Source organism: Chryseobacterium sp. 14P4.3.2, from assembly GCF_057799275.1.
The window spans coordinates 576,712-634,382 of the sequence record NZ_JBYOKO010000001.1 but is presented as its reverse complement, the minus strand read 5'-3'; the positions used below and the strand labels follow the sequence as shown (position 1 = coordinate 634,382).

Below are 57,671 nucleotides of genomic sequence, written 5' to 3'. Positions count from 1 at the left end.
ACTCATCTGAGCATTGATACCTTCGTGAGCAACATAAATACGGCCAAGTGCATCAAGGGCATTCCAGGCTATAAATAATTCGTCGCGAAATTTTTTGGGATCTTCAATTTTGGCATACGCATAGAAAGACAATGTAAGACGTTCCTTACCAGCTTCATCAATAAGTTGAGCTCTTTCTTCTGCGCTTAAGGTGTTATACAGTTGCATGCTATAAACGTTTTAAGTGAGAAAAATATTTTTGCAAAGATAATAATTTTTCAATTAAGTATATTTATTGGGAAAATACAAAGCCCTTATCTACGAATAACGGACAGATAAAAATGGAGATTGAGAATTAAAAATTGAAAGTTTAGGTATATCGTTGATATAATTACAGAAGGATAAAATAGAAGATTGGCATTGATTTTTCAGTATTAGATCTGACATGCTCTACTGTGCAAAGTGGACAATTTTTCTTTAAGTTTTTTTTAAGTTATGTTAACGCTGACATTAACAATTATGACATAATGTATAAATTGACAGTACAGCCGTTAAATTTTAGTTAAAATTGAAACATAGCACACTAATTGCTTACTTATTTAGCATTAAATTTGTTTACTTAAAAACATAAAACGAAATGATTAATAAAAAAGAAAGATATACAATGAAGAGTACTTTAAAAAAACTATTACCATTTGCAGTAGTAGGAGTCATCTCCGGAGCTACTACCGTTGGAGCCATACAATATTTAGGACATTCTTCCAACAATGGAGATCAATCGTATTTCACAGCATCAGCCCCTAATACATCATTTGCAGGAATGAATACAGGTGCAGTGGGCGATGACTTTGTAAAAGCAGCTAAAACTACCGTTCCGGCTGTAGTTACTATCAAAAATTATCAAAGCAGAACGGCAAGCAGAGCTTCAGAACAGGACTTGTTCGACTTTTTCTTTGGAGATCCTTTCGGAGGAAGAGGGCAGCAGAAACAAAAGCAGCAGCAGGCTCCTGATAATATGCCTTCAGGAATGGGTTCCGGGGTCATCATCTCTCCGGACGGTTACATTATCTCCAACAACCACGTTGTAGCAGGTGCCAATAAACTTGAAGTTGTATTAAGCAACAAGAAATCATACATCGCTACATTGGTAGGAACCGACCCTAATACAGACATCTCATTATTGAAGATTGAAGAAAAAGGTCTTCCTTATCTAAATTTTGCGAACTCAGATAATATTGAAGTAGGACAATGGGTACTTGCAGTAGGAAACCCACTTGGATTAAACTCTACTGTTACAGCAGGTATTGTTTCTGCTAAAGGAAGAGGAATCGGAATTTTAGGAAGCCAGGGGAAAGCAGCTAATCCTATTGAAAGTTTCATTCAGACCGATGCAGCCATCAACCCGGGTAACTCTGGAGGAGCATTGGTCAACACGAATGGAGAACTTATCGGGATCAACTCTGCTATTCAGTCTACAACCGGATATTATCAGGGATATGGATTTGCAGTCCCTGCTAATTTGGCAAGAAAGATTGTTGAAGATATCAAGAAATTCGGAATTGTACAGAGAGGTTTCTTAGGTGTTCAGTCTTTAGATCTTTCTAATGACCAACTGGTAGCTTCATACAACAAACAGTTTAAGACTAATCTTAAAGTAGGATCCGGAGTATATGTTACAGGATTTGGTGAAAAGAGCGGTGCTGAAGATGCAGGTCTGAAAAAAGGAGACATTATTACGAAAATAGACAATTATGAAATCACTGATTTCGCAGATCTGTCTATGTCTATCGGAAGTAAACGCCCGGGTGATAAAGTTCAGTTAACTTATAGGAGAGATGGTAAAGAATCTACTACTATGGTTACTCTTAAAGACCAGAAAGGGGGAACTTCTACTAAAACAAAAGCTGACCTTAGCGTAACTGAAAAAATCGGATCTGAATTTGATCCTCTTACTGAGCGATTCAAAACAGAATATGGTCTGAATAGTGGTGTAGTTGCTAAAAACGTTTCAGAAGGCAGTGAAATGGCCAAAATCGGCATCGTAGACAATTACATCATCATTGAGGTAAATGGTAAACCAGTCAATTCTCAAAAAGACGTAGAAAAAATCCTGGATAAATACCAGGGAAACGTACAGGTGAAATTTGTAGATGACTACGGAAGAATGTATACAAAAGGATTTAAAATGCCTTAATTAAGAAAAGTAATTTTCCATATCAACAAAAAACGCTGCAGAAATCTGCAGCGTTTTTTGTTATTTTTATTTTGGCTTATTCATTTTATCAGCAATTCTTTTCTTCTTATTCCGCTCATAAATCACCTCTACAATCTTACCGCCAATCCAGGAAAAAGGAAAAAAGGTAAGAAAGATTGAGATCTTATAAAACGTAGGATGATAAGGAAATATAATGACATCCAGCATGGCAATAAAGAGCATAATAAAGCCAATTAGAATTGCATAGGCTACTTTCGCATATTTAACGATGATTGCCGTTGCCACTCCTCCAACTGTAGTGCCCAATCCGGAAATAAACAGCAGGAACCCGAAAAAGGCTTTATCATCTTTCATACTGAAGAGAAACCTTTGCCAATGCTCAAAAGGAGCAAAAGCGTCAAAAGTAACCCATTGCGGAAACGCTCTTATACCAAGAGTGATAATAAGCCCTGCAATACCAAGGCCAAGCAAAACCGCAATTGTATTTCTTATAAAACTCATTAATCCTGATGTGCGATCATAGAAATTTCGATATCCACGTTCTTAGGCAGGCAAGAAACCTGAACCGTTTCACGTGCAGGATAGCTTTCTGCATCTAAATAAGAGGCATAAATATCATTCATTACTGCAAAATCATCCATACTCTTAAGGAAGATCGTAGCTTTTACAACATTTTTAAAAGTCATTCCCGCTTCTGTAAGAATTGCTTCAAGGTTTTTCATTACCTGGTGCGTTTCTTTTTCAATTCCCTCTACCAATTTACCAGTTGCTGGATCTACAGGAATCTGTCCGGAGATATATAAAACTCCGTTTGCCATATTAGCTTGTGAATAAGGACCGATAGCTGCAGGTGCATTAACTGTGTTGATTATTTGTTTCATATGTGGATATTTATTTTTTTCTAAGCTCATATGCAACCGCCGCTTTCTGTACTGATCTGTTAGAAAATTTCATCAACAGCGATTTTATTAGATTTATTTTGGTTGCAAATATAAAATTTATATTCTCAAATGCCAATCTGACATTAGAAAGGTGTATTCGGCTGGGTAAAACTTCTGTCTTTATACTTTAGAGCATCACTTAAGATATTGGCTTTGATCCCTATAAAGAAGTCATACACCTTATACTGTCCGAATGGAACCCAGTTGAAATTGATGGTAAAACTACGCTGATCTCTTGAGAAACCAATTCTGGTATATGCAAGATCTTTTGTTACCATGTCAAAGTGAGTACTTCCGGTTATATTCCAGTAAGGAGTCAGTTTAATACTTCCGTCAAGCCCTACAGAGGCTATTTTATTTGCAAGTCTGCTAAGCCCCTTTGAATAGGCATAATTCGCACTGATATTCAAAGTCCATGCCTGGTCGAAATGAGCATAATTATCATCATCAAAATAATAACTTTCATTCCTCACCTCTCCTTTTGTAGAATATTTCTTAGCATAGTCTGTCTTTTCTCCAAAGATTTCACTGCTTAAAGGATATGATAGCTGTACGTTGAATCCCTGTACACTAAAGTGCCCGAACTGTTCTGTTCTTACTCCGGTATCCTGTCCAGGTGTGAAAGCAATTCTATAAGGCTCAAGAGCAAGACTCGTATTTACAGTAAGTTTATTATTAAAGAAAGAAGATTGTCCGTTGATACTAAGGATAGACCAAGGGTGATCTTTAGCCGCAAAGTTGTAGCTTCCTGAAAGACCTAAAGACTCAAAAATTTTGATCTTCTTCGCTCCTGTAGAATCACTTTTAGACTTTACTTTCATTTCAATATTATTTCCGATATTGAAACCTAAAGCTCCAACCATTCCACTTGAAGGGCTTCCTATAATTCCTTTTTCAAAAATAGAATAAGGGGTAAGCGCTCCGTTTGCATTGTAATAGTTTCTGTAATATCCGAAATTAGGACTTGAGAAATCCGGAGAATAGGTAAACCCGATACTCGGAGTCATCATATGTCTTACCGCTTCTATTGCTGCTCCTTTTTTAAACTTCATCATCCCATATAGCGTAGTCTGAAGACTTGCTGTGGTAGAGAATGTTGAATAACCTGTAAACTGCTTATTAATCTGATCTACGGTAACATTATTTACAGGATCATAAAATCTGTTCAGTGTTTTCGTGGTCAAAGCGTTGTCAACATTAGCACTTAAGCTGAATGTGAAATATTTTGCCAGAGTGGTATTGGTAGCAATTGCGATATTATTTTTAAGTCCGGTCTGCATTTTATCCCACATTTCCTTTGTAAACAGCTCATTTTCCTTAGTATTCACAAAATTGGTCAGGTTAAACCCTGTATTTACTGTAATATTTTCAATAAGCCCCTGTCTTACTCCTGTTTTCGACTTAAACAGATAGAACTGATTTACCGCTACGTTCATCTGTGGAAGACGAAGATCAGCAAGTCCTGTCGCAAAGTTCTGAGAATAAGATGCCGTCCCGGTAATGGTAACAGGCAGCTTCAAAAATCTTTTGGTAAGGGTTACCGTTGAGTTTTGCTGGGTATTCAACACATTCTGGTTGAAAATATAATTGTTGTTAAGCGGATTATTATAAAATTTCGTGCTCACAACATCTACCGAAGCACTGAATGTAAGGAAAGGATTCGCTTTCGAGTCCTGTGCATGCGTCCAGTTGATTCTATAGGTACTGTTTTTGGTATAGTCATCCAATCCTTTGATCCCTCTTACTACCGTTCCGATATCTGCATTAAAATTTCCTGAATAGCGGTACTTTTTCTGATAGGTCATTTGCGGTCTAAGGTTCCAGCTTCCTTTCGTATAGATATCTGCTAACACTTTAAGGTCAAAATGTTCTCCAATCGGCTGATAGTAACCTATTCCATTAAGGAAAAACCCTACATCTTCCCTTTCTCCGAAACTCGGAATCAGAATACCGGCAGCTCTTTTAGCCGAAAATGGTAAAATAGCAAACGGCAGATAAAGAGGTGTAGGAACCTGCTCTATAAACATCTGAATAGGCCCTGTAACGATTTGAGATTTGTTTTTGGTTTTAATAAGCTTAATATTGTAAGCTCTCATAAAGTAATCCGCAGCCGTATCTTTTTTCTTAATGAAGTAATCATCCGTCGTATAATCCGCTCTTACCATCGCGAACACGGAATCGTTATATTTTTTTGTTTTCTGCGCAATAATTACCCCTTCACTTTCTTCCGTTCTGGCATTGAAAGCAATTGCCTGTTTGGTTTTGGTATTATAGTTAAACTCCGTAGTTTCGTACTTTTTACCTGCCTGAGTGGTAATCACAGGAGCAATAATTTTACCGAGGGAGTCTTGCTTTCCACGGGCATAGATCAGGTTTTTATTATCATCAATGGAGATATAATCTGCATCAATCTGCATATCCTGATATTTTACCTGGGCATTCTTGTTAAGGAATGTCATTCTTTTGGGGACATCTCTTCGCTGATCATCAGCTTTTGTATGAAGAATATCATCCAAAGTTTCTTTTTTTACAACTATGGTATCCTTTTTGGAAATAGTATCATTAACCGCATTTTTAGGCAATTTTTCAGGAGTTTTCTGTGCTAAAAAATTGTTAAAAATTAGGATAATTAAAATTTGTAATATATTTTTGAGGACGGTTTTGGTCAATTTTATTATATATAATTAAGGCCCAAAATTAATATAATTTTTATAACTGTAAGATGCACAAACAAAATTTTAAAATAATTTTATCATTTCTCCTTATCCTGATCAGCAACTTTGTATTCTCTCAAAAGAAGTTTACAATCGTTCTGGATGCGGGACACGGAGGAAGTGATCATGGAGCCAACAGGACTTATTCTGACATTGGAAGGATTGCTGAAAAAGACATTACACTCGCTATTACCTTAAAAGTGGGGGCAATGTTGGAGAAAAACAGAGATTTCAAAGTAATATACACCCGTAAGATCGATGAATATCCTTCTCTATCCGACAGAACGAACCTGGCTAACAGAAGTAAAGCAGATCTTTTCGTATCCATTCACTGTAATTCTGCACAAAGACCTACAGCCTATGGTACGGAAACTTATGTTCAGGGACCCAACCAAAACAATGAGAACCTTGAAGTGGCAAAAAGGGAAAATGACGTAATTTTTCTGGATGAAAAAGATAAGCAGACCTTCGGGTCTTATAATCCCGACTCTCCTGAGTCTTTGATTGCCCTAAAACTTCAGCAAAGCAAATATCTGGAATCCAGTCTTCTTCTGGGAGGATTGGTAGAAGATAATTTTGTGAATAAAGACAAAAGATTTTCCAGAGGTGTTTTTCAGAAGAACCTTCACGTTCTCCGTATGAATGCCATGCCTTCTGTACTGATAGAAACCGGATTCATTAATCATCCGGAAGAAAGTCATTATATTGCCTCCGAAAAAGGCCAGGAAGAAATTGCTGAAAGTATTTATAATGCAATCATTGATTACAAAAAAGCGGTCGACAGAAAATCCGGCGGATCTGTTGCAATAAAAAAACAGGAACCTGAAAAACCGGCAGAAGCTCCTCTGAAAAACGATTTCAGAATACTATTGATGAGCTCTCCTACAAAGTTTAACGAAAATGATCCCGCTCTTAAAGGGTTAAATTATATCCTGACTATCAAAGAGAACGGACAATACAAATATTACTATGCAGTCACCAATATGGCCTCTGTAAAAGATATCAACCTTAAGACAGCCAAAGATGCAGGATTCAGAAATGCTTTTGCGGTAGGATTTATGCCAAATCAGAGAATCAGCATGGGATATTATACGATAGAAGTCTACTCCGGAGACAAACTGAATGGCAACTCTTACATCCTTCAAAACCTGAAAGACGTGGAAAGAGAAAAAGACAATGGAGTGTTTTATTATACGTATGGGAAAGTATATACCCTGGAAGACGCTGCAAAACTTCAAAAAGAGCTTGAAGCTAAAGGCATCAAAAACACGGTGATACAAAAAGTATATAAATAATTTAAAAGAATAATTTTGAGGTTTAAAAGTTAATTATTACTTTTGCAACCTCAAAATTTGGCCTATTCGTCTAGTGGTAAGGACTCAAGATTTTCATTCTTGCAACAGGGGTTCGATTCCCCTATAGGCTACTAAACTTCACCACTCAATCCCTGATCAATACAAGGTTCAGGGATTTTTTATTCCAAAAGTCAACGGGGGATCTCTACGAATTTTAAAAGAATGCCTTTACACCACTTGTACAGGGCGAATTTCGAAAATCTTTTTTGATCTCTAAAATTTTTCTTTCCTTTTGTTAGCTTTTTGTTTCTGGAAATTGGCGCTCGGGAATATTTTCTTGCTCTTAGGGCTGAAAGCTCCTTGAATTTGCATCTTTTGTTTGAAGAGGAGGTTTTGATTGAGAAAAACAGAAACAGGCTCAAAACAAGCCCGTTTCTGTTTATAAAGTTTATTTTAAATAGTGAATTATTCTTCAAAAAATCGATGCCAATTTATTTGATTTCGATAATCTTCTTTGTTTGAATTCCAACGTTAAACTGAATTGCCAATTCCAAGAGTCTATCTGAATCAATTAATACAATTTTATTGTGTGGATTTTGATTAGCTGCATTCAAAGCTTCATTAGTAAAAGTAGAAGTAGTAATAAACACTCCTTTCGTAGTGCCTTTCAAATTTTGTGCATCAAAAAAATCACACCACATTTTTAGCCTAATTTTCTTGCTTTTACCATAGCTCTATGTTAGCAGAAGTTTTTATTTGTAGTTGATTTTGTGATCTAATTCAATTGGGTTATTTTCTTGTAGAATATTATTTTGCATTTCTTTACTCTTTATTGAAATATCCATTGTATTACCATTCGGGTCGGTAAATGTAACTGTTTTTCCCATTCCCACTTTTGAATTTACATCATATGGATCATTAAAATATGATTTTGCAAGTGTTTCATATTTTTTCCAATCAATTTTTATTGCTTTTGTGCGTGCGTCAAAAATATTCCCGCCTTTTTTGACTTCTATCAAATTAAATGAATATTCATTGTTTGAATCTTGAATAGAAACAATCAACCCAGGTAAACCATTGAAAATATAGGGACCGTCTCCAAAAGGCAATTCTGTAGTAAACCAAGCAATCCAGTTTCTTCCCCCATAATTTGTTTCTGCTTTTTGAGATTTATATTTTCCAATTATTTTTTGTTCGGAAGATATTTTCCAATTTAATATTTCCTCAATTGGAAGAAGATAATCCGTTCCCAAATAAGTTATTACTTTTTCAATTCTTCTTTGAGTCAGATTCTTTTTGACATAGAATTGGTTTTCAACACCCATTTTAAACCTTCCGTTTCCATTATTCAACTTTATTGAATCTGTTTTTTTGTCTTGTGATTCTCTAAAAATTGAAATATTATTTTTTAAATCCAAAATCATAAGATCGGAATTAACATCATCTGGTTTTTCTGAATTTAGTTTGTATTTTGTTTCGTAAATAAAGCTTAATTTTTGCGAGAAGCAAAATGTAGAAATTCCAAGAAAAAATATAATAAATTTCATTTGTGACTAGTATTTGTTTAAAATTTCTGTTAACGGAAAAAGTATCGACGAAGTGCGGGCTAAACGGCTGAAAGTTCTGCTTAGACTGAACAAAGCAAATACTTTTTCCTTGCTAAATTACTGTTTTTTCGAGGAATAAAAAGTATTTGCGGATAAAACTTGTTGACGGAAAATGCACGGCACATCTACGAAATTTCGACAAAACGTGTATGGGGAAAGTATCAAATAAAAGAAGTGAAAATCAAAACAATTTTGTTATATTTGCCAACTCAAAATTATTTGAACAAAGAAAACTAGCCTATTATTTAACCTATAGGCTACAAAATTTGATATCATGCCGGATTTGAAAATACAAGAAGCAAAATTGCTTTTTAAAAAAGTCCACTCTAACCCAAAAAGTTACGATTTACAAATCAATGAAGAAGGGATTACAGGCAGGGATGATAAAATAAGTTTCAGACTTTACAGGACTGGAGAAAGGGTTGCTTTTGAAGTAACAATAGACGAACTTACTTTCACCAATACCACTGGAGAATGGAACAATGCACTGATCATGCTTGGAAATACGATCAAAAAAATAGAAAAAGAACAGGAAAATTTAAAAATAGAACAAGCAATAGATAAGCTTAGAAAGTACCTTTCAGAAGAAAATTAAAAATTTTCAAAATAAATTTGGTAGTTAAAGAAAAAGTTTATAGTTTTGCACTCACATTTAAACGATATGGCAAATCATAAATCAGCTCTAAAGAGAATTAGACAAAACGAAACTAGAAGACTTCGTAACAGATATTATCACAAGACTGCTAGAACAGCATTGAAGACCTTAAGAAATGAGGAGAACAAAGCTGCTGCTACAGAACAGTTGCCAAAAGTTATCGCTTTATTGGATAAATTAGCTAAGAAAAATATTATCCACAAAAACAAAGCAGCTAACTTGAAAAGCAAATTAACAAAGCACGTTAATAAATTAGCGTAAAAATATAGCTGGCCCGTTCGTCTATCGGTTAGGACCTCAGATTTTCATTCTGGTAAGAGGGGTTCGATTCCCCTACGGGCTACTTAAATCTTTAAAAACCACTGTAAAACATCAGTGGTTTTTTAAAGAAAAAGTAGAAAAGCTATATTTAAATAAAAAATCTAACCGGCCCGTTCGTCTATCGGTTAGGACCTCAGATTTTCATTCTGGTAAGAGGGGTTCGATTCCCCTACGGGCTACAAGATTAAGAGTTGATACTTATAAAAACAAAACTAACACATTACTTCGGTAATGGAAGATAGAGGGCCCGTTCGTCTATCGGTTAGGACCTCAGATTTTCATTCTGGTAAGAGGGGTTCGATTCCCCTACGGGCTACAAAAGAGACTTTTTCGAAAGTCTCTTTTTTTATTTACCATAGATCAGGCGCAAAAGCTGGGACTAAGCAAAAAGTTTGGCTAATCTGAATAGGAAAAATTTTACTCATATAAATAATCCGATTAATTCTTTACATCAAAATAATCTACCTTCTCTCATTGTAGACTATTTCTTCCCAATTTTTACGCCTGAAAATATAATCCAGTCCTGCTTTAGCTTCCCATTCTGATCCTATCTACTTCCTCTGCTCAATCAGCTTTATAAACTATAAACAAAGGATTTATTAAAAAAATCACCAAAAATGGAAATATTATTTTCTACTTTTCCTTTTAATGCCTAAATTTGAATAAAACTATTCATTCAAAAATAAATAACATGAAATTTAATTTACCTTTGGGAAATCAATTCTCTTTTAAAGCAGGATTAATGTCTTTATTTCTATTCTCTGCCACTACCCTTTCATTTGCACAGAATAGAATTTATGCTCACGCTCAAAGCTCGGGTGTATTTGGAGTAGCATGCCTAGGATGCCGTGTAGATAACCCTCTCAATGCTGTAGGAAGTAATGAAGACGATTATTCAACAATGGTATTGGGAACTGTACTTTTAGGAGGAATTCAGCAAACTTTACTTTTTCCGGATCTGAGATCCGACACAAGACTGGTTGTAGGTATTGGAACTGATAATATTCCTTTATCTGTACAATTACTAAGTGGTGTGACGCTGGAAACTATGAACGGAGGAACTTCCAACGATGACCGCAGAACAATAGATGTAAGTCTTCTGAAGCTGGGAGCTACACCTAACAGAGGTATTGTAGAATTTAAACCGGATAAACCTTATGACGGAATCAGAATTGGATTGACCGGCGGAGTACTCAGCCTTGGGGGTGGGTTCAGAATATACTATGCTTACCAGGATCCATTAATTAATATCATGGCATTCAGCCAGAGCGGACAAGTTACTCTGGATGGAAACGTTCCTTTGGAAGGCTCTGAGGTTGCTCTTACCAATACATCTGGAAAAGAAGTATTCCGTTCTACGCTGAAATCAAAAACTTTTGATTCTAAACAGCCTGAAGGGGTTTATTTCATGACCGTTAAAACCAAAGAAGGAAAAATGTACTCACGTAAAATTATTGTTAAATAAATGATACCCTTAAGACCGGCTGATTAAAAAATCTGCCGGTTTTTTTATGCACATTTCAAAGAGATAAAAAATATTTTTATATTAATTAAAAATTAACAATAATTCGTTATATAATACAAATGTTTAAATTTCACTAAAAATTGAAATAAAATAACCAACATAATTATTTTATATGTAATTTTACTTAAAACTAAAATCTCAAAAATTAAACATATGAAAAACAATTTATTAGTGAGAAAGCATGCACTCAAAGCAGGTATGTCAGCTTTATTCTTATTTCTGATGAGCACAATGTCTTATGCTCAGATTACCAAAATCTATGCAAGCAGTCAAACCAGTCAGGTATTCGGAGTATGTATAGGTTGTGGAGTTCTGAATCCACTCAATGCCATCGGAAGCAATGAGGATGATTATTCTACACTGCAGGTTTCAATCGGGTTATTGGCAAGAACAGAACAGACCCTGATCTTCCCAAGCAGCAATATCAATAATAATACAAATAAACTTGTTATTGGAATTGGATCGAACGGAACTCCTTTATCCGCACAGGTTCTTGGCGGAGTTTCTATTGAAACATTTAACGGAGACGTATCCAACAACGACTACCAGAATCTTAACAATAATATCCTGCAACTTGGAGGTACGGATCCTAGCAAGGGAGAAATTGAACTTACGATGAATATTCCTTTTGACCGTATTAAAATCAATGTAAATTCAGGTCTTCTTAATTTAGGCGGTGAGCTTAGGGTTTACTACGCTTACCAATACAAAGACCCTTTTATCAACTTCATGGCCTATAATCAGGACGGTCAGTTTACTCTTGACAAAAATGTTGCGGCAGAAGGTTCAGAGGTCAGCTTAACGAATACTTCAGGAAAAGAAGTGTTCCGTTCCAAATTGAAATCAAATACTTTTGAAACGAAACAGCCTGGAGGTATATACATCATGACACTTCAGACGAAGGAAGGAAAATCTTACTCTCGTAAAATTATTATTAAATAAATGATAAAGACAAACCGGCAGACTTTTCAGTTTACCGGTTTTCTTTTTATATTCTTATGGAAGATTCCATAAAAATTCTCTAAGGTTCAATTCAGAATTTAAATTCCGATGTTCAGGAAAATACTGAAGCGCGATCTGGCTTCAATATCCCCTCCTGCAAGGTGGCTATATACAGGAAGCATCACTTCGCTTCCCAGGCTGAACTTTCTATAAGACGCTTCAAATCCCAGTTTTCCATACAGTGCACTTCCGGCAGTATTGGGTAAGCCTTCTCCAAACTGTTTGTTTTGGGCATATACTTCTCCCTGAAATCCTGTCTTCGCAGAAAAGTTAGTCTTTTCATTTCCTGTAATCTGATAAAACCCGGTTGCCGCATAGTTCCACTGATTCCCAAAATGGTAATTCTTTTTATTTTCCGTCTTAATAGTATAATCTGTATTCACCAGTACGGCTATTTTATTTTTTTGAAATTTATAATTCAAAGCTGCCTGATAATCCCAGCTTCCTGTTCCCAACTGAAAACTCGGATTGACTCCTGATATTCCTTTTTCATCAAATTTACCTAAAGGAACTTTGACTCCCAATCCTCCATTCAACTGATGAAAATTATTTTTAGAACTTATAAGCTGATAGATTCCCATCAGATTCAGATCTCCGATTCCATTGATTCTGATATCTCCCTGCATCGTCTTTTTTTCATGAAAGTGAAATGGCAGACTTGCATAGACGCTCAGTTTTTTCGCCACCGGAATTTTCCCCCATAGCTGAAGGGTATTGAAATACTGATCCTGAGTAAGATCTTTTACAAATAAATTCTCTTTTGCTTTGTAATGCTGAGCAAAGTATTTAATCCCGACAAACTGTGGATTCAATAAAGACTCAAATCCGGATGACCCGTTTCCTGCGGCACAACCACATGCATCACAATCGTCATCAAATTCTATTCTATTATGATAATTCTGAGAGATATAAGCACTGTCTATAATAGTTCCAGCGTGACTGAGATTAAATAAAACCAGGCTTATGATTATAATGATCTTCTTCATATTTTCTTTAAATTATTCTGCAAATTTTGGATTGGATATAAAATTTTTATCAGACAGTGTTTTCAGAAAGGTGACAATACGTTGTTTTTCCTGGCTGTTCATTGCAATTCCTATATGTCCGTTTTTCTTAAGCTGCGGGTCCAGATTGGTATTATCTTCCACCTGATCCGAATAGAAATTGAGTACTGCATCTAAAGTGTAAAATCTTCCGTCATGCATATAAGGAGCAGTATATTCTACATTTCTTAAACTTGGCACCCTGAATTTCATCCAGTCAACCTGATCAAGTGTCACACGGTAGCGCCCTGCATCTTTAAATTCAGTGTTATAATACATTCCGGTATTTCTGAAACTTTCATCAGTGAACAGTTCTCCACTGTGACAGGAAGCACACTTCTGACTGAACAATGCCATCCCCTGGGATTCTTCTGAGGTCAGCTGCTCCCTCCCCTGCCGGAATCTGTCATATTTTGAATCGGCTGATATCAATGAAGCCATAAACTGTGATAATGCTTTTAAAATTCTTTCACCTGTAATAGTTTCGTCTCCGTAAGCTGCTTTGAAAAGATTTTTATATTTCTGATCACCTTTTATTTTTGAAATAGCTTCCGGTATAGAACTGTCCATTTCATTCACATCAGTGATCGGGCTGATTGGCTGTTCATTCAAATTATGAATTACTCCATCCCACATATATCTTTTCAAAAAAGCCATATTTTGAATAGGTGGTGCATTCCGGATTCCGATTCTATCATCTACGCCATGGCTAACGGTATGCCCATGATGGGTGAATGCATTTTCCTGGATATGGCAAAAACCACATGAAATCGTATTGTTTCTGGATAGCCTGCCTTCATAAAATAATTTTCTTCCCAGCTCAACCCCGTTTTTGGTAGCGGGATTGGCCGATTTATCGAAAGTCATTTCAGGGAAATATCCAGGAAACTGCAGATTATAGGCTTCATCTTTTTCCAAAGGCTGCATTACCTCATCGGAACAGGAGATACAGCTTAAAAGAAAGATCACTACAACCAATACAGTCTTTATCAAAAAATTAATCATTGTGAACGTGATCTACTTTAAACATTTTGGTAAGGTTGTTCGTCACATCTACAAGATGCTGGCTGGATCCCATCATCATATCATTAGCTGATGTGAGTGCAAGAGCCTTATCTCCGCTTAAAAACTGATTCAGGTCTGCCAGAATATGAACAGAAGGTCTGATCTGCCCGGTTACTCTTGCAGTTGTAGGAAGATTAAGGATAATTTCGCGGTAAAGATCCGGAGTACCATTTGCCACTGTATTTCCCATATTTCCTGTATGGTTCATGAATTCCTGTGAAGGAGAACCGGAACCATATTTCCCTTCCAGCTTTACGAAAACATATCCTGCAGCCCATGACCACGACATTCCTTTCTGCTTAGCTCTGGTCCAGAATTCAGCCTGCCCGTCCTGTCCCAGCAGGTAAGCTTTCTGGCTGATACCCAAACCAAATCTTATTTTCTTATAATTATTTTTCGGAACACCATCAAGGTTAAGGTATACAATACCGGCTACTGCATCTGCCTGATCTACAATAAAGGCCCCTTTATCAGGGTTATTTTCATTGTATTTAAATTCATTTCCGTTCTCATCAATCAGCGTAATATTGCTGATTACATATTTTAAGGCTGAGAAGTTATGTTTCTGTCCCTGAGAAGAGGTCTGTACGGTCTGGTTTAAAATAATATCTCCTAAATTATTAAATCCGTTTTCAAATTTGATCTGGAGGCTTCCGGAAGTGGTATCCTGCGAATTATCATCATCTCTGTTTCCACAAGATGAAAGGGTAAATAAAGTAAAAGCAATAAAGAATAAGGATAAAAATTTATAGATTTTCATTGTTGATTTTTTAAGTTGAATACAATTTTTGAATGGATTGTTTTTGAATGTAAAAACATTCTTTTTACCATAAAAGGCACAAGCGTTTTCTACACTTAAGTTGTAAGTGATAAGTTTGCGCATCCTAAGAACACTTAAGTTTTTTAATCAGAGATTTTCAACTTATGCGGACTTTTACCTTTAATAAAGTAATGGTCTTACAATTGTGATTATTAAGAGCATTCTTTGGTGGCTTTTATGGTTAAAAAATGATTGTTGTAACTTAAAAAACCGGTGGTTTGAAAATGTGTTTCAGAAACAGAAAGGAATAGACTGCTTCATAGGGGAAAGTGAAATTGAGAACCGGAAATTTTTCTTCAGCAGAGATTTCCGCAATTTCAGGCAGGATATATATGTCAAGTATTTTTTGTCCTGAGTTTTTTGTTTTTTGTAAAGGTGAAGATTCTGAATCGTTGTTTTTTGCCAATTCTTTACTCAGGTAACATTTTCCATTACAGTGTATTTCCGGCCTTGATTTATTGATACAGAGAACTTTTGCGATATAATCATAATTTACGGCATACTCTACCACGGGGATCAGAGGTCTGAACACCATATAAAAAGTAAAGAGTATGCCGTAAAATAATTTCATGAAGTTACTTTTTGCTTAAAGCATCATCATATCTTTTGCTAACTTCTTTCCAGTTCAGCACATTCCAGATTGCAGAAAGGTAGTCTGCTCTTTTATTCTGATATTTCAGGTAATAAGCATGCTCCCAAACGTCAATTCCAAGGATAGGAGTTCCTTTTTCTTCTACGATATCCATCATAGGGTTATCCTGGTTAGGGGTTGAAGAAACGAAAAGTTTTCCATTTTTATCTACAGAAAGCCACGCCCATCCTGAACCGAAACGGTCTGCTCCGGCTTTACTCATTTTTTCTTTGAAAGCATCCAGACTTCCAAAAGCATCATTGATTGCTTTTGCTAATTTTGCTGAAGGCTGTGTATTTTTCTCCGGTGTAAGCATTGTCCAGAAAAGCTCATGGTTGTAGTGCCCACCTGCATTATTTCTTACCGCAGGAGTCATCTTGGAAGTTTCAGCCAGGATCTGAACCAAAGTCTGTTTTTCCTGTGGCGTTCCTGCAATAGCCTTATTCAAATTAGCTGTATAAGCAGCTCCATGTTTTGAATAGTGAATTTCCATCGTCTGAGCATCGATAGAACCTTCCAGCGCATTATACGCATATGGCAGAGGGGTCTGCTTGAATTGTGCCAGTGTAAACTGAGCGGCAAAAACTGCACTTAAAGCAGCTATTTTCATAATCTTCATAACGTTTTGTTTTATGGTTAAACAATATTTTTCTGGGATGAAAGATAAATTCTCCGGGATAAAGTAATTCCGGCTGGAAAACAACCGCAGACTTCTTCCTGGCTCATAACGTTATCTTTCAACTTATTATTTCAGTAATTTCTTAATATCTTCTATCAGAATTTCTCTGTCCGGGTGATATTTCCCATTTAACCTCGGGCTTTTACCTTCCGGATCATCATAATTCAATCCTGAGTAATACAGAATCGGCATATTCTCTTTATTATACCGGCATCTGATATTTCCTTCCTGATCTACCAGTGCTATCATCCCGCTGTGATTCAGGCTCTCTCCTTCATCTTCTTTATCTCCCACATAGATATTAAATTGCTCAGCAAGATTACCAATATACGTTCTGTCTCCGGTCAAAAAATGCCAGTTGGGAGACTTTGCTCCTATTCTTTGGGCATGTTCTTTCAGAGCTGCGGGCGTATCATTTTCCGGATCGATGCTTATGGAAATAATTCCAAAGTTGGGATCGCTGACCTGATTTTGAATGGCCTTCATATTGGTATTCATTACAGGACATATCGTAGGGCATTTGCTAAAGAAAAATTCTACCAGATATACTTTTCCCAGCATATCTTTGTTGGTAATCTTTTTACTGTTCTGATCAGTGAGTTCAAAATCAGGAACTTTCATTACCGTATAAAGGTTATTCTTAAAGTACCCCATCCCTACTCCTATTCCCAGGAAAAGCAAAGCAATTACAGCAATGGGTATAATGACTTTACTCTTGTTATTGGCTTTATTATTTTTGGGCATATTTTTCAGGATTTTTTTTAAATTCATCTTTACAGTAAACACTGCAAAAACCATACGTTTTATTTTTATAGACTGCAGTATCTTTAAGAAACTCCGCAGTTTTCATATGACAGATCGGATCTTCTGCGTTGACTACCTGCACATTTTTTATATTTTCTTTGGAAGAGTTCATATGGCTTTTGTGCTTTACCTGAGGCGTTTCTTTGGCACAAGACATGAATGAGATGGACATCATAGCGCCCAAAATAATTAGAGATTTCATTTTAATGTTAAATTGAAATTAATAATGTTGAATAAAATGATCACACAAAGTATAAGTCTACGATTCACGAAACAATTAGTGTAAAAAACACATAAGTGTTTAAAAAGAGTTCGTGTGATTTTCACAAACCACCATTGCTCCGCGTATCTTTAATTGCTTATTAGTGAAAGATTTAAAAATCTTAACCTATAAACTAAAAACATAGTTTATATTAAGCATCTACATTAACGGAGGATGGAAAATTCTTGAAAAGAATTCTGAGGAATGAGAGTTAAAGTAACTGGGATCCGGAATTTCTGTGAGTAATCCGGAGCCAGGCTGCCCTGAAAAGGAAAGGATTTCATTAGAAAGAAAGACGTCTAAGCCGGCAATCTTAATAGTTTGTGAGCTATTGGACTGTTTTTCTGTTTTTGCCAGTTCTTTTTCCACATAGCATTTACCCTTACACGTTGATTGTGGTATATCTCTTTTCTCGCAAAGATTTTTTACGATATAGTCATAATTCACAGCATAGTTTACCAATGGCAAGACTGGACGTATTGCAACAGTAAAAATGATGAATATGGAAATTAATAACCTCAACGCTTCAGTTTCTCTGCTGCAAATATACTACTTCGGAATTATTTTATCATTCATTTATGATGAATGTCATTGACGGTGAATGTTAATTTTTTATAGAGGGTTTTGTCGGATCATCGTAAAAGCACAAAATTTTATATTACAGGAAGCTTCAGGGTGCAAAATTCTATCTCCGGTACAATTTGCTTCTGTTTTACATCTGTTACCTTTGAAAATTACGGAACTGTGTCTGTCGCCTTCATTAGATTATTACGAACTTTGAGTAGATTATTTGAACTCTATAGGTTGATTTCTATATTCAAGTACAAATTAGTTCTTTATAAAAGTTTAATCTTGTTAATAAAAGCTTTGCCCCTTTTTTGGCAGAGCTTTTTTCATTTCCCGGCTCAAATAAGCGATAAAACAAAAGCTCCACTGAGAGATCAGAGAGCCTTTGTTGAATATAATTTAGTATGTGTTTATTATTTGTCTAACTTCATTTAGCAGCCTTTCCGGATTCTTTTATCATTTTATCTTTTAAAATTTCATTCTCTGAATCCTTACAGCATTTAAAATGGCCAGCAATGCAACTCCTACATCAGCAAATACGGCTTCCCACATGGTTGCCAAACCTCCGGCTCCCAGGATTAGGACTACCGCTTTTACGGCAAATGCTAAAATGATATTCTGCCAGACGATTTTCTTTGTTTGCTTTCCGATGTTGATTGCCATTGGAATTTTACTTGGTTTATCATCCTGAATCACTACGTCTGCAGTTTCAATGGTAGCATCACTTCCCAAGCCTCCCATTGCAATTCCTACATCACTTAAAGCAACTACCGGTGCATCATTCACCCCATCTCCTACAAAAGCTACGGTTTGATTTCCCGCTTTGATTTCCTTTACCTTATTTACTTTATCTTCCGGCAGCAAATCTCCGAATGCGCTATCAATACCCAGCTGATCTGCTACATACTTCACCACCGTACTTTTATCACCACTCAGCATAGTGGCTTTTACATTCATTTTATGAAGTTTGTCAACCGTTTCCTTGGCATCTGCTTTTATACTGTCTGCAATAGTGATATATCCGGCAAACCTGTTATCAAATGCCACAGCAATCAGCGTATACACAATATTAGCATGGTTAATATCATAACGGATATTGAACTTATCCATCAGTTTAAAGTTTCCAACCAGAAGTTCCTTTCCATCCACTGTTGCTCTCAACCCGTGTCCTGCAATCTCTTCTACATTTTCCAATGGAATAGAGTGATTGATATCTCCTACATAATTGTGAATGGCCGTAGCAACCGGGTGTGTACTTTTGCTTTCCAGAGCATTGACCATTTGGAGAATTTCGTCTTTATTAAATTCCGGGCTGAAGTCTACCTCCTGAACTTTAAACACTCCTTCTGTCATCGTTCCTGTTTTATCCATCACCACGTTCTGAATCTCTGCAATACTATCCAGGAAATTACTTCCTTTAAACAAAATCCCATTTCTGCTGGCAGCTCCAATCCCTCCGAAATATCCCAGCGGGATGGAAATTACCAATGCACAAGGACAGGAAATCACAAGGAAAATCAATGCTCTGTATAGCCAATCTCTGAACTGGTAATCATCGACAAAAAAATAAGGCAGCAGACAGATTCCTATGGCTAAAAACACGACGATAGGGGTATAGACTTTGGCAAATTTTCTGATGAACAATTCTGTTGGGGCTTTTTGAGCCGTTGCATTCTGAACCATCTCCAGTATCTTACTCAGCTTACTGTCTTCATAAGCGGTACTTACTTTTACCAGAGCAATATTGTTCATATTGATCATCCCTGCCAATACCACTTCTCCTTTATTCTTGGTATCCGGTTTACTTTCTCCGGTAAGTGCTGCGGTATTGAATGAAGCTTTATCAGACAGAAGTTCTCCGTCCAATGCAAGCTTTTCACCGGGTTTCAACTGAATAATATCTCCAATTTTCGCTTCTTTTGCCTTGATCGTCCGCGGTTGATTATTTTCCATAATCGTCACCTCATCCGGGCGCTGATCAAGCAAAGCTTTTATATTTCCTTTTGCTCTGGTCACTGCCATAGACTGAAATACCTCTCCTACAGCGTAAAAGAGCATTACGGCTACTCCTTCAGGATATTCTCCGATAGCAAAAGCACCAATAGTGGCTATGCTCATCAAAAAGAATTCTGAAAACACACCTCCCTTAAGGATACTTTTATAAGCATCTTTTAATACAGGCAATCCTACAGGAATGTAAGCCGCCAGGAACCAGACTAAACGTACCCAGCCTGTAAACCATGTTGGTTTTATATAGTTGTCAAAAGCAATACCTAATAATAAAATTACAAAAGATATAATAGCCGGAAGAAACATCTGAAAGACTGTCTGATCACCGGTATCATGAGAGTGGTCATGTCCGTCATGATCATGTCCGTCTACTTCCGAATGATTATGTTGATGTCCTTTTGTATTTGGTTTTTCCGGAGTTGTACTGCAGCATTTTTCCATAACTGATATTTTTATACAAATTTAGGGTTGGAACTGATGCAATGCTATTGCAAACTTTCAAGACAGTTTTCGCAAATTCCTTTAGCAAAGAGCCTTATTTCATCAATTCTGAAATTGGTCTGTATGTTTTCCGGGAAGGAAATATCTTCTTTGCAAGTGGTTTGTTTGCATATTTTACAATAGAAATGCAAATGCCAGTCTTTGTGAGTTTTTTCATCGCAGTCGTCATCGCATAATTTGTATTTTGTTGTGGTATTCTCCTGAATACTGTGTACGATTCCTTTTTCTTCAAAGGTTTTCAGGGTTCTGTAGATTGTAATTCTGTCAGCATTATCAAAGTAGTTTTCTATTTCAGACAGAGATAATGCAGCCTCCTGAGAGCTTAAAAAATCATATACCAGAATTCTCATACTGGTAGGTTTTGTATTTTTATCGATGAGCTTGTTTTCTATATCTTTTTTCATTGTTAATTTTTAAAATTTTACAGATGTACTTCATTTTCTTCGTATCCCTCTTCTTCTATCTGAAAAGTAGTATGGCTTATTTTAAAATTATTGACGGTCGATTCCGTTAATGTTTTTAACAGCTGATTCTGAGGAATACCAGCTTCTTTTACAATATGGGCACTCATGGCATTTACACTTGAAGTAAGAGACCATACATGCAGATCATGAACATTTTTTACCCCTGAGGTTTTCTCCAATGATTTCCGCAGTTCATAAATATCCACATCTTTAGGGGTTCCTTCCAGCAAAACATTGATAGCTTCTTTCAAGAGCTTCCATGTTCTTGGGAAAATCAAAAGTCCGATGGCTGCTGAAATCAACGGGTCTGCATAATACCATCCTGTTGTGAGCATAATAACTCCGGCAATCATTACTCCAACTGAAGTAAGCATATCTGAAAGAACTTCAAAGTAAGCTCCTTTCATATTTAGACTTCCTTCTGAATCTTTTCTGAGAATCATCATTCCGGCTATATTCACCAATAATCCAATTCCTGCTACAATCAGCATTGCCTTGCTTTGTACTTCCGGCGGATTTTGAAAACGCTGATACGCTTCAAACAATACATACAATGAAATGCCGAGTAAAACGACTGCATTAATTACGGCAGCTAATATTTCAGTACGGTAATAACCGTATGTTCTTGAAGGATCTGCTTTTCTTTCTCCTATCTTGATGGCTATAAATGCTAACAATAATCCTACGACATCGGTCAGCATATGAGCGGCATCTGCCAATAATGCAAGACTGTTGGTCATAATGCCTCCTATCACCTCAGCAATGAGATAGGTACCGCTAAGACACAGTACAATAAGGAGACTTTTTTTATGCCTGCTTGCTGCAGAGGGTGTTTGTGTGTTTTCCATATTCTATCTATGGTTTAATTAAATTTCATAATAGGATGTATTTTCTTTTTTCAATGGAACATTCTGATCGCCTATCATTTGTCTGATATTGATCTCAATAGTTTGTGCCAGAGAAGTCATGGGGGTATCTACAGGCCCGTTTTCAAAAGGATCCTGCATGATGATGGATGTTTTTTCAATAGCAACAAACGCCACCGGAATCAGAAAAGTAATCATAATTTCTACCGCCAGCAGAGAATCATCAAGTCCAAACGGAAGGATGGCTGCAAATACATAGATCAAAATATGTACTAAGACACTGTAAGAACGGGGGAAAACTGTATTCTTCAGTCTTTCGCATTTTCCCATGCTGTCGCACAGCCTTGTGATGATATCATTCAGCTGCATTTGCTGAAAATCTGTAAGTTCTTTTGAAGCCGTAATCTCCCTTATCTGCCTGGAATGCTCATCCAGAAGTGCATTGGGGATATTAACAGCACTGACATTGTGCTGATCCAGGTATTGCTTTATTTTTGTAGAAAATGGAAGTTTTCTCAAAGATTCTCCAAGGGCATACGTCCATATAATCTGACGTTCAGCAAAATCTTTTATTGTTTGATTTTTTCCCTCCGGCATAAACTGAATGATCAGCCTTACCAAAGTCCGGGAATCATTCACAATAGCTCCCCACACTGTTCTGGCTTCCCACCACCTTTCATAGGACTGGGAAGTTCTGAAAGCTAACAGTAGTGATACTGCCGTTCCCAGCAGCGCAGGAATATTCAAAGGAAGTGAGATCTTCTGAAACCACGGCAACATATCCAAAAGACCAATCGCCACAGCAAAGATTGCGATGAACAGAATTTGGGATTTTATTTCACGGATGAAATACCAGACTGATATTTTTTTGTTTAATAACATAACAAAGTCATTTATTACAATTGGGTGAGATGATCTTTATCCTTTTTCAAATCCTTTTACATTCAATAAAAATAATTACGTAAACAGTTCTAATTTAAGGATAAATATCGATATTCCGCTGATTCCGGTGGCTTTAATTAATGTTCATGTTCTCCAGAATTAACCAATTTAGCGTTCACAAAAAAGGCTCCTTTTACTACAATTTTTGCATTTTCGGGAATATTTCCTACCGGTGTTATCGCAGTATATCCCATATCAGATGTACCTTTTACCACTTCTATTTTTTCAAAGTTTAGGGTTTTCGGATGAGGTTTTCCTTTTTCGTCATGTTCTTCTTCCTGTTTTTTGGCGGTCTGGATAAAAACATAATATTTTCCGTCTGCTTCTACAATAGCTTCCGTAGGAACTGCGGGAGTTGTACTTTTATCAAGGCTTACAATTCCGGTGATATTCATTCCATCTATAAGGCCTGATTTATTTCCAATCACTTCGCAATGCATAGAGATGGTTTTACTTTCGTTTTCAAAAGAAGATCCTATGCTGTAAATTCTTGCATCATATTCCGTTTCCGGATTGTTGGTCAGCTTAAAGTGAACAATCTGCCCGACTCTCATTTTCGGAAGGTCTTTTTCAAACACCTGAAGATCCAGGTGAATAGATCCGTTATCAATCACTGTAGCTACCGGCGCAGAAATATCCACATAGCTTCCTATCTGCGCTGCAATACTGCTGATTGTTCCGCTGATTGGTGATGTGATAACCAATCCGGATTTCATATTTCCATTACTTATTTTTGCCGGGCTTATTCCCATCATCTGAAGCTGTTTTAAAAGTGAGGCTTTTTTTGTTCTCAGGGTCTTCAGCTCTGCATTGGCACTTTGCAGATTTTTCTTAGCTCCTGCATCGTTATCAAAAAGTTCTCTCTGTCTTCTGTATTCCTGTTCTGCGTAGGTTATTCTGCTGTTGGTAGTCAGATAATCCTCCTGAAGCTGGATGTATTCCGGGTTGGCAATAGTGGCAATCACCTGTCCTTTTTTCACAATACTTCCTACCTGAACATTTAAGGTTTTGATGATTCCCCCATAAAGGGAAGTGATGGTCGCTTTATTACTGTTGGGTACACTCAGCAGACCATTGGCTTTTATAGTGGAGGTCAACTCCTTCATTTCTACGGTTCCCAAAGCTACTCCTACAGACTTCATCTGGTCTTCTGTGAGAGAAGCAATAGTTGCCGGAGTTTCTTCATGGGCAGCTTCTTTCTGCTCTGTTTTTTCAGGGGCTTTTTCTTCAGAAGCTTCCTTTTTCCCACAGCTTATTATGAATAGAGAGATCAGGGCAAGAGTAAGGATATTATATTTGAGTTTCATAAGCAAGTATATATTTTTTCTAATACTGTACGTCATCGCTTTGATGGGCTTGTCCGAAAATTGTGTGACCAGCGATTTCATATTATTTATTAATGATTGAATTAATGGTAACTACAGATTGATTTACCTGTTGAATAGATTCCAGATATTTTAATTGGATATTGGTAGCAGTCTGTAAAGCAAAAAGATATTCCACGTAGGAGATTTCTCCAGTTTTATATCCTAATTGAGCTGCTTTAACAATTTTTTCTGCATTTGGCAGTGCCTGACTGTTGTAATATTCATATTGCTGGGTATCCTGCTGATATTGGCTGAAAGCATTTTCCAGCTGTGCAGAAAGATGTTTCTTTTGCATTATCGCATTGGTTTCAGCCACCTGTTTTTCATATTCCAGCGACTGAATCCTCGCTTTTGTAGCTCCAAAGGTTAAAGGAATTGCAACTCCTACGGTGGCAGACTGAAATCGTTTTCCGGAATTGTAAAAATTTTCCTGCCCGTTAACGGTATGAAGCCCTATCAGGGATTGATTGGTATATCCCAGGTTAAAGTCTGGCATTCCCAGGGATTTTTCAACTTTTTTATTTTTTTCCGCAATTTCCATTTCCTGGTAAAAAGCCCTTACAGAAGGGTTATTCGCGACTATGGAACTATCCAGTACATTTTCTGCTTTTAAAGGGGCATAATCTTTTTTAAAGGGCACTTCAAGATTATCCGTGGTATTCAGAAGTGTTTTTAAACTCTTGTAGGCATTATTCAGATATACTTCATTTTGCCTAAGGAGCAGATCAATCTCTCCTTTTTGGGTTTCTGCCGTATTGATTTCAATTTTTTTGATATCACCGGCTTTAAATCTCACTGTTGCAATCCGGATAAAGTCTTCATAATATCCGGCCAGACTTGTCAGCTGTGCTTTATTATACTGCAGGTATTCTATCTGATAATAATAGGTACGGACCTGTTTTATCAATTCATTGGCTGTAACCTCTTTATCAATCTGCTTACTCTTGATATTTTCACTGATCAATTCTTTCCTTGCCTTAAAAAGGGTTGGAAAAGGAATGCTTTGAGAGATTGCAAAAGACTGATCAAATTTCGGACTGTTATACTGCCCGAGCTGTGCTTCAACGCTTAGCTTGGGAAGTTCTTTAGCTGTAGCACGCAAAGCTTCAGCGGATTTTATGCTTAAATCCTTTGACTGCAAGGTTAGATTATTGTTTACCGCCATTTCTACTGCTTCTTCCGCAGAAATAGATCTGGACTGCGCTTTAAAAGTCTGCCCCAGCATCATAAATCCTAAAATGAGAACAATAGTAAATGTTCCTGTCTTATTATTTTTTCTTTTCAGAATCTTTGTGTTAAAAATGATATACAGCATTGGCAAAACGAATAAAGTAAGGAATGTTGCCGTTATCAGACCTCCGATAACTACCGTTGCCAAGGGTTTCTGAACTTCTGCCCCTGCTCCTGTGGAAATAGCCATTGGTAAAAATCCTAACGAGGCAACTGTTGCGGTCATCAGAACTGGTCTTAATCTTGTTTTCGTTCCTTCAAATACCCTTTTCAGAATACCCTCTTCTCCTTCTTTCTCCAATTGGTTGAAAGTTCCTATCAAAACAATTCCATTAAGTACCGCGACTCCAAAAAGGGCTATAAATCCGATTCCGGCACTGATGCTGAATGGCATATCTTTCACCAAAAGAGCGAACACACCTCCGATAGCACTCATAGGAATGGCCGTAAAGATCAAAGCAGCCTGCTTGAATGACCGGAAGGTAAAATACAGCAGCATAAAAATCAGAAGTAGTGATACCGGAACAGCAATCATCAACCTTTTACTAGCTTCCTGAAGGTTTTCAAACTGCCCTCCGTAAGTAAAGTAATAGCCGGATGGTAATTTCACTTTATTTAGTTTTGTCTGAATATCTTTTACAACGCTTTCCACATCACGTCCTTTTACATTGAAGCCAATCACAATTCTACGTTTACCCTGTTCACGGCTTATTTGTGCAGGCCCCAGTTTATAACCTATATTCGCCACCTGTGACAAAGGAATTTGTGCTCCCGTACCGGAAGTAATCATTAGGTTGTTAACATCTGAGATATCAGTTCTGTGAAGACTGTCTAAACGGACTACCAGATCAAAACGTCTTTCATTTTCGAAAACCTGCCCTGCCGCTTTTCCTGCAAAGGCAGTACTTACAGCATTGTTCACATCTTCAATATTTAATCCATAATTGGCAATTCTTGTTCTGTCATACTGCACATTGATCTCCGGAAGTCCGCTTACCCTTTCAATCTGAGGAGCTGTGGCTCCGTCAACAGTCTGAATAATTTTTCCAACTTTATCAGCATATACTGCCAGTGAGTCAAGGTTTTCTCCAAAGATTTTCACGGCAACATCCTGTCTGATCCCTGTCATCAGCTCATTGAAACGCATCTGAATAGGCTGGTTTTTCTCAAAGAACACCCCAGGAATTGTTTCCAGCTTTTCACTGATTTCATCTCCAAGGTCGTTATAGGATTTCTTGGTTTTCCATTCGCTTTGGGGCTTCAGCACCACAATCATATCGGTTGCTTCAGGAGGCATAGGATCTGTAGGAACTTCTGCTGATCCTGTTTTCCCCACCACCATCTTTACTTCATCAAACTGTTTTATAATTCTTGATGCCTGCATTGAGGTCTCTATACTCTGGCTGAGTGAACTTCCCTGTGGCAAAATACAGTGGAAAGCAAAGTCTCCTTCCTGCAATTGCGGAATAAATTCACCACCCATATTTTTGAATATAAAAGCGGAAATAAGAAAGACCACCGCTGTTGCAGAGACCACAATATATTTTACTTTGATTGCTTTCTGCAATAAGGGTTGATAGATCTTCTGAAGACGGTTCATCATCCTATCTGAAAAATTTTCTCTGTGAGAGATCTTCTTGGATAAAAATAAAGCGCTCATCATTGGAATATAGGTCAGAGAGAGAATCAAAGCTCCCAGAATTGCAAATCCTACCGTTTTGGCCATCGGGGTAAACATTTTCCCCTCCACTCCAGCCAATGTAAGAATTGGAATATATACAATAAGGATAATAATCTCTCCGAAAGCAGCACTGCTCCTGATTTTGGATGCAGAAAGAAATACTTCTTCATCCATTTCAGACTGTGTCAACGCCCGGACAGATTTCCTTACCCCCAAATGATGCAGTGTGGCTTCTACAATAATTACGGCTCCATCTACTATTAACCCGAAATCTATTGCACCAAGGCTCATCAGGTTGGCACTTACCCCAAAAACATTCATCATTCCCAACGCAAACAGCAAGGAAAGCGGAATTGCTGAAGCTACAATAAGGCCCGCTCTCAGGTTTCCGAGGAAGATAACAAGAACGAAAATAACGATCAAAGCTCCTTCAATAAGATTTTTTTGAACCGTATTGATCGCCCGGTCCACTAAATCTGTCCTGTCAAGAAAAGGTTCTATTACCACATCGTCAGGAAGAGATTTCTGGATGGTTGGAATCTTTGCTTTGATATTGTTAACTACTTCATTACTATTGGCCCCTTTCAGCATCATAACAACTCCACCTACAGCATCTACTTTCCCGTCATAAGTCAGCGCCCCATAGCGAACGGCACTTCCTAAACGGACATCTGCCACATCTTTTATGAAAATCGGAACGCTTCCTGTTTCATTTTTAACAGCTATATTTTTAATATCCTCCAGAGAAGTTACTAATCCGATTCCGCGGATAAAATAAGCGTTCGGCTTTTTATCAATATAAGCTCCTCCGGTATTCTGATTATTTTTTTCAAGGGCGGTAAATATTTCGGTAATACTGGTTCCCATGGCCTTCAAACGGTTGGGGTCAATAGCTACCTCATATTGTTTTAACTCTCCACCAAAACTGTTAATTTCAGCAACTCCCGGAGTTCCGTTCAACTGTCTACGCACGATCCAGTCCTGCATGGTACGAAGTTCCTTGGCATTGTATTTCTTTTCGCTTCCTTTTTTAGGGTGAAGAATATACTGATACACTTCTCCAAGTCCTGTACTTACAGGAGCTAGCTCCGGAGTTCCTACTCCTTTTGGAATTTCTTCCACAGCATTTTTCAGTTGTTCATTAATGAGCTGTCTCGCAAAGTAGACATCAACATTTTCCTTGAACACCACTGTAATCACAGAAAGTCCGAATCTTGAAATACTTCTTGTTTCCTGAATGTCTGGAACATTAGCAATACTCTGTTCAATGGGAAAGGTAACCAGCTGCTCCACTTCCTGTCCCGCCAATGTAGGACATACGGTGATGATCTGTACCTGGTTGTTGGTGATATCCGGTACCGCATCTATAGGCAGCTTTGTAGCACTCCAGGTTCCCCAGATGACCAGTAATAAAGTCATGATACCAATAACCGCTTTATTTCTGATACTGAATTTTATGATTTTATCTAACACGATTTTTATTTAATTTTATTGAAAAATAGGCGCACAGCACAAAATGCTGCAGCAAAAATATCCTGAAAACCTCTGCAATAGTATTGCAAAGTTTCAAGCACCGTTTAGAAAGCTAACTTTCTAAGAATCAATAAAAATTAAATTTTAGGAGGCTGCCAGATGGGATCGTAAATCTGGTAAGCGAAATCGTTTTTCTGGAATAGAATTTTTTTTGAGAAATAAACCGGAATCTGCTCAGGAATCTCCAACAAGGGATCCATTTTGAACGCAGAAACTGTCATCTGACAGCAGCTGCAGGCACAAAGCGGAGAGCAGATGTCTCCTTTTTCTGTGGAATGATTCTCTTGAATGTTTAACGATATCTTTTGATTTCCTGAATTCAGTGGATGGAGCGCATCTTCACAGGGCATCAGTGATAACGCCATGAAATAAATTGCCAGTATCCATCTTAACAGGTTCATTGTGACAAAGGTAGAGATTTTTTCTAAAATGGGTAACAACTCATCTTATAAGTTGAAAAACTATAGCACGACTACCCATTTATCAAAAAATTTTCAAAAATATTTTCCCATTAAACAGATGATTCATCGTAAAAAAAAATACATTTTTTATTTTTATCATCACCCTATACTACAAACAACAAAACCAACTTAAAATCAATACATTAAATTAAAAATTAGATCAAAAAACATTACTTTTAATGCATAAACGATCTAGAATTCTTAAACAAAAACACAGATTATGAAAACACAATTATTTTCGATTGCACTATTAATGTCATCATTTACATTTGCACAAAATTGGAATATTACAGGAAATTCAGGAACCAATCCTTCCAATAATTTCATTGGGACTACAGATAACCAACCATTAGTCTTTAAAGCTAACAATAACCCATCACTTCGTATACTTCCAACAGGAGCCTTAAGGGTTGGACTCAATGATACGGATACTAATCCTTATACTACAATGAGAGTGTATAATAATGACAATCCTGTTCTTGAAATTGCCAATTCATTAGGAAGGTTTCAAATTGGGAAATCATCATGTAATGGCTGTTATGGTGGTGGTGTAGGGGATACTGTCTTAAGAAATCTTGACGTTTCTCATAATATTATTGTAGCTCAACCTAATGATGGCAATGATGGTTCTACCTATTTTGGTATTCAGGATGGCTATAACGGAACCTGGGTAAAGTTCTTCAATAATGCCATTGCCAGATTTGACGGTAAAATTAAGGCTAAAGAAGTTGAAGTCAAAGCTAATGTATGGGCTGATTATGTATTTAAAAAAGAGTATCACCTAAGATCATTAGAAGATGTTGAAAAACATATTCATGAAAAAGGACACTTGCCTAACATTCCCACTGCTCAGGAAGTACTTGAAAACGGAATTAATGTTGCTGAGATGAATTCCATGCTGCTTGAGAAGATTGAGGAGTTAACTCTTTATTCCATTGAGCAGAATAAGAAATTACAGCAACAATCTCAAAAGATTGAAATATTAGAAAAGCAATCCGAGGAACTTAGAGAGTTGAAACAGCAGGTTCAGCAACTATTATCAACACAAAAATAATCACAAATGAAAACAAAATTACTATCACTATCATCTCTGATGATAGGTTTCTTCGGATTTTCCCAAACAGAAGTCTACTTCAAATACGATGAAGCAGGAAATCAAAGATACAGGGGTACTAATATCGCTGGGAAAATAGCCCAAGAGCCTGCAAAAACAGAAGCTAAAACTGTTTCTATAACACAACCAGAATCTCAAATTATAGATGAAACTTCATTTTGGAAACAAATAAGGTTATATCCAGTTCCTGTAAATGATGTGTTAACTATTGACTGGAGCGAAGAAGTAGATGGGCTAATAGAATCCGTTTCATTATATCAGCACAGTACAGTTCACTGGAAATTCCACGAGCAGAATGCGCCTGATCTTAACAAGCAAGTCAAGGTTAACATGATAGGCTATGATTGGGGGGTATACGTTGTACAATTTACCCTAAAAGATGGCAGAATTTTTAGTAAAAATATCACCAAACGATAAGAATCATGAAACGTTACGATAAGAAAATACAACTATTTTCATCATTCATACTGTCTTTATTTTCAGTATTGGGATTTTCACAGACCATACTGTATCAGCCAGAAGGTGTGTCAAGAACGGTGCAAGATCCACAATCAGTGGTGTTAGCACAAGGATTCTATGCTTCTTCAAGCTCATCGAATCCCTTTGTAGCTAAGATCGGTACAGCTACTGATAATCCGGGAGGTGGACCTGCGGACTCCAATGCCGGATCAACCAACCCATCAGGAACGACAGCACCGGATGGAAAGAGTTTTCATGATACCAAGGGAAATATGGAAGTCAATGGAGCCGGACAATTGCAATTTACTTTACCCATTGCATTACCACCAGGGGTGAAAAGTGTAGCACCACAAGTTAATCTGGTTTATACCAGTGGCGCAGGGAATGGAATTGCTGGCTATGCCTGGAATTTATCTGGTGTTACAGCTATTTCAAGAATAGGAAAGACCATTGAAAAAGATGGAGAAGTTAAGGGAATACAACTGGATTATTCTGATTATTACAGCTTCAATGGTCAAAGATTAATTCTTAAATCCGGTGAATATGGAAAAGATGGAGCTGAATATATAACGGAGAAGTATTCCAATATTAAGATAAAATCTTTTGGTTCCATACCAGGACAAGCATGGAAAGGACCCGAATATTGGGAGGTTACTTTTGAAGACGGATCTCAGGCCTGGTATGGAGCTGGCAGCGCCACAGGCAATAATTTAGCAAGAACACCAATAGAGTATAATATTGTAAAATGGAAGGATAATAAGGGTAACTATATTACTTATAACTATACCCAAAGTAATAATACGGCTTCCATTAATACAATTCAATGGGGAGGCAATGAAGGACTTGGAAAGGCTCATTATAACCAGATCAACTTTTACTATTCTCCCAGAAATGTTCAGGAATCATCTTACGTCAGGGGAGTTCCTTTACTACAGGACAAAATTCTAAGCACTGTAGTGGTTAAGACAGGTAATGCAACGTTTAAAAACTATTCCATCAACTATTCAGTTGAAACGGTAAATAATGATTCCAATAAAAGGGTTAACTACCAGTTTGTAAAAAGTGTGATCGAAGGTAATAGTGTAGGAGATGCCGCCAATCCGGTTACCTTTACCACAAAGCCATTGACTACCAGCAGCAGTGAAAGTAATTTTGCAGATTACAACAATATTGTTACAACCGGAGATTATAACGGAGATGGATTGGTAGATTTTATCGTGATGCAGCCTGCGCAAAATGGCAGACCGGATGGATACTATATTTATTTTGATGCTATTAACAGCAGCAATCCTTCTTTTGTCTACTTAGGCTCTTCAAGTACTTTCTGGCCAAGTAGCAATTTTACTACATTTAATATAAAATCAGCGGATAACTATATTAAAACCAAGCAGGGACTTATTATCTCCAAGGCTAATTCAGAATATAACCCTCCCTCTACAGGAAACATAGAATTAAGATACTACTCCATTAAAAGCGATGCGTCCGTTTTAAATACGTATAACAACCCTTTAGTGTTGGAATATTCAAAAACAATACAGAGTTCCAGTTACATATTCAGTAGCTCGACATATCCTAATAGCGGAAGTGGTTCCAATGTCTCACGTCTTTCAAATCTGAAAGAAGTTGATATTGATTCTGATGGAATCTCTGAGCTGGTGATGGGTATACAAGATCAAAAATGTCGTTATGTAGTCATTGTTCCTGACCCGCCTAAAGGAAGATGGGATTGTAATACATTAGGATATAGGTATATGGTTGCAGACAATGATGATATACAAAACAATACCATTCATATTATACCCGATACAACCCCTAAAAATATCCTGAGCAAAGGGGGAATTATGGATTTTGACAATGATGGGAAGCAGGATATCGTTTTTGTAGACCCTACTGGTACCAATACAGATGTTACCTTTTTCACCAAAGAATATATGAATGAAAACGGTCCCTCTGTCAGCAGGACTTTTAGTACTCCATTGAACAGTGTTCATCAATATGAGCTCAAAAAACAAAATAATGCCTATATCTTAAATCTGAAAAATATCCATTCCGTAAAAGGACTTGTAGATGGACTTCAATTTGGAGATTTGAATGGTGACAGAAATATTGAAATACTTCTACCCTTACATGAAAATGCAACAAATGATATCTATACCACAGGATGGTCTATTTATTTAAATAATGGTATCTCGTTATCCGAAAGTCTTCAGGGGCTTATGTACTATAAGAAAGTATCTCAGAATCCAACAACACTTGTAAATTATTCCCAGGCCGGACTAATCGACTTGGACAATGACGGGAAAAGCGATATTGTAAACTCTACCGTAATATTTGCAGCTGCTAATAATCAGCAATCAACATGGTTTATTGATAATTATACGGAACCTTATTATAATCCGGCAAATACAGAATTTAAATGGCGTTTTACAAAAAAACAACTCTATTATTCTCAAAGAGCTAAAGTAATAGTAAGTCCTTTATTTGGAGATTTCAGAGTGAATAATAGCTCCTCTAAAGTACTGTTTTTATTAAAGGGTGTGAATAATAGTGAGAGAAAGCTCATCAGTTACCAGCATTATAATCTGAATGCTGATAAGAATATTTCAAGCATACTTCAGGCAGGTCTTCAGTATGATATCGATTATAAAGAGCTTGACCCTGCTGTTAATTCTAATATATATGCTCCGGTAAAAAAAGAGCAGTATCCCTATGTAGAAATGTACAGGCTATCCCAGATGTATGCGGTGACTCAAATCAGGATGTCCGGCAAAAAGCAGGATTTCAGATACAGAGGATATATAGCGAATTTACAAGGGAAGGGTATCATCGGATTTCGCCAAACTGCCCGCTCTTCCTGGTATGCTGATGGTTTTGAAAACACTAAAATATGGAGCGGAACAGAGGTAGATCCTTTCAACGAAGTCGTTCCGGTAAAAGAATGGTCAATCAGAACCAATAACGAAAATATGATCTTTCCTCAGGATATTTCTGAGAACAACTCCCAATTATTAAGCTTCAAATCAACACAATATCAAACCGATAAATTGTTGAACGGACAAGTAGTCACTTCGGTAGCTAATGCTGATAAACCTAAAATCGTAACTGCAATAGTACCAAAGAGTACCAAAACCAAAGACTTTTTAACGGGCAACATTACCGAAAGCAGCATTACCTATGGAGAATATTATCTTCCTGCCCAAAGTATTGTGAATATCAATAACGGCTATGGCATCACTACTTCCACCTTCGATTATACTCACAATCCCTCTGGAAACGGGGCAGAATATTATATCGGACGTCCTCAATCTAAAACAGATGTAGTGCAGGCCTATGGTGATACAAAATCTGCTAAGGAAGAATACACGTATGAAAACAACCTTCTGAAAGTCCTGAAAACCTGGAACAGGGACAATACAGGGTACTTACAGGAAACCTATATTTACGATGGCTTTGGAAATACTATTCAGAAAACTGTAAGTAATAGTGTTGATTCTGGGACTCAGACCACCAAAGCAGACTATGATCCTAAAGGAAGGTTTGTCATTAGAAAAACAGACAACTTAGGATTACAGACCGGTATTGTATACAACGATTGGGGGCAGATTCTGACCCAGGTCGATCCCTTAGGAAATATTCTCGCCAATACTTATGATAACTGGGGTAAATTATTAACTTCTAAAAGTAATATAGCAGGAACTACAACGTATCAGTACGAAAAAGATTATTTCTCTAATTTGATCATTACACAATACGATCCGGATGGGGATATTTCAAAGAAAACAACCAATACATTAGGACAGGAAATTACATCTTCAACCAAAGCTTTTGGTCAGGGGTATTTTGTTTTGAAAGCTTCCCAGTATGATATTTTAGGTAGAAAAATAAGAGAGTCTGAACCTTTTTTTGAAGGACAGGGTGTTAGCCAGTGGAATACCATTGCCTATGATGACAGCGTATTCCCTGCTAAAATAACCTCCACTTCCTTCACTGGAAAACAAGTGAAGACCAGCATTTCAGGACTAACAACAACGGCCCAAGAATCAAATCCTGCGGATTATGGAAGAATCACCACTAAAACAGCAGATGCTCTGGGAAACACTATCACCACTACTGACAAAGGTGGAACGATCACATTTTCTTACAATGCCGCAGGTGAACAGATCAAGGCTCAATATGCCGAAAATATTGTTACCACTAAATATGATTCGTGGGGAAGAAAATCAGAGTTTAATGATCCTTCCAATGGAATCTACAAATATGAATATGATGGATTTGGTCAACCCAAAAAGATTATAAGTCCTAAAGGAACGAAAGAATATACCTATAATAGTGTACAACAACTGATCACTCAAAAAGAACTTTCTACAACAGATGGCGGACAAGCAACCGATAAGACCATTTCTTATTCGTATGATGATAAAGGAAGATTGGTTGCAAAAGCCGGAACTTCCAAAGGTAAAGCCTATGGTTCCAATGTTTCTTATGACCCACAAGGAAGACTACTATCTTCTTCGGAAAATAGCAATGGTAAATATTTTATTCAAAAAGGAATTACTTATGATGATAAGGCAAGAATAATATCTTATGAAAAGCAATTGTATTCTTCTGGAACTTTGACTAAAGTGCAAATAGAAAATGTGTACAGTGCATGGAATGGAGAGCTTACCCAAGTAAAAGATAAAACTTCAGGTAAGATCCTGTGGGAACTTCAGGAAACCAATGCTAAAGGTCAGGCTTTAAAAGCAAAACTAGGAGCAGCAGATATTAATAATAAATATGATGAGAATGGTTTCTTAACTCATGTGAAGCATTTTTCTCCTATACAGAACATTCTAAGCCTTGAATATACTTTCAATGCAATTAAAAATGAACTCAATCTTAGAAAGACTTTAGGAGACTTCAATATTATCGAATCATTTAATTATGAAAATAATGATAACAGATTAGTAAGCTGGACTAATCCTAGAACAGGGCAGACTTCACAAAACACCTATGATGTTAAAGGAAGAATTATAAAAAACGATCAGGTGGGAACGATTAAGTTTGAAAATTCCGCAAAGATCTACCAGCCTACAGGTATGACATTAAATGCTACTGGAGAGCAAAATTATAACAATGATCTCATCCAAAGCATTGTTTACAATGAAAACAATGATCCTGTATTCATTGATGGAATGAAAGGTGATGTTGCTTTCCAGTATGGCTTAAACTCAATGCGTCAAAGAGTTACCTATGGAGGCAACTTTAGTACCGATGGGGAAGGTAAATTCACCAAATATTATAGTGAGGATGGGAGCTTTGAAATAGTAAAAGATAATACAACCGGAAAGGAAAAGCACATTCTTTATATTGGAGGTAATCCTTATGAAAGTAATATTGTATATTTAAAAAATTATACAGAAAGCAGCGGTTCTTACAAATTCCTGCATAAAGATTATATTGGAAGCATCTTAGCGATCAGTGATGAAGCAGGAAATAAGCTGGAGCAGAGACATTTTGATGCCTGGGGCAATTTTACCCATCTTCAGATAGGAAGCGGGGCTATTATCACCGATAAAAATATAATTGACAATACATCGTTATTATTAGAAAGAGGCTATACCAGCCATGAGCATTTTGCAGAAGTAGGCATCATCCATATGAATGGAAGGTTATATGACCCACTATTGAGAAGGTTCTTAAATGCAGATGAAAACATACAGGATCCTTACAATACCCAAAACTATAATAAGTATGGGTATGTGATGAATAATCCACTGATGTATAATGATCCCAATGGAGAGTTTGTATTTGCCATTTTTGCTGCGCTGCCTGTTTTTTGGGGAACTGTAGCTACTGCAGCAGTTATAGGGGCTGCTATTGGAGCAGTTTCTTATATAATGAGTGCGTCTTTCTCCAGTAACTGGAGTTGGGGAGGCTTCCTGAAGTCTATTACCTTTGGGGCAATAAGCGGGGCGGTGACCGCGGGAATAGGAAGTGTATTTGTAAGTTCTGCCGGAACTGCAACCCAGCTTGCAACAGAACTTGGGAAATTAGGGACGGTATTTGTACAAAGTGCTGCACATGCTTTAGCGCAGGGAACATTATCTTTAATGCAGGGTAATAATTTTGGGCAGGCTTTTATTGCAGGAGCTTTGGGTAGCTTAGGAGCCAGTGCATTCGGAGCTATTGCTAAAGGGGCTGCCAGTTCTGCCATAGGACAAATTACTTTTGGAGCTCTGGCAGGAGGTGCAGGCTCTGCCCTTTCAGGAGGAAACTTCTGGGAGGGTGCTTTGATTGGGGGTACAGTTGCTGGTTTGAATCATGCATTGCACTCAGGAGACATGCAGCCTGATCAGGAAGATCCTAAGCAAAAAACACCAGGAAATAAATATGGTACTTTAGAAGAATACCGAGCTTGGAGAGATTATCCAGGTTATCACGCAGGTGAAACCAAGATGGACAGGATTTTCAGGATGATGAACTCTTCCCATATTGAAATAATGGCGGATGAAGGAGCTGGAGGTGGTATGATGTATGGTGGGTTTGGAAGAGGAGTAAATACAGCAAAGAACATAGGAGCTGATGCAAATAGATTAAATCACATATTTGGAAAATCAGAACATGCCTTAGATGGATTAGTTTCAAAGTATGGAAGCCAAGCAAAAGCTTTTAAGGCTGTTCAGAATGCGGCAAATAAAGCATTTAGTGCAGGTAGACTTACACCTAATTCAAACGGGGTTTTACCTAAAGGAAATGCAGGAAATATCATAAATGTAGGCGGGACACCGGTTCGGTTAATTGGTGGTCGAATTCAAGATGGGAAAGTAATAATATCTTCTTTTAGTAGAAAAGGTCTTTAGGAATGAATAAATTAAATAATATAGAATTAAAAATACTGGATAAACTAAGTCTAAAATATCCCAGTATTAAACAACATATCCCTTTACTTAGGGTTTTAAATCGAGAAATAACGGGAGTAGGTATGTATGTTAATTTTTACTACGTAGATCCCTTAAATATTCCTTTTTTAGAAATATGTAATACTTCAATTAGCACTAATGAAGATCTACATCTTGATACTTTACAATATGGGCTTGCTCATGAAGTGGATATTACAGATTGTAAAATTAATTTTATTGAATTTGTAACTTATGGGGAAAACTGGGATGGGAGTTTTATAAATTATAAATGGTCTGATAATATTGATTTGTAATAATGAGAGGTGATATTAAAGCTGCAAAGTTTTATAAGGCAATGAATCCAAAAGCCTCGAATTTATCTCCAGATCAAGGTTTTGCCAGTTCAAATGGAATTAAATGGTAATATTATAAAGGAAGCACAACTAATTCAACTGGATTAACAATCAAAGGCATTACACCTAATAAACAAACAATAATTTTCACAACGATTAGTTATCAGGCTGCTACGGAGTTTGCGAGTACAACTTTAGGAGTGCTGGCGCAAGCTGGAGCTCATGCGGTAGCACAGGGAGTATTATCTTTAATGCAAGGTAATAATTTTGGACAGGCTTTTATTGCTAGAGCTTTGGGAAGTTTAGGAGCTAGTGCATTCGGAGCCATTGCTAAAGGGGTAGCCAATTCTGCCATAGGACAAATTACTTTTGGAGCTCTGGCAGGAGGTGCAGGTTCTGCTTTATCAGGAGGAAACTTCTGGCAAGGTGCTTTGATCGGAGGTACAGTCGCCGGGTTGAACCATGTTATGCATCAGATGGATACGAGTAATAAATTAGTAACAGAATTAGATTCTCAAGGTAAATATATACTGGAGAGTCAACTTGAACAAGCAGGTTATGATCCTTGGGCTAAGCCAGTAGCTACAAAAGAATATGCTCAAACCATGATGGAAAAAGTGGCAATACTTAAAAATCAAAGAGATTTAGCAGGCGGAAGAGGAAAGATTGCAGGATTCACAAATGCAGATAGCTATCATGGAGCAACAAATGTAAAAACCGGAGATATTTATTTAGCTAGAAATAGCTTATCAACAGCAAGTAATATGTCTTTGGGAACAGTTATTTTCCATGAGCTAAAACATTTAGTATTTTATTGGAATCCAGGATTCCAAAAACTTCTCAAATACTCTGGTCAAAAACGGAGTGACTATGAACATTTTTTAATACATAAAGAAATCGGTACTGTATTATTAAATAGTAGATTTACTTTTGGTACAGGAGATGCATTAAAATCATTAAATCAAAAATATGGCTGGCAATATAAATAACTCATTATTATTACTTTTTCTGTTTTTACTTTGTAATTGTTATAATCTAAAGAAAACTGATGAAAAAGAAAATATCTACATTAGGTTGAATAAGAATATTTCTTATAACCAAGATATTGTAAGTTATTATATTGTAAACAAAACAGATAATGACATACGAATTTTATGTAATCCTGATTTTTTTCAACGTGAAAAAGATAGTCTTTTTATAAATACATGGTTTAACCCTAAAATAAATATATACAACAACAAAAATATTGTAATTCCTGGTTTATTTAGGGTGAATTATAAAGGAAAAATTTTAGATAGTTTAGCTTCTATAAAAGAAGAATATAAAGAAATAGAAAGTTTGAGTAACATCAATAATATTGATCTTTCTCTTTTAAGAAGATATATTAAAACTATCAAAAGAAATGATTCTATGAAGTTTTCAACAAGAATTGATTTTGAAAATGAACCTCGTTTTTATGATTTTTCAGAAATAGAAGGTTATATTTTGAAAAAGGATAAGAAATACAATTTAAAGATATGTCTTAACGAAAATATTAATCCTCAAGTCAGAGATTATCTAAAAAAAGAGAATATTTATAACAGAAAAATTTGTAGTAATCAAGTACAATTAGTCTTTATTAAAACTAATTATTCTGATGAGTAGCAACACTTCTTGGGCTTGATAGTGCTACCCAAATTGCCAACGAAATTGGAAAGTTTGGAACTATTTTAGTACAGGGAGCTGCACACGCTATGGCACAGGGTGTATTGTCTTTAATACAAGGACAGGATTTCCTTGAAGGAGTACTGAAAGGGGCTGTCATTGGTGGTGGTGTGGCCGTAGTTACAAGTTTAGTATCTTCAACATTTCAGTATTTCTTGAATAAGAGACCTGCACTTACAACTTTAGAAGATCTTAAAAACCTAGGATTTGATATTACTGCAACAGGAGAAGATTATACTAGTACATTACAAGTCAGAAGTGACTTTGATAACTTAGTAGAAGATTATGAAACATCAGCATCTAATATAAATAATGAAATGAAGTTAGCTACCAATGCTGATTTATATGCGTACAACTACAATTTCAATAGTAATGGTCATATTCAATCGAATGATATAAGAGATACAGGATATATTTTAGGCTTTAACGTCGGAAAATCACGTTCTTGGCTAAGTACTTTATTTAATAAAAAACCAGAATCTGTTACATACATTTCTCCTGTATTAGGAAGATATACTGATGGAGTGAAGAAAGCCTGTCATGGGACATGAATATATTCATGGCTTTCATAGATATATCGGTTTGGCGGCTAGATATTCCCAAGAAGCATTCCACACTTATACAGAGGCTTCAGCACATCAATTTTCTTTAGGAGTTTCAACGATTTTTGGAGATTCATGGTATCAACAAAGTGAACTTCAAATGTTTTTAAACTATGGGGGTAAATTTCCGAGTGCATTTGATTGGAAGCCTGCTTTATCTAAGATTAGTAATTTAAAACTTTTTAAATAATGGTATTAAGAAGAGTGTTAAGTCTATTATTAATAATTATATTATTAATAATTTCATATTTTTTCAATACATATTCTGCAAATTACCCATCAAAACTAAGAGCTGATTTAATAAGTTTTGATTTTGACATGAAAATATTTCTATATTGCTTGATTGCAATATTCCTATTATCCACTTTTATGGCTGCCATACCTTTTAGAAATAAAAGATATGGATATAAATTTTTTTTAGTTTTTATAAGCATGAACTTAGTTTTTATAATCATAAATTTTATAGGAAGTTCAAAGCAATATTTTGAAAAAAAAAATGAATATGAATATTTACTTGTAAAAACAAAGCAACGTGCAGAATCTGACATGAAGACAGATCTTATCAAGTGTTATTATTTCGGAGGAGATTTTATTTTTGATAATTTGTACAGGGATCACCAAAAAATAGGTAAAGAAATTGATAGTTTAACAAAAACCTATGGGGTTATATATATTAATAAAGGAGGAGCTATTGATGATATTTCAATTGAATTAAATAATAGATATGAAGAATATACGGAAAGTTTTTTAGAAAAAAGAAATGGTAAAAACTGGAAATATAAAATGAAAAAAGAAATAGAATTACTTAAAAACAAGTACAAAAAATAGCTTACAAGCGCCTTTATCAATGCCCTCTGTTAATGGGTTCTGTCACAGGAGGAATCTCCGGTGGATTAGGACAGGTTTTTAGTGCCAGCGGTTTCTGGGGATCTGTAGGAAGCAGTGCTTTCGCAGGAGCAGGAACAGGAGGTGTTACAGCTTTACTTACCGGACAAAACTTCCTTGAAGGAGTACTGAAAGGGGCTGTGATTGGAGGGGTGGTCACAGCACTAGGACAGGGTATTAACCAACTCTTTAATAGACCTAATGGAAATCAAATTGTAAGCGAAGTAAAAAGAGAAGATATTTTTAGCCCTACAGTATCAAGTCCTGAAGATACGCAAAAGTATTCTTATGGTACAATGAAAGAATTTGAAAAGGGATATGGTAGTTTAAGAAAGTATGGTGTAGAATATTATTACTTGAAAAATCCAAGTGGTTACGGTATAGCAAAAGATGGGAGTTTTTATAGATTGAGCTTTTGGAACAAAATTGGACTGGGAAGCGTACCGGAAACTTCAAATGTACTGGGAGTAACTTTAGGCAACGACATTTATATCTCAAAGGCAGCATTTGCATCCAAAGGTTTATTAACGGAAGTTGTTACACATGAAACCGGACATGTTATTTTAGGAAACTCAAATCTTTCCGTGTTAGCAAGTTCTTTTTTTGAGGGAAAAGGTAGATTTGCTAAATTCTTTGATGATTTAGGGCATATATCAATAAGAAAAATGTCTCTAAAGCTATTTGATACAAATACATGGCTACAAAAGTCAGACTGGATGCAAGTTATAAAATCTTGGGAGATTCCGGAATCAAATCCTCTATTAGATAAGTTACTTATTCCTTTGATTAAACCTTTTAAATATTAACTTATGAAAAAGTATATAGCACCATTGTTACTTTTTATTTTCACCTCTATACTTATATCGTGTGAAAAAAAAGACTTAAAAATTTATGCTTCAATAAATAAAAAAGATTCTATTTTGATTTTAAAAATTGAAAATACAACAGAAAAAGATTTTTTAATAGAAATCCCTACATTGGAAAACTTTTTTTATGAAGATGAATTCAATGAAATTGGTCCTGAATATTTTGGACCACTTACATTACTAATTATGAAAAAAGATAGTAGTGATATTAAAAAGTATATTGCTTTAAAATGTGAAGGAATAGAAGACCACCATACCTTAAATACTAATTATCCAAAATTTATTGATAAAAAAAGTAGTAGAAAGTATTATTATAAATTAGTTGGATATAAATCTGGGCGAACAATTCTTTTAAAAGATGACAATTTTAAAACTGTTATACATAATTTAAATATTTCAGTAAATGATAAACGAAAGGAGAAGCTTATGAAACTGAAGGATCAAACATGTGGCAATTATACATATTTTACCGGAAGTATAAAATTTTACCCAGATAAAATTATTTTGCCTTAATAGAAATGGTTTTTACAAATTTTTATATAAGGATTATACAAGAAGCATCTTTAGCCATGAGCATCTTACAAAGGTAGGAATCATCCATATGAACGGTAGATTGTATGATCCTTTATTAAGGAGATTCTTAAATGCAGATGAGAACATCCAGGACCCTACAAATACGCAGAATTATAATAAATATGGCTATGTTCTGAACAATCCTTTGATGTATAATGACCCGAGTGGAGAATTTGCTATTGTTGCCTTGATAGCGGTGATGGCTAAAGCGGCCTTCGCTGCAATTGCAATAACCGCTGCTACCTATACTACCATAGCATTAATAAAAGGAAATTGGACGGTTAGCGGATTTTTTAGGTCTATTTCTTCAGCAGCGATTACCGGAATGGTAAGCGGAGCACTGTCTTTTGGGATAGGAACATTGTTTCAGGTCGCTAGTATTGCCAATTCTTTAGGAACAACAGGCGTTACGCTTGCAAGAGCGGGATTACATGCTGTAAGCATGGGTGTACTTTCTTCCGTTACAGGAGGTAGTTTTTGGAGTGGTGCTGCAAGTGGAGCATTTGCAAGTTTAAGCGGTGATTTGCTGAACGGTGTTAAAGGCGGATTTTTCGCAAGTGATACGGGCAAAATTTTAACAGGTATGACCTCTGGAGGTGTAGGTAGTGTATTAGCAGGAGGAAACTTCTGGGAGGGTGCTATGAGCGGATTTTTTGTGATGGCTTTTAATCATTTGGAACATAAAACAGATAACCCGTTCGATACAGAAAAAAATAAGAAAGCAAATTATAAGATTCCAAGAAAAAACGTAAACGCTTCAGACGGTGACGGGGTTATGGATAAAATAGGAAAGGCATTAGGTGGTTTAGGAATATCAACCAACACCAAATTAGCGATCATGCAATTAGTAAAAGGAGATCTTACCGCTTTTGGAGGCTATTTGAAAGGGTTGGCTAGGTTTGGACAAGGAATTGCTGTGTTAGGTGCAGGAGTAGCACTTTATCAATATTCTATTAATCCTACTACGGCAAATCTTCTTAATTTTGTAATAAGCACAGCTTCAATTATCTTTTCACCGGCGGCTAGTTTAGCTTTAGGGTTTTTAGATGCAACAGGAGTTAGTGGCAAGGTTTATAACTATGTGGGTAATATAATTGATAATCAAGTAGGCTATTCTGTAGGAAAAGCATTCTTTAACAACTTTCAATATACCTATAACCATATCCAGACACAACTGGCAAAACCATAATCTATGAAAACACTTACTTATTTATTTTGGAGCTTGAAAAAATATTATGAAAAAGTTTGGTTAACAAAGGGACAGTATAATTGGACGATATTAGTTTTTAGTCTCCCCTATAATATTCCTATAATGCTTTTTTCGGGAGCCTTTGTTCAGGTATTTATTAACCCCTATTTAGAAATGGAGATATTGCGAATAATAATATTTTTATTATTTACTTTATTAATTTTCTTTTTATTAGCGCAGCCTCTGAAGTTAATTTTCCCAAGGAAAAAGATAGAAAGCTTATCTTATACAAAAGAGGAGGTAAAAAGATATCGATTAAATATTTTATACTTTTTCCTGGGTGTCATACTCTTAATTGCTTTATTAGTAATCTATAAAAAGTATGTTAGCTAATCGAGAACAAAGGTAGTATGAACTATTGTATTCGGAGCTATTTATGGAAGTGTAAGCTCCCCCAAAAACAGGAAACTACATGGATTAATCTTTACCAGGATATGATGGTAAACTTCCCTGTTTCAGTTTACTTAAGAAATTTTTACTACCCGTTTTTAATCGAATAATGAAATGAAAATAATATTTATATTACTAATTATCGCACTTGGAATTTGTTCTTGTACAAATAAGAATGAGTGCAAGGCCATTACATTGGAAAAAAAATATATTGGGAATCAAGAAGATCTTATTATAGATTTAAATTATAGTACTGATAAAAAAGCAATAAATTTATCCATATTAAACGTAGGAAAAGATTCTATTGTTTTTACGCTTCCAAAATTGAACTTTGTTTTGATAGAAAATAATAATAAAATAAATAAAGATGATGATGTAATAAAGCCATATACCCCCTATGTTCATATCTCCAAATCAATTTCATATATTAAAAAGGGCTCTAATATTAAAAATATCAGCACAGATTTTACAATGCAAAGAAATGAAGAAAGTATTCCTATTAAAATAGGATTCAAAGAAAAGTTTATAAAAGAACTTTATATAGATTGTAAAAAATCTGATATAGGAGATTACATGATATATTTCTTAGCAAAAAATAATTCAAATAATGATAAACTTATTCAAATTCAATATCCACGTGAGGTTATTTTAAAGATCAAAAAATGATGTTAATATCTGTTAGCATAAAATGAGTAATTTATCTAGGTATCAGGATTTTTCCTAACGTATATTGCTCTGGTCATTTGGGGAGCAGTAGTAGGAACATTGATCAGTGCAGGGATGTATGCAAAACAGGCACTGGTCATGAATAGCTGGTAATGGAATGGTTTTGCCAATGCTCTGTTAATGGGTGCAGTCACAGGAGGTGTCTCCGGCGGGCTGGGACAGGTATTCAGCGCCAGTGGCTTCTGGGGGGCTGTAGGAAGCAGTGCTTTTGTAGGAGCAGGAACAGGTGGGGTAACAGCTTTGCTTACCGGACAGAACTTCCTTGAAGGAGTATTGAAAGGGGCTGTAATCAGTGGCGGTGTGGCTGCTGTAAGTTATACTGTTAATTATTTTATAACAAACCAATCCACAACATCATATATGGAAGCATCAGACGAGAATATTCTATCTGATGGAACGCCTGTTGGTAATAGAAGTTATGCAAGAGAGCTTTATAAATCTCAGTTTGAGCACCAAAGTGGATTGTCTTCCGGTGATATTTATAACAGAGCTAATCCGGGAGGAACTATGAATTCGGAAACAGGATTTATAGAATATTATTCTAAAAATGGTGAAAAGATAGAAGCATTAGGAGTGACAACAACAAAAAAAGATTTTATTTCAGGAAAAATAAAATCTAAAATCTACCTTTCTAATCAAGCTTTCAGTAGTAGAGAACAACTATCCTATGTTCTTCAGCATGAATTAAATCATGTTAGGTTAGATTGGTCAGCTTTTGCAGATGCTAGCGGAAAATCAATTTCATTTAAAAGTGACGAACCTGCTTTTAAATATAAAAACAGGCTTAATAATGTCGGGCATTACTATATTGAAGAAAGCGGTACCAATTTCCTTAATAATAATGGATGGCAGAATATGATTAAACATATTCCAGATAGAGTTTTTAATACTATGTGGTATCATGATTTTAATGAAGCGATTAAAAAACTTTTAATAGGTACGGATAAAAAGATAAATATAAACTTTAAATAACAATTATTATGAAGTTAGTAACAAAGACGATTCTGACTATATGTCTTTTATTAATAGTAAGTTCTTGTAAAAAGAACAGTAAAGAATATGAAATTCTAAATGATTTTATTCAAACTAATAAAATTGAGATAACTTGTTTGCAAGATGAACCTTTTTGCTTTAAAGATTTGCATTTAACTGATTTAGAAAAAAAAACATTAAATATAAATCTTAAAAATGATGTATTTTGTAATGGAAAAATTGATTTAGATAAATTACATGGAATCAAAATTAAAAAAGAGATGTATAAAAGTCAGATATCTTTTCCTATTTATAGTAATGACGGAAAATACATCTATGTAGTTGTATCACGTTACTATACTAATAAAATTAATTTCTATGAATCAACCATATTATATAAGCTTGAGAAAATTAATAATCATTGGAAAATTATTGATGAATATAAAAATGTTACTCAAAGTTAATTAATTCAAATTATCTATGAGAAGGTGAAGAATTCCCGTTTTTCAAACAGTTAATAAATATAAAATATACTCTAATACACTAAAACTTCTTATATTGCCTACAGACAAGAATGGATAGGAATTTTATCGAAGAAATGAAGTTAAGAAAAGCACTATTGTTATTATGCCTTTTTCAGTTTACAGTTATCTTATCTCAGGAAAGCTGTATTAGTATGACAATTAACCAGGCTAAAAATGACAGTTTAAATATAAGATTTACAAATAAATGCAAGGAAGAAGTTGCATTATACCAGTATAATACGATAACCAATACACCGCTTAATAAAGCTTATGATTTTGACAGTATTGCTTTATTGGAAAAAAGGAAATACGATATACAAAATATTACAGTGGCTCAAAACCACGAAAGTCCAATTGATTATCAAAAAGTAAAAAAAGACTTTTTCATTTTAAACCCGAATGAATCCCATGAGTTTACTTTTCCTTTGCTCATTTTTCTAAAAAAACACCAATCAGTTTATGAGAAAAATGACAATTATTATCTATTTCATAATAAATACGAGGGGAAAAAAGTACAGTTTAAGCTAAGGTATGACGCAAAAATCATCAGTGAAAAGCTGGTAAATTTTGAAAATCAAATGTCCTTATACACTCAGTCCATCAAGTCTAATATGATCAAAGTGGTTTTAAAATAGAACTTAGATGATTCTTCAATGTTTCGACAGCAATTTTATTTGGAACAAACCGTTATTTTTATTTCAAATCACAGCTATAAATATTCGAATGAACTTATTTACTCCAAAAAAAATTCTATTCTTCATCTTTTGTTTCACCGTATTATCCTGTGAACAAAAAGAAGTACTGGCCAAAGACATTTCAATTAAAACATTCAGCAGAAATCTTTCTACAATAAACGGAACCGATATTTATACAACAAACCTTATGACTGAGTCTGACACTTCCGACACACTCAGGTTTAAACTAACAGATAAGGATTGGGCTTTTTTAAGAGAAAGTTTTGACAAAAATAAAATCTATCTTATTAATAATAACACAAAGATAGGGATAAAAGCAAACTCCATTACCCCTGGAGATACTATTGTAATGAGAACAAATGAAAGATCTCTTTCAATAAACTATCGCTATTTTCTTGACGAAAAAGAGAATATAGATACCGTAAAAACCAGAAATTTCAAAAAATTCATGCACACTTTTGATTCATTAGTTTATTATAGATCCAGGAAACCTATTAATTAAGATTTTAAATGCCGAAAACACATCCTGGGATTGTAGCAAAAAGTGATTTAAGCTTTGAGCTATCCTATATTGGATATAATACTTTCTCAATCGAACAAATATTATTTTTAATGAAGGCTGTGAGCCCTGATTTTTATTCAAATCAATGGCAACATCTACCTACTTTCAAATTTTAATGGTTACAGTCATGATGATGAAAATAGATTTGATAATACACCACAGGGAAAAGAAAGATACATCAATAACATTTCCCTATCGGATCTTTTTTATTTTTCGGAAGACCTAAAATCTCATGAGCCAGAAACTCAGAAGAAAATAGGATCATATATTCTGGAATTTTGGAAAATGAGACTTTATTATTTGTTTCCGGATAAAAAATTTGATTTTATTGTTTCAGAAAATGGATTATTTGATGAGAGTGGTATTTGTATTACTTTTTCTCAAATCTCATAATACCTATATTGAAAAACCACTGCAAAAGCAGTGGCTAAAAATCAAATCTAATTATTTGGATGATGTATTATAAATTAGGGTTATTCTCAGATTCTCTCTGTGGAATACTGAATAAATAATAATTGCTGTTGGGCGTGAAAGCAGATTTATCCGGAAAATCAAGAACAGAATGCCCCTTGCCATCTACAGTTTTCACGGTACCATCCGGTGTCGTTATCTGAACTTTTATCGGTTTGCCATCAGCATCTACAAACGGTTTTCTTACCACTGTCCCTTGTGTTCTGATAATATCTGAAAGGGAGAAACCTTCTCCGAATAATTCTTTTCTTCTTTCGATCAGAACTGCATCTACTACTGCATTCTGTGCTAGTGAACCATTATAAATATTGGCATTTCTTGCTGATTTCAACTGATTCAGAACAACTACTGCCTGAGATACATTTCCGTTTCTGGCCTCGGCTTCAGCTTCGATCAGATACATTTCTGCAGCTCTCATGTATACAATATCTGCAATAAGGGTGGATTTAAATTTAAATTTAGCATACCTCAGCAGCCCTTCCCTTCCTTTAAGGCCATCCCATGAAAATAACTGGGATCTGATATCATTGGCATCAAACAGATCTTTAAAGTAAGGATCGGCCATAAAGCTGTAATAATAACTTCCCGATGAAGACACATCCAGATAATGGAATGCATAACTTGCATCAGATTGTTCCTGCGTCTGCCCATGTCCCCAGATCCATTCTGCATTGTTGATATCATTGAATCCGTCTTTATATTTTTCAGGAGCCATCAGTGGAAAGCCTTGTCTTGCAATTTTTGCGGCTGCTGAAGCTTTGCTCCATTCACCGGTATTCAGATAAGTTCTTGCCAAAAGACCGTTCACAACAGAGCTGTTAATTTTATCTTTATTGTTTCTTGTATAATTTTTCAACAGGTTATCTGCCTCTGTAAGATCACTTTTAACCAATACATAAATTTCTTCAAGACTGGCTCTTTTCTTTCCTATGGTACCGGTAGTAGATGGTTCCGTATAAATCGGAGCCGTTAAAGCTGTTTTATCTTTCAGATAGCTGAACTGGTAAAAACTCGCCAGATTCAGATAACAGAAAGCGCGTAATGCTTTTGCCTGGCCTTTTACCTGATCCTTTTTATCCTGGCTTCCTTCCGTACCGTCGATTCTTGCAATCACATTATTCATATTATTAATTGTGGAATACAGCATTGTCCAGATGAATAGCGGTCGGCTCGCCGTACTGTTCACCATTTCTGTAAAAGCATAGGTAGAAGCAAATCCATATTTGTTGGTCAATACCGCTACATCACTTCCCATGGCATCACTTGCTCTTAAAACAGTTGAATAACCAATGTTAGCATAGGTAGTTCCGTCGTTATTAAATTTTGCCCAGGTACCGTTCACTACTGTTTCAGCACTTTCTGCTGTTTTAAAAACTTCTACACTGTTAGCCTGATCAGTTGGAGCAGTATCCAAATCATTTTCACAACTTGTAAGCGACCATAATCCGACAAGAGCAAATGATAAATATTTTAATTGTTTCATTGTTTCAATTTTAAAAGTTAAAGAGTTGCCTGAAGACCGAAAGTGATCGTTCTCATTGCAGGATATCTGTAATAAGTAGTTCCGTCCAGTGCCTGCTCAGGATCCATTCCTTTATGTTTATAGAAAGTCAGAAGATTTTCCGCCTGAATATAAATTCTGAACTTTTTAAGTCCTATTTTTTCAAAATAATCACCAGGAAGCGTATATCCTAAGCTTACATTTTTAAGTCTTGCATACGTTCCTGAGTATAAGAATCTCGAAGATGTTGACGTCCAGTTATTCGTTGTTGTGCTCAATCCCGGCACATCTGTATTAGGATTTTCCGGTGTCCACCTGTTCAGCATTTCTGCACTCCATGCACGTCCTCCGGCACCTCCGTTATGCATGATTGAAGTATAATCGGTATCGAGAATCTTCCCTCCTATTTTAAATGTCAGTAACCCTGAAAAATCAATATTCTTATAAGTGATACTAGTACTGATTCCCCCAGTCAGCTTAGGCAGCGCAGAACCCTGTATTATTTTTGTTGCTTTTGAATACTCTGATGTTGTTCCTTCCACAGAATTTCCGTTAGCATCTGTAGAAATCGTTTTCCATAGAGGCTTTCCGTTGCTAGGATCTACTCCTGCCCATTCCGGAATAAAGAAATCATATACAGAACCACCTTCGCGTAAAAGTTTAGTTCCTACAACAAGAGATCCTGCCGGTAACTTGGTCACTTTATTATTTAAAGTACTTAGGTTAATATCTACATTCCACTGGAAATTATCATTCCTGATCGGGGTAGTAAATAACGAGAACTCGAATCCGGAATTTTTAATTGTCCCAATATTTGCCGGATAATCGCTGATCCCCAATGATGGTGCAACAGGCATATTAAACAACAGATCCTGGCTTTTTCGCTCGAAGTATTCAATATTTCCTTTAACTCTGTTATTCAGAACGGCAAACTCTAACCCTACATTTAAATTAAGGTTGGTTTCCCACTTCACGTTCTTTGTAGATGTTTTCTCCAGAGTTGTTCCCGGTTCTCCTCCAAGGCTGATGAACCTGTACAGTTCCTGATAGGCATAATACAGAGGCTGCCCATTCGGACGCAGTAACTTATCATTCCCCTGACCACCGTAACTTGCACGTAATGTCAACTGATTGAAGGTGTTCAGGTTTTTGATAAATTCTTCATTTGAGATCTTCCATGAACCTCCAACAGACCAGAACCTCCCCCATCTGTTATCCGGCGAGAATCTCGAAGAACTGTCCGCCCTTCCGGAAGCAGATAGGAAATAGGTATTGTTATAGTCATACTCTACTTTTCCAAGGAAACTCAATAAACTTAATTTATTACTGTTTCCACTGAAACTTCCCAATAAAGAAGCCGCATCCGGCTCATAATAGTAAGGCAGAGAAAACTGGCTTCTGGTACCGGATATGGTCTGGTAATCGTATTTGTAGAACTCATGTCCTGCCAAAGCATTCACATGGTGTTTTCCAAATTTTTTATCAAAAGTCAGAATATTACTCGTTGTATAAGAAAGTGTTCTGCTATTGGTTCTCGTTACCGAGCCTCCGATCTCAGCTCCCTGTCCAAGAAGCGGGTTTGAGTAATAATGTCCATTATAATTAACCAGATCAACAGAAAAACTGGTCTTGAACTTTAGCTCAGGTAAGAATGTAAAATCAAGGAATCCTTTACCAGAAAAATTATCTTCCTGATTTTCGTTTTTATCCAACGGTAAAGTTGCTGCAGCATTCTGATTCTGAAGAGCATTGGTTGGTCTGTATTTTCCAAAATCATAAATTCTGTTTCCCGCTGCATCTACAACATATGACCCATCTGCATTTCTTTCATAATAAGGATAGAATGAAGGAATGAACCGTGCCGCATTGATAATATTACTTGCCTTGGAATCTGAAGAGGTAGGAGCCTGCTGAACACTGTTTGTGTAACTTAAGTTCACCCCAACATTCAGCCATTTTTTCACTTCAGAATTAATCTTTAATCTTGTATTATACCTTTTAAATCCTGATTCAATGGCCATTCCTTTATCATCCAGATATCCGAGGGAAAAGAAATAATTGCTTTTTTCACTTCCACCGCTAATATCCAGATCTACCTGGTTTCTGGAAGCTACTCTTTGCAGGATATCTCTCCAGTTATCATTCCATAGAGGTGATGCTCCCGGCAAAAGTTTCCCGTCCATCCCTACCGGTTTCGGATAACTTGCTCCGTAAGGGTTAATCCCAAGGGTTGAAACAAGATTATCAGTTGCCATCTGGCCGGCCTGCTGTGAAGATATTTTACCGGATTGATATCCGTTTCTCAAAGCTTCCCAGTATAATTGAAAATACTGATCCGTATTCACCTGCTCATAATCTTTTACTGCTCTTCCGGAGAACCCCTGGCTTATATTAAAGTTAATTTTAGCTTCGCCTTTTTTCCCGGATTTCGTAGTAATGATAATGATTCCGTTTGCTCCTCTGGATCCGTACAAAGCACTTGCTGTAGCATCTTTTAAAACACTTATGGATTCAATATCACTTGGACTTATAGAGTTTAGGTTTCCATCAAAAGGAATTCCATCCACTACATAAAGTGGATCACTGGAAGCACTGATTGATCCAATTCCTCTGATTCTGATTGTAGAAATAGCCCCTGGCTGCCCTGAAGCGCTTGTTGCCTGAACCCCCGCTACCTGTCCTTCCAGAGCTTTGGTAATATTGGTTACAGGTCTATTGTTAATTTTATCACTGGAAATAGTTGCTACTGAACCTGTATAGCTGTTTCTTTTAGCCTTTCCGTATGCTACTACCACTACTTCATCAATCTCCTTTTCACGGAGCGTATCTTTTTTCAACCTGGAAGTCTGCCCGCTTACACTTGCAATTCCTAAGAAAAATACAGCTACTGGCGGTATCCAAATTTTAGAATTAAATAAAGTTTTATTAATCATAATCAATTTTGTTTATCAAATATTAAAAATCAACCCCTTGCAGAAAAGACAGCAAAGGGCATCGATAAATACGATAAACCAAATGCTTATTTTTCCTTTATAGGCTGAATGTAACACCTTACGTATAGCAGGTTGTCAAGATTTCGCAGGGTCAGTTCCCTCCATCTTTCTTTATAAGCCGATCGAAATATGGTTGCAAAGCTATAAACTTTTAGTCTACAAAACAAGTAGACTTATTAAATTTTCATGATAATTTTTCAAAAATTAACATAAGATTTTATAAAACTCACTAAAACAGAACATTTACCGAATTATGATTTTAATAAATATGATAAATATCATTATTAATAATTCAAGAAATAAAAATGAAGCTTATAAGAAATTTTTAATCTTTAATTGAAAAAACTTTTTAATTTTATAGAATGAAAGTTTTAATTATAAATGGACCTAATCTTAATCTTTTAGGAACCAGAGAACCGGAAATCTACGGAACAGTTTCTATGGAAAGCTACTTGGAAAATCTAAAATCAGAATTTCCTTCTCATGAATTGAAATATTATCAATCCAATATTGAGGGCGAGCTTATCAACAGGCTTCAGGAAGATGATTTTGACGCGGTTGTTATCAATCCCGGTGCTTTCACTCATTATTCATATGCTATAGCAGATTGTTTAAAGAATATTCAAAAGCGTAAAGTAGAAGTTCACATCAGTAATATTTACAAAAGAGAAGAATTCAGACAGAAATCTGTTACGGCAGCCTGCACAGATTCTGTATTATCAGGATTTGGAATGGATGGGTACAGGCTGGCTTTATTAAGTCTGCAATAATTTATAGAGTTCATTTTAGCAAGAGTCTACTCAGATATTTATGTATCAGTAATACAATAATCCATGAAAGTAAAAGATGAAATTTTCTGTAATTCTGTCGGCGTCTATTCTAATCAATTAACAAAAAGAAAATCCTATGTTATTCAGAAAATAAATGATGAGAATATTAGGGTTTTTAATGATGAAAATAAATTGAAGTGGTATTCAAAATACTACTTTAGTCTTAATAAAGAACCTGAAATTCTTTCTATCCATATTGATGACAAGATAGACAACGCTGAATCTGATGAGATAGAAGTAACCATAGAGTTCACAGATAAAGAAAAATATTGGTTGACTTTTACCACTCCGAAATATGTAGATGAGATCCTGGACAATGATTATTATTTCTCCGCCAGCCATTTTATCATCATCAAAAATCTGAGTGAAGAATCAATCAAATCAACAATAAAAAAACTGGATGACCAGAACAAACTGATTGAACATTGCCAGAAATATTAAAAAAGCCTCATCAGTGATGAGGCTTTTGTATGTATTATAAGGAATTTTATTAAGTAGTCTGTTCCTGCAATTGAGGTCCTGAAGCGATCAATTTTCTTCCTGCCTCAGTATCACAGTACTGCTCAAAGTTCTTGATATATCTTGAAGCCAGATCTCTGGCTTTTTCTTCCCACTCTGAAGCTGTCTCATAAGTATCTCTAGGATCTAAAATACCTGCAGAAACGTTTGGAAGTTCAGTAGGAATTTCAAGATTCATAATCGGAACCTGAGTTTTAGGAGCATTATCAATAGAACCATCAATGATTGCATCAATAATTGCTCTTGTATCTTTCAGAGAAATTCTCTTACCCGTTCCGTTCCAACCTGTATTTACTAAATATGCTTTAGCTCCGTGCTCCTGCATTTTACCGATCAATGTTTTAGAATACATTGTTGGGTGTAGTGTAAGGAAAGCTTCCCCAAATGCAGGTGAGAAAGATGGCTGAGGTTCAGTAATCCCTCTTTCAGTACCCGCTAATTTAGACGTATAGCCACAAAGGAAGTGATACTGTGCCTGATCTTCATTAAGGATAGAAACCGGAGGAAGTACTCCGAATGCATCTGCTGAAAGGTAAACAATCTTCTTAGCATGACCTGCTTTAGAAGGCAGTACAATTTTATTGATATGATAAATAGGATAAGAAACCCTTGTATTTTCCGTGATTGAACCGTCTGTATAATCTGCTACTCCATTGTTAACAACAACGTTTTCAAGAAGTGCATCTCTTTTGATGGCTCTGAAGATATCCGGTTCTTTTTCTTCTGATAAATCAATTACTTTAGCGTAGCATCCTCCTTCATAGTTGAATACTCCGTTATTATCCCATCCGTGTTCGTCATCACCGATAAGGTATCTTTTAGGATCTGCAGATAAAGTAGTTTTTCCTGTTCCGGAAAGACCAAAGAATAAAGCTACATCTCCTTTTTCTCCAACGTTTGCAGAGCAGTGCATTGAGGCCATACCTTTTAACGGAAGGTAATAGTTCATCATTGCAAACATTCCTTTCTTCATTTCGCCTCCATACCAGGTACCACCAATAATCTGTAGTTTTTCAGTAAGGTTAAACATGATAAAGTTTTCGGAATTCAACCCCTGAGCTTCCCAGTTCGGGTTGATAGTTTTAGACCCGTTGATTACTGTGAAATCCGGCTCACCAAAGTTTTCAAGCTCATAATGAGAAGGGCGAATAAACATATTAGTCACAAAATGTGCCTGCCATGCTACTTCAACAATAAATCTTACTTTAAGTCTTGTATCTGCATTGGTTCCACAGAAAGCATCTACAACATAAATTTTCTTAGCTTCAGCAAGCTGATTCAGCACTAGTTCTTTACAAGACCCGAAAATTTCCGCTGTGGTAGGTAAGTTTACTTTACCATCCCAGAAAATTGTATCTCTTGTAACATCATCCTGAACAATATATCTGTCTTTAGGTGAACGACCTGTGAAAATTCCTGTTTTTACTGATACCGCGCCAGATTCTGTAAGCTCAGCTTTCTCAAATCCTTGATTTTCAGGAGAAACTTCAGCCTGGTACAATTCTTCGTAAGAAGGGTTATACACTACTTCATAGTTTCCTTTAATCCCTAATTTCTCTAAATCCTGGATGATTTTAGTGTTTTTCATTTTACTTATATTTTCTATTTCTTTATTGACTTCAACAAAAATAATATTAATTATTTGTTAAAGGTGGTTTAAATATACTGATATAAGTCAGAATGACAAATAAAAAAACAGGGTTGTAAAATATTGATTATAAATCAATTATATTTTTCCATTCAAAAATAGTTGCAAAACCTTTCTCCAAAAAATAGTCTTTATAGCCCCCAAATTTGGCACTCATTACAAAATCGCCACCCCATGCACCCAAACTTTTGACAAAAGACGGGCAATCAGAGAATACCTTTTCTTTAACTGTGGAAATATCAAGAAAATCAGCAATTTTTCGCTCATGAATCAAAATTAATTCAGAAAAACTTTCCAATTCATTGCATAACAAAATTTTCTTTGTGATATCTGAAAATTCAGCAATCAATTCCGGAGACTTCTTTTTTGACTTGTAAAAGTTAATTCCTTCTCTGCTATCCTGCTTCTGATTTAAATGAATAAAAATCAGTTCATTTTTAAAGGAAGGGTTAAAATCTATCTTCTCGTATTTTATTTCAGGTTTATTACGGAAAAGCACTGCTGATTTTTCTTTTGCAACGGCAATATCATATCCACTCCCTCCAAGGCTTATAGTATTAAGGTGGAAGGGATCAATATCTGCCCACTCAGAAAGATTGTTCATTAAAGTAGAACTGCTTCCAAAACCGTAGTCTGCAGGAAACTGCAGGTTTGTTCTTAAATGGTAACTAAAGTTATTTTTGAATTTACTGTGAGAAAGCTGCTGAACATTCTTTAATGTCTTTACAATAAATTCAGCGCTTGATGGTATATTGGTTTCCAGGATCTGCCATTCTTTGTAATCGATGACAGCCGTTAACCATAGTGTATTTTGATGATATGCTTCCCAGAAGATAAGGGATTTTTCATCGTTTCTTTCTTCAAAAAAAAACTCTTGTCCCAGCTTGGTTGGCACCGCTAAGACAAGAGCTCCGTCGATTGCGAAATATTCTGAAGTAAGCATAAGCTTGCCCGGTGAAAATATCGCGTTCATATTTTTTTATTAGATTGCAGAAGCAACTTCTACTGATCCGTCAATTTTTTTGATCAATCCCTGCAGGGTTTTTCCCGGTCCTACTTCAATGAAGTTTGAGCCACCATCCTTAATCATATTCTGAACAGACTGCGTCCATTTTACGGGACCTGTAAGCTGAGCGATCAAATTCTGCTTGATCTCATCAGGATTGGTTACTGCTGTAGTCGTGATATTCTGATATACAGGAATAGTTGCTTTTCTGAACTTTGTTTTCTCAATAGCTGCTGCCAGTCTTTCTTGTGCCGGCTGCATCAATGGTGAATGGAAAGCTCCGTTTACAGGTAACAATAGTGCTCTTTTAGCTCCGGCTTCTTTCAATTTTGCACAAGCCTCTTCTACTGCCAGTGTTTCTCCTGAGATTACCAATTGCCCCGGGCAGTTATAGTTAGCAGGAACTACGATTCCACTAATCTGAGCACAGATTTCTTCTACTTTAGCATCTTCCAATCCTAAAATAGCGGCCATAGAACTTGGATTTGCGTCACAAGCCTCCTGCATTGCTTTAGCTCTTTCGGATACTAATTTCAGTCCATCATCAAAAGATAGAACGCCATTTGCTACCAATGCAGAGAATTCCCCTAAAGAGTGTCCTGCTACCATTTCAGCTCCTAAACCGTTTACTGCTTTTAATGCTGCTACTGAATGTATAAATATTGAAGGCTGGGTAACCTCTGTTTTTTTAAGATCAGCATCCTCTCCGCTAAACATAATGGAAAGAATATCAAAACCTAAAATTTCATTGGCAGATTCCATCAGATCTTTAATATCTTTTCTAGAATCATACAGTTCTTTTCCCATTCCTACGAACTGAGAACCCTGCCCTGGAAATACAAGTGCTTTCATGTATTGAATTAAATATTATGCAAATATAACTATAATGTTAAGAATATTCTTTGAAAAAGCTATAAATGATTTAAGGTACTAATCTAATTACTCTGTAACCGGTATTCACATAAGCT

54 protein-coding genes, 4 tRNA genes and 1 riboswitch (2 of these 59 only partly in view) are annotated in these 57,671 nt (G+C 36.0%); of the genes, 30 read left to right on the top strand and 28 right to left on the bottom strand.

Annotated features, from left to right (window positions below):
- Nucleotides 1–207 carry the 5' portion of an oxygen-dependent tRNA uridine(34) hydroxylase TrhO gene (gene trhO, locus AC27VX_RS02885; protein ID WP_488693747.1) on the bottom strand. Its footprint begins 1,146 nt before the window's first position, so the window shows 207 of its 1,353 coding nt (coding positions 1–207); the start codon lies at nt 205–207; its stop codon lies beyond the left edge, outside the window.
- A 436-nt stretch (nt 208–643) separates the two neighbouring features.
- Between trhO and AC27VX_RS02880 the strand changes: the two genes are divergently transcribed.
- On the top strand, nt 644–2,173 hold the full coding sequence (locus tag AC27VX_RS02880) for a trypsin-like peptidase domain-containing protein (protein ID WP_488693872.1): 1,530 nt from the start codon (nt 644–646) through the stop codon (nt 2,171–2,173).
- 66 nt (nt 2,174–2,239) lie between these two features.
- Here AC27VX_RS02880 and AC27VX_RS02875 read toward each other — a convergent pair whose 3' ends face one another.
- The 3 genes from AC27VX_RS02875 to AC27VX_RS02865 all read right to left on the bottom strand — a co-directional run bounded on the left by AC27VX_RS02875 (nt 2,240) and on the right by AC27VX_RS02865 (nt 5,804).
- Nucleotides 2,240–2,695: a hypothetical protein gene (locus tag AC27VX_RS02875; protein WP_236857092.1), complete on the bottom strand. Its 456-nt coding sequence runs from the start codon at nt 2,693–2,695 to the stop codon at nt 2,240–2,242.
- On the bottom strand, nt 2,695–3,075 hold the full coding sequence (locus tag AC27VX_RS02870; protein WP_045491236.1) for a RidA family protein: 381 nt from the start codon (nt 3,073–3,075) through the stop codon (nt 2,695–2,697). Before AC27VX_RS02870 ends, AC27VX_RS02875 begins: the two co-directional genes overlap by 1 nt.
- A gap of 143 nt (nt 3,076–3,218) precedes the next feature.
- Nucleotides 3,219–5,804, bottom strand: a complete 2,586-nt coding sequence (locus tag AC27VX_RS02865) for a putative LPS assembly protein LptD (protein ID WP_488693745.1) — start codon at nt 5,802–5,804, stop codon at nt 3,219–3,221.
- 53 nt (nt 5,805–5,857) lie between these two features.
- On the opposite strand from AC27VX_RS02865, the gene AC27VX_RS02860 reads away from it, so the two are divergent.
- On the top strand, nt 5,858–7,144 hold the full coding sequence (locus AC27VX_RS02860; protein WP_236857090.1) for an N-acetylmuramoyl-L-alanine amidase family protein: 1,287 nt from the start codon (nt 5,858–5,860) through the stop codon (nt 7,142–7,144).
- A gap of 59 nt (nt 7,145–7,203) precedes the next feature.
- Nucleotides 7,204–7,275 (top strand) — tRNA-Glu (locus AC27VX_RS02855).
- Nucleotides 7,276–7,635: 360 nt separating this feature from the next.
- On the opposite strand, the gene AC27VX_RS02850 is transcribed toward AC27VX_RS02855, so the two are convergent.
- Both AC27VX_RS02850 and AC27VX_RS02845 read right to left on the bottom strand, forming a co-directional pair.
- Nucleotides 7,636–7,845 carry a restriction endonuclease gene (locus tag AC27VX_RS02850; RefSeq protein ID WP_488693744.1) on the bottom strand — a complete coding sequence of 70 codons (210 nt, stop codon included), beginning with the start codon at nt 7,843–7,845 and terminating at the stop codon, nt 7,636–7,638.
- Between the two features lie 51 nt (nt 7,846–7,896).
- A complete protein-coding gene (locus AC27VX_RS02845; RefSeq protein ID WP_488693743.1) occupies nt 7,897–8,691 on the bottom strand; it encodes a GLPGLI family protein in 795 nt (264 codons plus the stop codon).
- Nucleotides 8,692–9,025: 334 nt separating this feature from the next.
- On the opposite strand from AC27VX_RS02845, the gene AC27VX_RS02840 reads away from it, so the two are divergent.
- The 7 genes from AC27VX_RS02840 to AC27VX_RS02810 all read left to right on the top strand — a co-directional run bounded on the left by AC27VX_RS02840 (nt 9,026) and on the right by AC27VX_RS02810 (nt 12,194).
- On the top strand, nt 9,026–9,346 hold the full coding sequence (locus AC27VX_RS02840; protein WP_076353227.1) for a hypothetical protein: 321 nt from the start codon (nt 9,026–9,028) through the stop codon (nt 9,344–9,346).
- Nucleotides 9,347–9,412: 66 nt separating this feature from the next.
- Nucleotides 9,413–9,667 carry a 30S ribosomal protein S20 gene (gene rpsT, locus AC27VX_RS02835; protein WP_076353226.1) on the top strand — a complete coding sequence of 85 codons (255 nt, stop codon included), beginning with the start codon at nt 9,413–9,415 and terminating at the stop codon, nt 9,665–9,667.
- A 10-nt stretch (nt 9,668–9,677) separates the two neighbouring features.
- A tRNA-Glu gene (locus AC27VX_RS02830) sits at nt 9,678–9,749 on the top strand.
- Between the two features lie 85 nt (nt 9,750–9,834).
- Nucleotides 9,835–9,906: transfer RNA gene (locus AC27VX_RS02825), tRNA-Glu, on the top strand.
- 65 nt (nt 9,907–9,971) lie between these two features.
- Nucleotides 9,972–10,043 (top strand) — tRNA-Glu (locus AC27VX_RS02820).
- 375 nt (nt 10,044–10,418) lie between these two features.
- Nucleotides 10,419–11,192, top strand: a complete 774-nt coding sequence (locus AC27VX_RS02815) for a T9SS type A sorting domain-containing protein (RefSeq protein ID WP_236857089.1) — start codon at nt 10,419–10,421, stop codon at nt 11,190–11,192.
- A gap of 213 nt (nt 11,193–11,405) precedes the next feature.
- Complete coding sequence (locus AC27VX_RS02810) at nt 11,406–12,194, top strand: T9SS type A sorting domain-containing protein (RefSeq protein WP_236857088.1); 789 nt, start codon at nt 11,406–11,408, stop codon at nt 12,192–12,194.
- 98 nt (nt 12,195–12,292) lie between these two features.
- Here AC27VX_RS02810 and AC27VX_RS02805 read toward each other — a convergent pair whose 3' ends face one another.
- From AC27VX_RS02805 to AC27VX_RS02735, 15 genes are all read right to left on the bottom strand, one after another.
- Nucleotides 12,293–13,240, bottom strand: coding sequence for a transporter (locus AC27VX_RS02805; protein ID WP_236857087.1), 948 nt, complete (start codon nt 13,238–13,240; stop codon nt 12,293–12,295).
- Between the two features lie 12 nt (nt 13,241–13,252).
- Nucleotides 13,253–14,302: a cytochrome-c peroxidase gene (locus AC27VX_RS02800; protein WP_236857086.1), complete on the bottom strand. Its 1,050-nt coding sequence runs from the start codon at nt 14,300–14,302 to the stop codon at nt 13,253–13,255.
- Nucleotides 14,295–15,122, bottom strand: coding sequence for an MbnP family protein (locus tag AC27VX_RS02795; protein ID WP_488693742.1), 828 nt, complete (start codon nt 15,120–15,122; stop codon nt 14,295–14,297). The genes AC27VX_RS02800 and AC27VX_RS02795 overlap by 8 nt, the downstream gene beginning before the upstream one ends.
- Nucleotides 15,123–15,384: 262 nt before the next feature.
- On the bottom strand, nt 15,385–15,753 hold the full coding sequence (locus AC27VX_RS02790; RefSeq protein ID WP_488693741.1) for a hypothetical protein: 369 nt from the start codon (nt 15,751–15,753) through the stop codon (nt 15,385–15,387).
- A 4-nt stretch (nt 15,754–15,757) separates the two neighbouring features.
- Nucleotides 15,758–16,432: a superoxide dismutase gene (locus tag AC27VX_RS02785; RefSeq protein WP_300686614.1), complete on the bottom strand. Its 675-nt coding sequence runs from the start codon at nt 16,430–16,432 to the stop codon at nt 15,758–15,760.
- A gap of 126 nt (nt 16,433–16,558) precedes the next feature.
- On the bottom strand, nt 16,559–17,236 hold the full coding sequence (locus AC27VX_RS02780; RefSeq protein WP_236857083.1) for an SCO family protein: 678 nt from the start codon (nt 17,234–17,236) through the stop codon (nt 16,559–16,561).
- Nucleotides 17,223–17,498 carry a YHS domain-containing protein gene (locus tag AC27VX_RS02775; protein WP_236857082.1) on the bottom strand — a complete coding sequence of 92 codons (276 nt, stop codon included), beginning with the start codon at nt 17,496–17,498 and terminating at the stop codon, nt 17,223–17,225. The genes AC27VX_RS02780 and AC27VX_RS02775 overlap by 14 nt, the downstream gene beginning before the upstream one ends.
- A gap of 219 nt (nt 17,499–17,717) precedes the next feature.
- Nucleotides 17,718–18,080 (bottom strand): hypothetical protein, encoded by a 363-nt coding sequence (locus tag AC27VX_RS02770; protein WP_300686619.1) that lies wholly within the window; start codon nt 18,078–18,080, stop codon nt 17,718–17,720.
- Nucleotides 18,081–18,593: 513 nt separating this feature from the next.
- Nucleotides 18,594–20,576, bottom strand: a complete 1,983-nt coding sequence (locus AC27VX_RS02765) for a heavy metal translocating P-type ATPase (RefSeq protein WP_488693740.1) — start codon at nt 20,574–20,576, stop codon at nt 18,594–18,596.
- A 44-nt stretch (nt 20,577–20,620) separates the two neighbouring features.
- The gene (locus tag AC27VX_RS02760) at nt 20,621–21,040 is read right to left on the bottom strand and encodes a Fur family transcriptional regulator (RefSeq protein WP_236857079.1); all 420 of its coding nucleotides are present in this window, start codon (nt 21,038–21,040) and stop codon (nt 20,621–20,623) included.
- 17 nt (nt 21,041–21,057) lie between these two features.
- Entirely contained in the window at nt 21,058–21,948 is an 891-nt protein-coding gene (locus AC27VX_RS02755) for a cation diffusion facilitator family transporter (RefSeq protein WP_488693739.1), read from the bottom strand.
- 18 nt (nt 21,949–21,966) lie between these two features.
- Nucleotides 21,967–22,848 (bottom strand): bestrophin family protein, encoded by an 882-nt coding sequence (locus tag AC27VX_RS02750; protein WP_300686627.1) that lies wholly within the window; start codon nt 22,846–22,848, stop codon nt 21,967–21,969.
- Between the two features lie 137 nt (nt 22,849–22,985).
- A complete protein-coding gene (locus AC27VX_RS02745) occupies nt 22,986–24,215 on the bottom strand; it encodes an efflux RND transporter periplasmic adaptor subunit (RefSeq protein ID WP_488693738.1) in 1,230 nt (409 codons plus the stop codon).
- Nucleotides 24,216–24,297: 82 nt separating this feature from the next.
- Nucleotides 24,298–28,659, bottom strand: a complete 4,362-nt coding sequence (locus AC27VX_RS02740; RefSeq protein WP_488693737.1) for a CusA/CzcA family heavy metal efflux RND transporter — start codon at nt 28,657–28,659, stop codon at nt 24,298–24,300.
- A gap of 137 nt (nt 28,660–28,796) precedes the next feature.
- Entirely contained in the window at nt 28,797–29,120 is a 324-nt protein-coding gene (locus AC27VX_RS02735) for a DUF6660 family protein (protein ID WP_300686633.1), read from the bottom strand.
- A gap of 280 nt (nt 29,121–29,400) precedes the next feature.
- Between AC27VX_RS02735 and AC27VX_RS02730 the strand changes: the two genes are divergently transcribed.
- From AC27VX_RS02730 to AC27VX_RS02665, 14 genes are all read left to right on the top strand, one after another.
- Nucleotides 29,401–30,234, top strand: coding sequence for a cell wall anchor protein (locus AC27VX_RS02730; protein WP_488693736.1), 834 nt, complete (start codon nt 29,401–29,403; stop codon nt 30,232–30,234).
- Nucleotides 30,235–30,240: 6 nt separating this feature from the next.
- Nucleotides 30,241–30,711 carry a T9SS type A sorting domain-containing protein gene (locus AC27VX_RS02725; protein WP_488693735.1) on the top strand — a complete coding sequence of 157 codons (471 nt, stop codon included), beginning with the start codon at nt 30,241–30,243 and terminating at the stop codon, nt 30,709–30,711.
- Between the two features lie 5 nt (nt 30,712–30,716).
- The gene (locus AC27VX_RS02720; protein ID WP_488693733.1) at nt 30,717–37,595 is read left to right on the top strand and encodes an RHS repeat-associated core domain-containing protein; all 6,879 of its coding nucleotides are present in this window, start codon (nt 30,717–30,719) and stop codon (nt 37,593–37,595) included.
- Between the two features lie 2 nt (nt 37,596–37,597).
- Nucleotides 37,598–37,948, top strand: coding sequence for a hypothetical protein (locus AC27VX_RS02715; protein ID WP_236857070.1), 351 nt, complete (start codon nt 37,598–37,600; stop codon nt 37,946–37,948).
- Nucleotides 37,949–38,187: 239 nt separating this feature from the next.
- On the top strand, nt 38,188–38,976 hold the full coding sequence (locus tag AC27VX_RS02710; RefSeq protein ID WP_236857069.1) for a hypothetical protein: 789 nt from the start codon (nt 38,188–38,190) through the stop codon (nt 38,974–38,976).
- A complete protein-coding gene (locus AC27VX_RS02705; protein ID WP_236857068.1) occupies nt 38,957–39,631 on the top strand; it encodes a hypothetical protein in 675 nt (224 codons plus the stop codon). Before AC27VX_RS02710 ends, AC27VX_RS02705 begins: the two co-directional genes overlap by 20 nt.
- 89 nt (nt 39,632–39,720) lie before the next feature.
- Nucleotides 39,721–40,242 carry a hypothetical protein gene (locus AC27VX_RS02700; protein WP_488693731.1) on the top strand — a complete coding sequence of 174 codons (522 nt, stop codon included), beginning with the start codon at nt 39,721–39,723 and terminating at the stop codon, nt 40,240–40,242.
- Complete coding sequence (locus AC27VX_RS02695) at nt 40,232–40,483, top strand: hypothetical protein (protein WP_236857066.1); 252 nt, start codon at nt 40,232–40,234, stop codon at nt 40,481–40,483. The genes AC27VX_RS02700 and AC27VX_RS02695 overlap by 11 nt, the downstream gene beginning before the upstream one ends.
- Nucleotides 40,483–41,121, top strand: a complete 639-nt coding sequence (locus tag AC27VX_RS02690) for an FEKKY domain-containing protein (RefSeq protein WP_488693730.1) — start codon at nt 40,483–40,485, stop codon at nt 41,119–41,121. The genes AC27VX_RS02695 and AC27VX_RS02690 overlap by 1 nt, the downstream gene beginning before the upstream one ends.
- 32 nt (nt 41,122–41,153) lie before the next feature.
- A complete protein-coding gene (locus AC27VX_RS02685; protein ID WP_236857064.1) occupies nt 41,154–41,984 on the top strand; it encodes a hypothetical protein in 831 nt (276 codons plus the stop codon).
- Nucleotides 41,985–41,987: 3 nt separating this feature from the next.
- The gene (locus AC27VX_RS02680) at nt 41,988–42,557 is read left to right on the top strand and encodes a hypothetical protein (protein WP_236857063.1); all 570 of its coding nucleotides are present in this window, start codon (nt 41,988–41,990) and stop codon (nt 42,555–42,557) included.
- Between the two features lie 88 nt (nt 42,558–42,645).
- Nucleotides 42,646–43,806, top strand: a complete 1,161-nt coding sequence (locus tag AC27VX_RS02675) for an RHS repeat-associated core domain-containing protein (RefSeq protein ID WP_236857062.1) — start codon at nt 42,646–42,648, stop codon at nt 43,804–43,806.
- A 3-nt stretch (nt 43,807–43,809) separates the two neighbouring features.
- Nucleotides 43,810–44,199, top strand: coding sequence for a hypothetical protein (locus tag AC27VX_RS02670; protein WP_488693729.1), 390 nt, complete (start codon nt 43,810–43,812; stop codon nt 44,197–44,199).
- A gap of 171 nt (nt 44,200–44,370) precedes the next feature.
- A complete protein-coding gene (locus AC27VX_RS02665) occupies nt 44,371–44,922 on the top strand; it encodes a hypothetical protein (protein ID WP_236857061.1) in 552 nt (183 codons plus the stop codon).
- A gap of 35 nt (nt 44,923–44,957) precedes the next feature.
- On the opposite strand, the gene AC27VX_RS02660 is transcribed toward AC27VX_RS02665, so the two are convergent.
- Nucleotides 44,958–45,116: a hypothetical protein gene (locus AC27VX_RS02660; protein WP_236857060.1), complete on the bottom strand. Its 159-nt coding sequence runs from the start codon at nt 45,114–45,116 to the stop codon at nt 44,958–44,960.
- Here AC27VX_RS02660 and AC27VX_RS02655 point away from each other — a divergent pair.
- From AC27VX_RS02655 to AC27VX_RS02640, 4 genes are all read left to right on the top strand, one after another.
- Entirely contained in the window at nt 45,103–45,954 is an 852-nt protein-coding gene (locus tag AC27VX_RS02655) for a VIT1/CCC1 transporter family protein (protein ID WP_236857059.1), read from the top strand. The two genes, AC27VX_RS02660 and AC27VX_RS02655, sit on opposite strands and share 14 nt — an antisense overlap.
- Nucleotides 45,955–45,962: 8 nt before the next feature.
- Nucleotides 45,963–46,418: a hypothetical protein gene (locus tag AC27VX_RS02650; RefSeq protein ID WP_236857058.1), complete on the top strand. Its 456-nt coding sequence runs from the start codon at nt 45,963–45,965 to the stop codon at nt 46,416–46,418.
- A 212-nt stretch (nt 46,419–46,630) separates the two neighbouring features.
- Entirely contained in the window at nt 46,631–47,113 is a 483-nt protein-coding gene (locus tag AC27VX_RS02645; RefSeq protein WP_300686639.1) for a hypothetical protein, read from the top strand.
- An 88-nt stretch (nt 47,114–47,201) separates the two neighbouring features.
- Nucleotides 47,202–47,675 (top strand): hypothetical protein, encoded by a 474-nt coding sequence (locus AC27VX_RS02640; RefSeq protein ID WP_236857056.1) that lies wholly within the window; start codon nt 47,202–47,204, stop codon nt 47,673–47,675.
- 520 nt (nt 47,676–48,195) lie between these two features.
- Here the strand turns inward: AC27VX_RS02640 and AC27VX_RS02635 are convergent.
- Nucleotides 48,196–49,689, bottom strand: a complete 1,494-nt coding sequence (locus AC27VX_RS02635; RefSeq protein ID WP_236857055.1) for a RagB/SusD family nutrient uptake outer membrane protein — start codon at nt 49,687–49,689, stop codon at nt 48,196–48,198.
- A gap of 17 nt (nt 49,690–49,706) precedes the next feature.
- Complete coding sequence (locus AC27VX_RS02630; RefSeq protein ID WP_488693727.1) at nt 49,707–52,640, bottom strand: SusC/RagA family TonB-linked outer membrane protein; 2,934 nt, start codon at nt 52,638–52,640, stop codon at nt 49,707–49,709.
- 83 nt (nt 52,641–52,723) lie between these two features.
- Nucleotides 52,724–52,820: riboswitch (SAM riboswitch) on the bottom strand.
- Between the two features lie 242 nt (nt 52,821–53,062).
- Here AC27VX_RS02630 and AC27VX_RS02625 point away from each other — a divergent pair.
- Together AC27VX_RS02625 and AC27VX_RS02620 are read left to right on the top strand one after the other, a co-directional pair.
- Nucleotides 53,063–53,470 carry a type II 3-dehydroquinate dehydratase gene (locus tag AC27VX_RS02625; protein ID WP_488693725.1) on the top strand — a complete coding sequence of 136 codons (408 nt, stop codon included), beginning with the start codon at nt 53,063–53,065 and terminating at the stop codon, nt 53,468–53,470.
- Nucleotides 53,471–53,533: 63 nt separating this feature from the next.
- Nucleotides 53,534–53,971, top strand: coding sequence for a hypothetical protein (locus AC27VX_RS02620; protein ID WP_236857052.1), 438 nt, complete (start codon nt 53,534–53,536; stop codon nt 53,969–53,971).
- Nucleotides 53,972–54,020: 49 nt separating this feature from the next.
- Here AC27VX_RS02620 and pckA read toward each other — a convergent pair whose 3' ends face one another.
- The 4 genes from pckA to AC27VX_RS02600 all read right to left on the bottom strand — a co-directional run.
- Nucleotides 54,021–55,637, bottom strand: coding sequence for a phosphoenolpyruvate carboxykinase (ATP) (gene pckA, locus AC27VX_RS02615; protein WP_300686649.1), 1,617 nt, complete (start codon nt 55,635–55,637; stop codon nt 54,021–54,023).
- A gap of 127 nt (nt 55,638–55,764) precedes the next feature.
- The gene (locus AC27VX_RS02610; RefSeq protein ID WP_488693723.1) at nt 55,765–56,670 is read right to left on the bottom strand and encodes a GYDIA family GHMP kinase; all 906 of its coding nucleotides are present in this window, start codon (nt 56,668–56,670) and stop codon (nt 55,765–55,767) included.
- A 9-nt stretch (nt 56,671–56,679) separates the two neighbouring features.
- Nucleotides 56,680–57,555 carry an ACP S-malonyltransferase gene (gene fabD / locus AC27VX_RS02605; protein ID WP_236857049.1) on the bottom strand — a complete coding sequence of 292 codons (876 nt, stop codon included), beginning with the start codon at nt 57,553–57,555 and terminating at the stop codon, nt 56,680–56,682.
- Between the two features lie 70 nt (nt 57,556–57,625).
- Nucleotides 57,626–57,671 carry the 3' end of a LysM peptidoglycan-binding domain-containing protein gene (locus tag AC27VX_RS02600; RefSeq protein ID WP_488693721.1) on the bottom strand. Its footprint extends 1,895 nt past the window's final position, so the window shows 46 of its 1,941 coding nt (coding positions 1,896–1,941); the start codon falls outside the window, past its right edge; it ends in the stop codon at nt 57,626–57,628.

Excerpts from the sequence above, each read along its gene's own strand:
- AC27VX_RS02880 (WP_488693872.1), top strand. The coding sequence starts at position 644 with ATGAAGAGTACTTTAAAAAAACTATTACCATTTGCAGTAGTAGGAGTC.
- AC27VX_RS02875 (WP_236857092.1), bottom strand. The coding sequence starts at position 2,695 with ATGAGTTTTATAAGAAATACAATTGCGGTTTTGCTTGGCCTTGGTATT.
- AC27VX_RS02870 (WP_045491236.1), bottom strand. The coding sequence starts at position 3,075 with ATGAAACAAATAATCAACACAGTTAATGCACCTGCAGCTATCGGTCCT.
- AC27VX_RS02860 (WP_236857090.1), top strand. The coding sequence starts at position 5,858 with ATGCACAAACAAAATTTTAAAATAATTTTATCATTTCTCCTTATCCTG.
- AC27VX_RS02850 (WP_488693744.1), bottom strand. The coding sequence starts at position 7,845 with ATGTGGTGTGATTTTTTTGATGCACAAAATTTGAAAGGCACTACGAAA.
- AC27VX_RS02845 (WP_488693743.1), bottom strand. The coding sequence starts at position 8,691 with ATGAAATTTATTATATTTTTTCTTGGAATTTCTACATTTTGCTTCTCG.
- AC27VX_RS02840 (WP_076353227.1), top strand. The coding sequence starts at position 9,026 with ATGCCGGATTTGAAAATACAAGAAGCAAAATTGCTTTTTAAAAAAGTC.
- rpsT (WP_076353226.1), top strand. The coding sequence starts at position 9,413 with ATGGCAAATCATAAATCAGCTCTAAAGAGAATTAGACAAAACGAAACT.
- AC27VX_RS02815 (WP_236857089.1), top strand. The coding sequence starts at position 10,419 with ATGAAATTTAATTTACCTTTGGGAAATCAATTCTCTTTTAAAGCAGGA.
- AC27VX_RS02810 (WP_236857088.1), top strand. The coding sequence starts at position 11,406 with ATGAAAAACAATTTATTAGTGAGAAAGCATGCACTCAAAGCAGGTATG.
- AC27VX_RS02805 (WP_236857087.1), bottom strand. The coding sequence starts at position 13,240 with ATGAAGAAGATCATTATAATCATAAGCCTGGTTTTATTTAATCTCAGT.
- AC27VX_RS02800 (WP_236857086.1), bottom strand. The coding sequence starts at position 14,302 with ATGATTAATTTTTTGATAAAGACTGTATTGGTTGTAGTGATCTTTCTT.
- AC27VX_RS02795 (WP_488693742.1), bottom strand. The coding sequence starts at position 15,122 with ATGAAAATCTATAAATTTTTATCCTTATTCTTTATTGCTTTTACTTTA.
- AC27VX_RS02790 (WP_488693741.1), bottom strand. The coding sequence starts at position 15,753 with ATGAAATTATTTTACGGCATACTCTTTACTTTTTATATGGTGTTCAGA.
- AC27VX_RS02785 (WP_300686614.1), bottom strand. The coding sequence starts at position 16,432 with ATGAAGATTATGAAAATAGCTGCTTTAAGTGCAGTTTTTGCCGCTCAG.
- AC27VX_RS02780 (WP_236857083.1), bottom strand. The coding sequence starts at position 17,236 with ATGCCCAAAAATAATAAAGCCAATAACAAGAGTAAAGTCATTATACCC.
- AC27VX_RS02775 (WP_236857082.1), bottom strand. The coding sequence starts at position 17,498 with ATGAAATCTCTAATTATTTTGGGCGCTATGATGTCCATCTCATTCATG.
- AC27VX_RS02765 (WP_488693740.1), bottom strand. The coding sequence starts at position 20,576 with ATGGAAAAATGCTGCAGTACAACTCCGGAAAAACCAAATACAAAAGGA.
- AC27VX_RS02760 (WP_236857079.1), bottom strand. The coding sequence starts at position 21,040 with ATGAAAAAAGATATAGAAAACAAGCTCATCGATAAAAATACAAAACCT.
- AC27VX_RS02755 (WP_488693739.1), bottom strand. The coding sequence starts at position 21,948 with ATGGAAAACACACAAACACCCTCTGCAGCAAGCAGGCATAAAAAAAGT.
- AC27VX_RS02750 (WP_300686627.1), bottom strand. The coding sequence starts at position 22,848 with ATGTTATTAAACAAAAAAATATCAGTCTGGTATTTCATCCGTGAAATA.
- AC27VX_RS02745 (WP_488693738.1), bottom strand. The coding sequence starts at position 24,215 with ATGAAACTCAAATATAATATCCTTACTCTTGCCCTGATCTCTCTATTC.
- AC27VX_RS02735 (WP_300686633.1), bottom strand. The coding sequence starts at position 29,120 with ATGAACCTGTTAAGATGGATACTGGCAATTTATTTCATGGCGTTATCA.
- AC27VX_RS02730 (WP_488693736.1), top strand. The coding sequence starts at position 29,401 with ATGAAAACACAATTATTTTCGATTGCACTATTAATGTCATCATTTACA.
- AC27VX_RS02725 (WP_488693735.1), top strand. The coding sequence starts at position 30,241 with ATGAAAACAAAATTACTATCACTATCATCTCTGATGATAGGTTTCTTC.
- AC27VX_RS02720 (WP_488693733.1), top strand. The coding sequence starts at position 30,717 with ATGAAACGTTACGATAAGAAAATACAACTATTTTCATCATTCATACTG.
- AC27VX_RS02715 (WP_236857070.1), top strand. The coding sequence starts at position 37,598 with ATGAATAAATTAAATAATATAGAATTAAAAATACTGGATAAACTAAGT.
- AC27VX_RS02705 (WP_236857068.1), top strand. The coding sequence starts at position 38,957 with ATGGCTGGCAATATAAATAACTCATTATTATTACTTTTTCTGTTTTTA.
- AC27VX_RS02700 (WP_488693731.1), top strand. The coding sequence starts at position 39,721 with ATGGCACAGGGTGTATTGTCTTTAATACAAGGACAGGATTTCCTTGAA.
- AC27VX_RS02695 (WP_236857066.1), top strand. The coding sequence starts at position 40,232 with ATGGGACATGAATATATTCATGGCTTTCATAGATATATCGGTTTGGCG.
- AC27VX_RS02690 (WP_488693730.1), top strand. The coding sequence starts at position 40,483 with ATGGTATTAAGAAGAGTGTTAAGTCTATTATTAATAATTATATTATTA.
- AC27VX_RS02685 (WP_236857064.1), top strand. The coding sequence starts at position 41,154 with ATGGGTTCTGTCACAGGAGGAATCTCCGGTGGATTAGGACAGGTTTTT.
- AC27VX_RS02680 (WP_236857063.1), top strand. The coding sequence starts at position 41,988 with ATGAAAAAGTATATAGCACCATTGTTACTTTTTATTTTCACCTCTATA.
- AC27VX_RS02675 (WP_236857062.1), top strand. The coding sequence starts at position 42,646 with ATGAACGGTAGATTGTATGATCCTTTATTAAGGAGATTCTTAAATGCA.
- AC27VX_RS02670 (WP_488693729.1), top strand. The coding sequence starts at position 43,810 with ATGAAAACACTTACTTATTTATTTTGGAGCTTGAAAAAATATTATGAA.
- AC27VX_RS02665 (WP_236857061.1), top strand. The coding sequence starts at position 44,371 with ATGAAAATAATATTTATATTACTAATTATCGCACTTGGAATTTGTTCT.
- AC27VX_RS02655 (WP_236857059.1), top strand. The coding sequence starts at position 45,103 with ATGGGTGCAGTCACAGGAGGTGTCTCCGGCGGGCTGGGACAGGTATTC.
- AC27VX_RS02650 (WP_236857058.1), top strand. The coding sequence starts at position 45,963 with ATGAAGTTAGTAACAAAGACGATTCTGACTATATGTCTTTTATTAATA.
- AC27VX_RS02645 (WP_300686639.1), top strand. The coding sequence starts at position 46,631 with ATGACAATTAACCAGGCTAAAAATGACAGTTTAAATATAAGATTTACA.
- AC27VX_RS02640 (WP_236857056.1), top strand. The coding sequence starts at position 47,202 with ATGAACTTATTTACTCCAAAAAAAATTCTATTCTTCATCTTTTGTTTC.
- AC27VX_RS02635 (WP_236857055.1), bottom strand. The coding sequence starts at position 49,689 with ATGAAACAATTAAAATATTTATCATTTGCTCTTGTCGGATTATGGTCG.
- AC27VX_RS02630 (WP_488693727.1), bottom strand. The coding sequence starts at position 52,640 with ATGATTAATAAAACTTTATTTAATTCTAAAATTTGGATACCGCCAGTA.
- AC27VX_RS02625 (WP_488693725.1), top strand. The coding sequence starts at position 53,063 with ATGAAAGTTTTAATTATAAATGGACCTAATCTTAATCTTTTAGGAACC.
- AC27VX_RS02620 (WP_236857052.1), top strand. The coding sequence starts at position 53,534 with ATGAAAGTAAAAGATGAAATTTTCTGTAATTCTGTCGGCGTCTATTCT.
- pckA (WP_300686649.1), bottom strand. The coding sequence starts at position 55,637 with ATGAAAAACACTAAAATCATCCAGGATTTAGAGAAATTAGGGATTAAA.
- AC27VX_RS02610 (WP_488693723.1), bottom strand. The coding sequence starts at position 56,670 with ATGAACGCGATATTTTCACCGGGCAAGCTTATGCTTACTTCAGAATAT.
- fabD (WP_236857049.1), bottom strand. The coding sequence starts at position 57,555 with ATGAAAGCACTTGTATTTCCAGGGCAGGGTTCTCAGTTCGTAGGAATG.